The sequence below is a fragment of the Arthrobacter gallicola genome (assembly GCF_014836775.1).
GTDB lineage: Bacteria > Actinomycetota > Actinomycetes > Actinomycetales > Micrococcaceae > Arthrobacter_B > Arthrobacter_B gallicola.
Genome location: NZ_JACSQD010000006.1, coordinates 115,344 through 173,014, shown reverse-complemented (window position 1 = coordinate 173,014; position 57,671 = coordinate 115,344). Strand labels below are relative to the sequence as shown.

Below are 57,671 nucleotides of genomic sequence, written 5' to 3'. Positions count from 1 at the left end.
GGTCAATCACGGTGACAACGCCGTCGAGCCCCCGCAGCGACGACCCCACATTCTGCCAGGCCGGCAGAAAACGCCCATACGTTGGCGGGTCCACGGGTTCGACGTCGGAACGCAGCGCAGCGAGCGACCGGCGCCTGAGCCGGCGCAGGACTTCCGCATCGCACCACTCCGATCCGGCAGGAGCGCCGGGAACGGTAATGACGGCAGGAGGGGTCTGGTCCACACCTGCAGCAGCGTCGAGCGTCAGCGCCTCAGTGGGGCGGAACTCGCCCTCAGCGACCCGGCCCTCACCCGCCAGCCGCTGCAGAGTGGTGGTGACGACGGCGACACCGAGCCCCAGCCTGGCCGCCGCCTCCCCGGCAGTGAAGGGCCCGTGCGTGCGTGCGTACCGGCCCACCAGATCCCCGAGCGGATCCGGCACCGGCTCCACAAAGGCCAGCGGAACACCCATAGGCAGCGGAACGCCCAGTGCATCGCGGAGCCGGGCAGCATCCTCGATCGCGGCGTACCGCTGGGTTCCGGCTATACCGGCCTGCAGCGCCCGGTTCGCCCGGACAAGTTCCTGCAGCAGCGTGGCAGCTTCCGCTTCGGTCGCGTGTGTGCGGGCTCCGGATGCCTCGGCCCTGCCATCGTTGTCCGGCGACGCCAGCGGTGCCGGCGACTCCAGCGACTCCGGCGACTCCGGCGACTCCGGCGGTTCGGGCCGTTCCAGAGGTTCCAGCCGCAGCGCCACTTCGGCAGCGGTCAGCGGCCCAAGCAGGCGCAGCAGGTCCGCCACACCTTCCAGGCCGCGGGCCCGCCGGTCCGGGGCCAGCCTCTGCAGCTCTGCCTCGGTCTGCGCGATGATCCGCGCGTCCAGCAGCTCACGCAGCTCCGCCCGGCCGAGCAGTTCGTTTAGCAGGGTCGGATCCAGGGACAGCGCGGCGGCCCGGCGCTCCGCCAGCGGCGAATCCCCTTCGTAGAGGAACGCACCCACGTAGCCAAAGAGCAGGGACCGGGCGAACGGCGAAGGCTGCGGCGTGGTGGTCTCCACCAGCCTGATTTCGCGGCGTTCGACGGCGGCAGCCAGTTCCTTCAAGGCCGGCAGATCGTAGACATCCTGCAGGCATTCCCGCACGGTTTCGAGCACGATCGGAAAGGTCGGGAACTTCCGGGCGACATCAAGCAGCTGGGCCGAACGCTGCCGCTGCTGCCACAGAGGTGTGCGTTTGGCCGGATTCTGCCGTGGAAGCAGCAGGGCCCGGGCCGCACATTCACGGAACCGCGAGGCAAACAGGGCCGACCCGCCCACCTCAGCCGTAACAATGGCTTCAAGCTCATCGGGTTCAAAGAGGAACAGCTCCGCGCCCGGCGGTTCGTCCTCCATCAGCGGCACCCGCAGCACAATGCCGTCGTCGGACGCCATCGCGGAGCCGTCCAGCCCGTACCGCTGCTGCAGCCGCGCCCCAACCGCCAAAGCCCACGGCGCGTGCACCGGCATGCCAAACGGACTGTGGAGGACCACCCGCCAGTCACCGAGCTCGTCATGGAACCGCTCGATGACCAAGGTGCGGTCGCTCGGGACCACCTCGGTGGCCTGCTGCTGTTCGCGAAGGTAGGCCACCAGGTTCCCGGCAGCCCATTCATCGAGCCCGACGGCGGCCAGCCGCTCCCGGGCCACCGGATCGGAGGAGCCAGCCATTTCCCGGACGAACTTCCCCAGTGCCCGGCCCAGCTCCACCGGCCGGCCCTGTGAATCGCCGCGCCAGAACGGCAGCTTGCCCGGCTGGCCGAACGCGGGGGAGACCAGCACCCGGTCGTGGGTGATGTCCTCGATCCGCCAGCTGGTGGCACCGAGAGCGAACACATCGCCAACCCGGGACTCGTAGACCATTTCCTCGTCGAGTTCTCCGACCCGCCGGCTGTTTTTCCCCTCCGAATCACCGACCAGGTAAACGCCGAAAAGGCCGCGGTCCGGGATGGTGCCGCCGGACGTGACGGCCAGGCGCTGCGCTCCGGGACGCCCGGTGATGGTGTTCTCATTCCGGTCCCAGATGATCCGGGGCCGCAGCTCGGCGAACTCATCGGAGGGGTACCGTCCCGAAAGCAGATCAAGGGTCGCATCGAACGCGGAACGCGGCAGGCCGGCAAAAGGCGCGGAACTGCGCACGACGTCGAACCATTCCTCCACATCAATGCTTCCCAGGGCGGTGGCCGCGACGGTTTGCTGCGCCAGGATGTCCAGCGGATTGGCCGGAATAAAGAGCGGTTCAATCTGCCCGGCAAGCATCCGCTCCACCGTGACGGCGGAATTCAGCAGGTCCCCGCGGTGCTTGGGAAACATCACGCCCTGCGAGATCTCGCCCACCTGGTGTCCGGCGCGGCCGACGCGCTGCAGGCCGCTGGCCACCGAAGGCGGGGACTCGACCTGGACCACCAGATCCACAGCGCCCATGTCGATGCCAAGCTCCAGTGAACTGGTGGCCACCACGCAGCGCAGCCGTCCGGATTTCAAATCGTCCTCGATCAGTGCCCGCTGGTCCTTGGACACCGAACCGTGGTGGGCACGGGCCAGGAGCGGGGCAGTGCTGTCGGGGGCAGCATCATCGACGGCGATGGTCGACTGCGCGGCGGCGGACTGCGAAGCGGCCGGCCGGCTGCTGGAGGACTGGGCGCCGGCGGGCCGGCTGCTGGAGGACTGGGCGCCGGAGGAAGGCTGGCCGCCGAAAGGCTGGCTGCCGGGCTGACGGTTACGGATAGAGACGCCAGCCTGCGCCATCAGCTGCGCAGGAGGCCGGCCGGAAGGTGCCCGGTCAGTCGGCGAAGGGACGGAGGCGCCATCGGTTCCGGTGGTAGCGTGCGCCGCGTCCGCCGTCTCGGCGGCTTCCAGCCGGTACGCATGGATTTCGTTGAGCCGCGCCGTGAGCCGCTCCGCCAGCCGCCGGGAGTTGGCAAAGACAATCGTGGAGCGGTTCGCCTCGATCAGGTCGGCTATCTTCTCCTCCACATGCGGCCAGATGCTGGCCTGCGGAGCGAAACCGCCTTCCACGGTGTCCTGGGCCGGAACGTTTCCGAGGTCCGTCATGTCCTCCACAGGAACGGTGACGGTGAGGTTCCAGTTCTTCTTGGACTCCGGGGCAACGATCTTAACCGGGGCGTTTCCGCCCAGGAACCGCGCGACAGTTTCCTTCGGTTCCACCGTCGCCGAAAGGCCGATCCGCTGCACCGGCTTTTCCAGCAGGGCATCCAGGCGGGCCAGGGAAACGGCCAGATGTGCCCCGCGCTTGGTGCCGGCCACAGCATGGACCTCGTCCACAATCACGGTGTCTACCTCGGACAGGGTCTCCCGTGCCTGCGAGGTGAGCATCAGGAACAACGATTCCGGGGTGGTGATGAGAATGTCCGGCGGCCGGGTCAGCAGGGCCCGGCGCTCGTTCTGCGGGGTATCGCCGGACCGGACGCCCACCGTGATGGACGGTGCCGGCAGGCCAAGCCGCTTGGCAGTCTGCGTGATGCCAATCAGCGGTGCCCGGAGGTTCCGCTCCACGTCCACACCGAGGGCCTTCAACGGGGAAATGTACAGGACCTTGGTTTTGCGCTTGGGCACCCGGGAACGTCCCCGGCCGCCGCCGTCGTCGGTCAGGGTTTCCTGGTGCGGGGCCGAGGCTGCGGCGGCAATAAAACGGTCCAGCGACCAGAGGAACGCGGCCAGCGTTTTGCCGGAACCGGTCGGCGCAATCACCAGGGCATTCGAGCCGCTGGAAACTGCGTCCCACGCACCGACCTGCGCGGGAGTGGGCTCGGTGAAGGCCCCCTGGAACCAGTCCCGGGTGGCGGGGGTGAACTTCGAAAGCACCGAGGCGGCCGACGTCATGCACCCATTCTTCACCACACCGGTGACACTGCGGAGCAGCGTGCGGCTGGTACTACACAGTACCTGTTACCTTCGCCTCAATTGCGTCATAAAAGTCTGACCTATTTGGCTGTACTGTAGGTAAGGCTTACCTTAACTCCTATCTGCCTGACTGGCTGCCGCACCCCGCCTCACTAGCAAGAGAGACCCGATGACGTTCACTGCGCCCGCCCCTGCCCGAAGACTGTTAGCAGTGCTGCTGACACTCGCCCTCGCCCTGGGAACGCTGCTGGCACTTCCCGCCATTGCCAACGCTGTTGGCCCCGCCACCACGGTGACGCCTGGTTATGCGGGCGGAACAGTGACGGTCAGCGGCACGGGCTTTGCCGCCGCTTCCCCCGGGATCTACGTAGCCGTTGCACCCGTCGGTGCCAGCGGGTTCTATGCCGCGGGAGCCGAGCAGTCGAGCACTGTCTGGGTCGCCCCCGGCAACGCGGACACGGCGGCCACCGCGCCCATGGGGGCAGATGGCAGCTTCTCCGTGAAGGTGCAGCTGCCTGCCGGCGGGGACCTGGCTGTTTACACCTCGAAGGCACATGGCCAGGGCTTCGCGGACAAGAGCCAGGACACCATCACCTCGGTTCAGGTCCTCCCGGCACCGTCGGTTACCGTCTCTCCGGTTTCTGAAGCCGGCGGAACACTGACGGTCTCAGGCAGCGGCTTCTACCCGGATGGAACCGGCGCGTATGTGGCACTGGCCGATGCCGCCACGACGACGGTTGACCGCACCAACCGCACAGCCCAGTGGCTGCGCCTGGGCAACGGACTGAACTCCGACGGCACGTTCACCGCAACCTTTGAAGTTGGCCCACGGGCCGAGACCGGTGACCTCTATGTCCTGACCACCCGTGGGCACCTGCTCACCGACGTCGACCTCTCGACGCGCACCGCAGTCACCTACACGGCTGCCCCGGCACCGGCACCGACTGACACCCCGACGGAAACGCCGACGACGCCGGCACCGGCACCGACTGACACCCCGACGGAAACGCCGACGACGCCGGCCCCGGGCCCAAGCGAGACACCGACGGAGACGCCGAGCACGCCGGCCCCCGCCCCGAGCGAGACGCCGACGGGAACTCCGACGACGCCGGCCCCCGCCCCGAGCGAGAAGCCGACAACGCCGGCGGCCGGCAACGTCAAAGACGCCAGCCTGCAGTGGGGCTTCAAGGGTTCCTTCATCTCCTATCTGAAGTACGGCGCGGCCGGCGGCTGGACCCTCAGCGGCGGCGTCACCGAGACCAACGGGATCTTCAACTGGTCCAAGGGTGCCGGCACGATTAACGACGGCGTTGGCCGGGTCAGCTTCCCCGGCTCGGTGCGCTTCACCGGACACCAGGGTGCCCTGGACCTCACGTTCTCCGACTTTGCCGTGAACCTCGTCTCCCCGCAGCGCGGGACCCTGCAGGCAAAGGTAAGCAACGGAACCAGCGCGGCAGCCCTGACCAGAGCCGGCGGCGACGTCGTCGATCTGGTGGATCTGGACCTCTCAGGAGCCAACCTGACAGCAGCCAACTTCTCACTGACCGGTGCCAAAGCAACCCTCACCGCCGCCGGTGCGGCCGCCTTCAACGGTATGTACGCCGCCGGAACCGTTATGGACCCGGTGAGCGCTGCCGCGGCCGGCGTGGTTCTGCCTCCGGCCACCCAGACACCCGGCACCGGCACGCAGGCGCCCACCGGGGACGCGGCCGAGCCTGCTCCGGATGTTACCGCCGTCGTGCCCGCCGGCACCACGGAAAAAACACCGGAGCCGCGCTACACCACCGTCTGCACCTCCAACGTGGTTCAGGGCGCCACCCTGGAATGGGGCGTCAAGAGCTCCTTCCGCAGCTACATTAAGTCCGCCATTGCCAACGGCGGCTGGAGCCTCTCCGGCGTCGGTGAATCGGCCAACGGGTTCAGCTTCGGCTCCGGAACCGGGACCTACGCCTCGGGTTCGCGGACCGGAACGGTCGGTTACCCGGGCACCGTCAGCTTCTCCGGGCATGACGGAACCCTGAACCTGACGCTGTCCGGAATCCGGATCCAGCAGACCGGACCCTCCACCGGCGTGCTGATCGCGACGGTCGACTCGGCAGACATGGACGGCAACCGGCAGAGCCACGGCGCCGTGCAGTTCGCCAGCCTGGATCTGTCCGGAGCTTCGGTGACCCCGCAGTCAATTTCCGTCTCCGGCGCTCCGGCAACCCTCACCGCTGCCGGAGCCGCAGCGTTCGCCGGTTTCTACGAAGCAGGAGCCGCACTGGACCCAGTGAGCTTCACCTTCCCGCTGGGAGCGGAGACGGACTGCAGCCAGGTCCTGGTTGATGCCGACGGAAATCCGATCGGATCGCTGGCCTCGACAGGGGCTTCCGGCACCTCGGTCATGCTCGGCGCGGCCGCGCTGGCACTGCTGCTGGGCGTGGGCCTGACCATCGTGGCAGCACGCAGGAACCGTGGGGCCCATGCCTGATCTGAGCACCATTGGCCGCCGGCTGCGGATGCGTTCCGCAGCCGGCACCGCCGCCGCAGTCGCCGCCGCCCTGATCCTTTCAGGGTGTGCGGCCGTTGAGCCATCGTCTTCACAGTCCAGCCCGCCTGCCACGGTCCAATCGAACGCCGCCGAAACCCCTCAGGCGGACGGCACCTATTCCCTGGTGACCGGGCCGGCCACGGCCCAGCCAATCGGCGATGTTGTTCCGGTGACCGGAACGGGCACGCCCTCACTGCCGGCCACGGTCACCGATTTCACCGGTAACAGCGTCACCGTCACGGATATCTCCCGCATCCTTGCCCTGGATCTGTACGGCACGCTGGCCCAGACCGTCATCGGGCTCGGCCTGGGGGAAAACCTGGTTGGCCGGACGTCGTCGGACTCCGATTCCTCCATGGCGGACCTGCCCACGGTGACGGCCAGCGGCCACGAACTCAACGCTGAAGCGATCCTGGCCCTCGGACCAACGGTTGTCCTGGCGGATAAGACCATCGGTCCGCCGGAAACCCTGCAGCAGCTGGCCGACGCCGGAATCACCGTGGTCTATTTCGATTCCGAACGTTCCATCGACGGCATTGAGGACGGCATTACGGCCGTCGGCGCCGCCCTGGGTGTGGCCGCAGCTGCTGAAAAGCTCAACGCCCGGGTGGCCCAGGAGCTAACGGAAGCACGCGAAGAAATCGCACGGATGGTGCCGGCTGAGAAGGCAGGCGCCGTGTTCCTGTACATCCGGGGCAGCGGGGCGGTGTTCTTTGTGCTCGGCGAGGGGAGCGGCGCCGAAGGGCTGATCTCCGAGCTCGGGCTCGAGGACCGCGCCGCGGAAGCCGGAATCTCCGGCACGCGTCCGGCGAACCCGGAATCTCTCGCAGCCTTGAACCCTGATGTCCTGCTGGTGATGAGCGACGGCCTCGCCTCCACGGGAGGGGTTGAGGGCCTCCTGAAAAGGCCCGGAATCCTGCAGACCGCCGCGGGACAAAGCAAGACGGTGGTGGAGATTCCGGATGGACAAGCTTTGAACTTTGGACCGTCTACGCCGGCCGCTCTGCTCGCGGCCGCCCAGGCCCTGTACGCCGCGGACACCGGGCAGGAGGCCCGCTAATGGCAGCCGCCCCCGTGGTGAAACCGGCACCGGCCACGCCGGGAGGCGCACCGCCGTCGTCCCCGCGGACGGGATCCAAACCGCCGTCGTCCCGGGCCCGGCGGGCCGCCCTTGTCGGCGCCGGACTCTCGGTGGTGCTGGCAGCACTGGTGCTCGTGTCCGCCGGCACCGGCCAGTTTCCGATCGCGGCCGCGGATATTTTCGAGTCGGTGATCCGCCGGGTGAACGGTACCGCTCCGGCCGGTGATGCCGTGCTCATCGACGGCACGCTGTGGAGTGTACGTTTCCCGCGGCTCGTGCTGGGGATCCTGGTGGGGGCCGCGCTGGGGATGGCCGGCGCCCTGATGCAGGGTGTTTTCGGAAATCCGCTGGCCGAGCCGGGCGTCATCGGCGTCGGCTCAGGCGCAGCCGTGGGCGCCTGCCTCGTCATCGTGCTCGGGTTCGACGCCGTGACTCCCTTCGCGCTGCCGGCCGCGGCCTTCGCCGGCGGACTGCTGACGACGGCGGGTGTCTACCTGCTCTCGCGGGGCTCCGGCCGGTCCATGGTCCTGACCCTGGTCCTCACCGGCATCGCGGTTAATGCGGTGGCCGGGGCCGTGATTTCATTCCTCGTGTTCGTGGCCGATACCTCCAGCCGCGAGCAGATCATCTTCTGGCAAATGGGTTCCCTCGCCGGTGCCACCTGGACAGCTGCGGGTGCGGTCGCCGTCGTGATGGCCCTGGGCACCGCCGGCGCGCTGGCCATGTCCCGGCGGCTGGACCTCCTGGCCCTCGGCGAGCAGGGGGCCCGGCACGCCGGCGTCAACGTGGAGCGGCTCCGGATCGGCGCCGTTGTCTGCGTCGCCCTGCTGACCTCTGCGGCGGTGGCCTACGCCGGCGTCATCGGCTTCGTCGGGCTCATTGTTCCGCACGCGCTGCGGCTGGTGGTGGGACCGTCGCACCGGTATTTGATCCCGCTGTCCGCGGCAGGGGGAGCGGTGCTGCTCTCCGGCGCCGACCTGGTGGCCCGCACAGCGATTGCCTACGCCGACCTGCCCATCGGGATCTTCACGGCACTGGTCGGCGGACCGGTGTTCTTCCTGCTGCTGCGCCGGACCCTGCGCCGCCAAGGAGTGCTCTGACCATGACGATTCACGCGGCCCGGAAAGACCCGGTGACTTCCAAACTCCCGGAACCTCCGGCCCTGCAGGCCTCGGACGTCCATTATTCTCCCGGTGGGAACCCGGTGCTGCGCGGCGTTTCCCTTGATCTTCGGCCGGGTGCCGTCACCATCATCATCGGACCCAACGGCGCCGGAAAATCCACCCTCCTCTCCGTGCTGGCCGGCGATGTCACGCCCGATTCCGGCACGGTGGAGCTGGGCGGAAAACCGCTGGCGGCCTGGAAGCCGATCGACGCGGCACGCCGCCGGGCCGTCATGGCCCAGGACACGTCGGTGTCCTTCCCCTACACCGCCCGCGAGGTCGTCCAAATGGGACGCAACGCCTGGCGGCGCACCGAACGCGCCGCCCAGGACGAGGCCGTGGTGGACAACGCGATCAGCGCAACCGGAATCGGCCACCTCAGCGCCCGCAGCGTCACGCTGCTCTCCGGCGGAGAACGGCAGCGGACCGCCTTGTCCCGGGTGCTGGCCCAGGAGGGGAGCGTGCTGCTGCTGGACGAACCGGTGTCCGCGATGGACATTGCCCACCAGGAGCAGACCCTGCAGACCTGCCGCCGGCTGGCCGCCGAAGGTGCCGCCGTCGCCGTCGTGCTCCATGACCTCGACGCCGCGGCGGCCTACGCGGACTGGCTGGTCCTGCTGCACCACGGGCAGGTCCACGCCGCCGGAACGGTGGAGGACATGTGCCGGGCAGAGGTCCTCAGCGAAGTCTACGCAACTCCGATCGAGGTGTTCCGCACGCACGAAGACGGCCGGCTCCGGGTGGCTCCGCGCAGGTAGCGGGAAGGGGAGAAAAGAAGAGGTCGGCTACGGCGCGCCCGTTCCCGTCCGGTCCACCGCGGCCAGAATCGCATCCCCCAGGTCGGCCGGCCGGGTGAACTGCGGCCAGTGCCCGGTAGGCAGGTCGACGAATTCAGCGTCCTTGATCCGGGCCAGTTCCTGGACGAAGGGGTGCCCGTCCGCTACCCACTGCTGCAGCACCACAGACGGGAACTCGCAGGCAATCAGCGTGGCCGGAACATCCCAGCGCCGCTCGTCGGACAGCTGCTGCGGATCGTAGGCGACCCCAGCCGGCTCCGGGATGGAACGGTCCCGGAACATGGCCCGCAAATCGTCGGTGAGACCGATGAGATCCGCGGCTTCAAAGACCTGCCAGTCCGGCAGCGGGATCTCTCCGTTCACCTCGGGCAGCTGGTCATTGATGACCCCGCCGTCGCTCATCGGTCCCGAGTCCACGTACACCGTGCGCGCAATCCGCTCCGGGCGGGCGTCCACCACCCCATACGCAATCGCCCCGCCGCCGGAGTGCCCCACCAGGACCAGGGGTCCGTCCAGGTTGTCGACGGCCTGCACCACGGCGTCGATATGGTCCCGCAGGCCGATCCCGCTGCGGTCCGCGTCCGGAGACTCAAGCCCCGGCAGCGTCAGCGGATGAACGGTGTGCCCCGCGGCGGTGAGCGCAGGAGTCACCGCCGACCAGGAGGAGCCGTCCAGCCAGAACCCGGGAATCAGGAGAATGTCCATGGGCGGCACCCTATGCCAGCGCGGTGACAGCCGCTACGGGAGCTGCCGGATATGCCTGGGTCAGCGAGCCTGAAGCCGGTCGATGCTCAGCAGCTCGATGTCTTCGCTGCTGCAGCCGGAACCGGCATGCGCAATGGTCAGGGACCCGGTATCTTCGGGCGGGTAGACAAGGAACCCGGAGGTATCCACAAGACCGCAGGCCTCGCCGTAGTTCTCCGGCCGGGTTTCCCGCAGGACAGCGGTGGCCGACTGGCCGGGCTCGAGCACCACCAGGGTTTCCGGTGTGCCCTCCGACCGGGTTGCGGGTGCGCCGACCTGGCTTCCGGAAACGCTGAGATAGGAAACGCCGGGGAAGCCCATGGTGGAACAGGCCGCAGGAGAGGTGTTGGTCAGCACCAGTGTGCGGTAGGCGCTGCCAGCCGCACCGCCGCCGGGAGTGTCTTCCACAGCCCCGGACAGCTTGTCCGCAGTGCACAGCGGCACGCTGGACGGTACCCCCGGTTCCACTGGTGTGCTCGGGGACGCCGGCGCAGCGGATGTCCCAGTGGATGTCCCGCTGGACGTCGCACTCGGTGATGCGCTGGTGGAGGCGCTGGATGGGCTGGAGGCCGCAGAAGAGGACTCGGCGTCGTCGCTGCTTGTGGCGCAGCCGCCCAGAAGCAATGCCAGGGCTGCCAGCCCGCTGATCAGGGCCGGGGACTTCGAAACCGTAGTTCTCATGGTTTCACCCTGAACCTGCGCGGGGACCGGGTCAAACCGCACCGCGGGAGGAGGGAAAAGCACACCGGATTGTTACGCAGCAAAGCGGAAGGAAGCGCCACGCCGCGGCCCCGCCGGCACAGCACACACTCCGCCGCTGGAGCAAAGCCGGAAGCGGTTATTCGTGATGATAGGGACGGCCGCCGGCGATCTCCTGGGCCCGGTAGATCTGCTCGGCGAGGATGAGCCGTACCAGCTGATGCGGAAAAACCAGCGGGGAGAGGGACCAGACGAAGTCCGCGCGGTCATGCACGCCCTGGTCAACGCCGTAGGCACCGCCAATGATCAGCGTGACATTGCGGGAGTTGTCCAGCGGTTTCTGCAGCGTTTTGGCCAGCTGCGGCGAAGTGATGGCCTTGCCCCGCTCATCGAGCAGGATCACGTAGTCGCTGCCCAGCTTCGCCAGGAGCCGCTCGGATTCTTCTTTCCGCGCGGCATCGTTCTCCCGGGCGGAATGCGGAATAGACACCCAGGTCAGGTCGAAGGGTTTCTTCAGCCGCTTCTCGTAGCGGCGGATTCCGTCAACCACCCAGTCCTCGTGCTTGCGGCCGACCATGAGTACGCGTAGTGCCATGCCTCTATTCAATACCGGCTGCATCCGGTGCCGAAATGAAGCCTGCGGCTGCCGCCGGACGGCACGCGGGTCTAGACTCCCGGCAGTGGTGCCGAGAGCTGAAGGAGCGCGGAATATGAGCGAGACACGGGCCATCGTCCTGGGTGGCGGGGGAGTTGCCGGAATTGCCTGGGAAATGGGAGCGCTCGCAGCGTTGCTGCAGCAGGGAGTGGACCTCAACGCCGCTGACCTGGTCATCGGTACCTCGGCGGGATCCACCGTGGGCGCGGCACTGCGCATGGGCCAGCTCCCGGCCGTGCTCGCAGCCCAGCTGGTGGACGCAGAGCAGGCGCCTGACAGCGGCCCCGCTCCGGCCGCGGACCAGTCCTACAAGGAACCCAGCGGCTTCAGCAGCGAGGCATTCATTGAGCTGACGGCGACGGCGGGACGGGGCGACGGCGATGAGCGGGCCGCCCGCGCCCGCGTCGGCGAGCTGGCGCGCACCACCCCGGCAGTGATGACCGAAGGCGAGTGGGTCGCCAGCATCCGGGCGCTGCTGCCGGGCAGGGACTGGCCGGACAAGCCCCTCGGCATCACCGTTGTGGACGCCGGAGACGGAACCTTTACCGTGCTGGATTCCACGTCCGACGTCGAACTCGCCCGGGCGGTCGCGGCCAGCTGCGCTGTGCCCACCGTGTGGCCTCCGGTCACGATCCTTGGCCGGCAGTTTATGGACGGCGGGATGCGGTCGGCCACCAATGCCGACGTCGCCGAGGGGTATGGAAAAGTGCTGGTGCTGGCGTGCGGCCCCGAGACGCCCGGCAGCCCGTTCGGTCCGGGTCTGCCCGAGGCTATCGCCAAACTGGAACAGCACAGCCGGACCTTCCTGCTCGAGGCCGACGACGCCGCGCTGCGCGACTTCGGAGCCAACCCGCTGCTGCGTTCCACCCGCGGTCCCGCCGCCGAGGCCGGATGGCGCCAGGGGGACGAGGCGGCGCAGGCACTGCTGGAGTTCTGGGAGAACTGAGCCGGCAGGAGTGCGCCGGCTCAGGGCGGCGGCAGTTTCGTGGACCTCGGCCGCCCGTCCGCTTTGCCGCCGTCGATCCCGCCCACGCTGGCAACATCGCCGATGAACCGCCGTCCGGAGACCTCGTTCCAGCGGGGTGCGGAAATTTCCTTGCGGACCAGCCATTTGCCGTCGTCCGGACATTCCAGCAGCACCAGCACCCCGCCCGGGCTCACATGGTAGGCGTAGCGGGTGCCGTTCTCTTCGTCGTCCAGTTCTTCCACCGGGCCGTCGGCCCGCAGGATCCTTACGGTCACGGCGATTCTCCGTCCTCTGGTGTGCCGGGTGCCTCTGGGTGCAGGCGTCCTCTGGTGTGCCGGGTGCGTCGCTGACATGTCGGAGCCGGCAGGGACAGGAGGATAGCAGCCGGAGCGGATCAGGGTACAGGGTAGCCCGGCCCGGCCGGGCTACCGCACTGCGTCCTAGGGGCCCCGGACCAGCCCCGGGACCAGCTCCGAACGGGCACCGGGCCAGCCCGGGACCAGCTCCTAACCAACCCTGGCTAGTCCCCGGACGCCTCACGCGAGGTGATACCGAAGCGCGGGGACTGCAGCTCAGTGAAGTTCCCGACGCTGGCGCGCACGGTGCACTCCGGCGTGATCTGCAGGGCGGTAACCGTGAGGCCCGAGCTGTCCACCGCGAGCGCCCCGCCGCACCCGTCAGAGAACCGCACGCCCTTCTCCCCGCCGGCAACAGCGGTGAGCATCTGGGACGGCTTGCCGGCCGCGGGGCTGACATAGAGCGGGTTCAGCTCGTCGGGTCCGCTGGCCCAGACCGGAACCAGGGTGATCTTCAACGGGCTGGGCGTCACCACGCGGGCAGGAGTGCGGACCTCCACACCCATCAGCCGCTGGGCCGGATAAGCGGAGCCTAAAACGTCCGGATCCTGGGCCGCAGCTGCCGTTGCCTCCGCCCCGGACCGCAGCCACGCATCGAGTTCCTGCTGGTCAGCCGGCGCCACCGGCACCTTCGCCGTCACCTCCACTGAGCTTCCCGCCGACACCTGCAGCCCGGATAGATTCCAGCCGCAGCCGACGTCGACGCCGGTCACCGAACCCTGGTTCCGGCTCACCGCCGCACCTGCCCAGCTGACGGCTGGGCAGGTGTCCGCCTCCGCCAGTCCCGGAATGACTTCCAGGAAGTTCCCGGACAGCGGCGCCTTCTGCGCAGCATAGGTGAGCGTCAGCCGCGTCTCGCCGGAGGAGGGTTCATACACAGCACTCCGGGAGATGGTCAGGCCGGTCGGTAGTGCCTGTCCCGGGACCTGGGCGGACAGCTGTTCGCCGGCGGCAGCCGGTGCGGCCTGCTGGCTGCCGGGGGACAGCACAATAAACCCAGCCACCATAACGGCCAGGAGGAGCACCGCGGAGCCGGCCAAAAGAAGCGCTTTCCGGGTACGCCAGAACGGTACCGCCGCGGGTTCTTCGGCCCGGTTTTCAGGCTGGGGCAGGACCTGGCGCCGGGGGATCGGGCGGGCGATGGTCGCGCTGCCCGCTTCCCCAAGGTCCGGAACCACGGTCTCTTCGGCTGACGGCGGCGCGGCGGCCAGGGCGGTCAGCTCAGCATCGGTAAAGGCACCGCGGACCAGCGTGGCGGGACGTTCGACGTCGTCAAACTCCTCGGGCGCCTGGCCGCGGGCCAGCGCAGCGTACCCGGCCAGGCCCGGTGCCAGACGCCGGAGCGCGGCAGCTGCGTCCGCCGCGGCGGGCCGCTGGGCCGGATCCTTGGACAGCAGCAGGTCCAGGGTGTCCCACAGCCCGTCATTGACCGGAAGCCGCGGCGGGCGGGAGGAAACGTGGCGGTAGGCAACACTGAAATCGGTTCCCGGCCCGGCGAAGGGGGTGCGGCCGGCGAGCAACTCGTAAAGCAGCACCCCTGCGGAATAGACATCCCCGGCCGGGCCGGACCGGCCCTGGCTGATGAGCTCCGGCGGCATGTACTGCGGCGTGCCGATCAGGCCGGTGGTCTGCCGGATTTTCTCACCCACCACATCGGAGATGCCGAAGTCGGACACCCGGACATCGCCGGGACCCCATTCGGGCCACGGACGGGCCAGCAGGACGTTGTCCGGCTTGATGTCCCGGTGGGTCACACCGCGGGAGTGGGCGAAGGCAAGTGCATCGAACACTTCGGCAGTAATGCTGAGCGCCTCCGCGGGACGCAGCGGTCCGGCGTCGTTCGCCACCTCGCGCAGCGAACCGCCGGGAATATAGTCCATCACGATGGCCAGCCTCGGGCCCTCCACCACCATGTCCCGCACCGGAACAATGGAGCGGTCCTGCAGTGCCAGCAGAACGGACCGTTCCCGGACGAACCGCTCCACCAGGGACGGATCGTCAGCGTGCTCGGGCCGCAGGACCTTGGCTGCCAGCGTGCGGCCATCCGCCGCGGTAATGGTCCACACTTCGCCGACGGCGCCGGAGCCCACGCGCTCGCCGAAGCGGTAGGACGCGCCCAGCGCCTGCCCCGACTGTGCCAATTGCATGCTCTGCTCCCCAATGCTGTGCTGTTGCTTCTCCAACGCCATCCGTCTCTCCTGCGGCCGCCGCCCGGCCTAGGGTGCCCGCTCCGGACTGATCGACTGGATCAGCGCCGTCCGGCCGCCCACTCCGAGGTACCCGCGGCCGGCGGTGAGGGCCACGGGAGCCTTGCGGGGAAGCATGGTGCCCAGCAGCTCGCCGTCGTAATCAATATCCGGCTGCAGCAGGACGCCCAGACGGGATTTGCGGACCGTCTTGGTCCAGTGACTGTACAGTCCGCGCAGGTCCGCGGCCCGTCCCGCCGCGATGACGCACAGTCCGGGATGGCCGGAAGCCACGATCCCGGCGATGGACTGGTCGGTGTCCTCGAACCGCTCCGCGTCGTCAATCAGCAGGAACACCGTGCCGCGTTCAAGCCGCAGGGACGCGAGCAGGCCCGGAATTTCGTCGGTGTCCGTGGCCACCCGGTCCAGTCCGGCGTCCCCCAACGGGGAGCGGCGGCCACAGATGCCCCAGACCTGGGCCGGGCCCCGCGCGGTGGCAACACCCCGCAGCCCGGCCGCCAGGGCCAGCAGGAGCGTGGACTTGCCGGAGCGTGCGGGCCCGGCAATCAGCGCGTGTTCGCCCTCATAGACCTCCAGGAAGGCCGGGGACAGGTCCGCTTCATGCACTCCGACGGGGATGAGCCACGGCTCGCCCTCCAGCCGGGGTTCCACTCCGAGTTCGGCCAGCGTGACGTCGGAGGGCAGCCGCCGGATCGCCGCCGGCTTGGCGGGTGCGTGGGCCCAGGCTTCCCTCACGCGCTCCACAGCAGCCGGCATCCCGATCGCGGGGGTGGCCACGTGCATCTGCAGGGAGGTGCGGGGATCAACGCAGCGGCCCGGAAGCGCCGCCGGGATCTGCTTGCCGCGGACTCCGAGCGAGGAGTAGTCGTAGGTGTCAGCCAGCCGGAACAGCCAGCGCTGCAGCGTCACTTCGTTCATGGCGGAGGGAATTGCTTTGGCCCGGGTGGTGGAGACGGCGAAGGACAGTCCCAGGGCAGGGCCGTCAGCGTAGGCGCGGTAGAGCAGATCCATCAGCTGCTGGCCCTCGTAATCCTGGAACTCGTCGCGCAGCGAGGCCAGCCCGTCCAGCAGGACGACGGTGCGCCGGTGCTTTCCCGGCTCCGCACGGCGGCGTTCCAGCTCCGTATGCAGATGGCGCAGGAACCGGGCCTGCTGTTCCTTGGCGCCGGCCCCGGTGCCCACGTACGCCACGGTGTGCGGCAGCCGCTCCAGGGCTTCCAGTCCCCGGGAGCCGAGGTCCAGGACCATCAGGTCCAGGTCCGCCGGATCGGTGTCCCGGGCCAGAGACAGTGCGATCGAGGCCAGGGTGGTGCTGGTCCCGGAACCGGCCACACCCATCAGCATCAGGTTCCCGGCAGACAGGTCCCAGCCCGCCGCGGATTGACGCTGCAGTTCGGGCTCGTCCATGAGGGTCACCAGGACCGAAGAACCCTGGACACCACCGACGGCGGGCCCGCTGATCCCGTCCCCGGCTGCTCCGGCTGTGACTGCGGGTCCGCCGTCGTCCGGCAGGAACCCCGCCAGCTCCACGCGCTCGCCGAGCGCCTCCGGCCAGACCTGCCGGGGTGCAGCGAAGCCGGCTTCGGCATTGGCCCCGACGACGGCATTGATCAGGAGGTCCAGGTCATTGTCATCCGCGGCGGCGGCGCGGGGGGCCGCAGCCGGGGGCACAGGCACACCGAAGCGGCCGATCTCCCGGACATCCACGGCAGGGCCGCTGCCGAGCTGGGCCCGCCCGGTCACCAGGGCCGTCTGCACCGGGGTGATGTCATCCTGGCCGAGCTTCACATACGCACGGCCCATCTGGGCCCGTCCGATGTCCGAGGCCGCCGGAACCCCGATCACGTTGTTCGAATCCTCGCGGCTCTGCACCCGGAGAGCCACCCGGAGGTTGGTGTTCGCGAGGATGTCATCACTGACCACGCCGGCCGGCCGCTGCGTCGCCAGGATCATATGCACGCCCAGGGTGCGGCCCACCGCTCCCACACTGACCAGCGCCTTGAGGACATCCGGGAAGTCCTTGGCCAGCATCGCGAACTCATCGATCACCAGGAGCAGCCGGGGCATCGGCTCAGCCGGGTTGGTGGCTAGGTAGGCGTTGAGGTTATCGATCCCCTCTCCGGCGGCGGCAAAGACCCGCTGCCGGCGTTCCATCTCCGCTTCCAGGGCCAGCAGAGCGCGGTCGGCCAGCTGCTCATCGAGGTTGGAGATGGTGCCGATGGTATGCGGCAGGCGTTCGCAGGCCTTGAACGCGGCGCCGCCCTTGAAGTCGATCAGGATGAAATTCAGCCGGGTCGGATCGTTCCGTGCGGCCAGCCCGGCCACCAGGGAACGCAGGAACTCGGACTTGCCGGAGCCGGTGGTGCCGCCCACCAGACCGTGCGGTCCGTCCTTGACCAGGTCCAGGGACAGGACGCCGGTTTCGCCGGTGCCAATCGGCGTCGAAACCCCGGTGGGGGCCTGCCAGAGGCGGCGGATGGCCGCCGGGTCCGGTCGTTCAAAGCCCAGCAGGCCGGGCAGCCGGACAAGGGAGGGCAGGGAGGCACCGGGAACGCTCAGTTCCGGATCATCGAAGTGCGCCAGCCGCATGGCGCAGCGCAGCGCTTCCTCCCGGTCCAGGCCCGCCAGGATGAGGTCCTCCACCCGGGTCAGGTCCTCCGGCTGCTCCAGCGTGGCCGCGGCGTCTTCGCCGACCCGGATGATGGTGGTGCAGGCTGCGGGCAGCTGCTCCTCCGAGGCGGCAATGACAATTCCGGCAACCCGGGACCGGCGCCGTTCAGAAGAGGTGCCCGCCGCTGCGCGGCCCATGCCAAGCAGTGCCCGTGCCGGAGCATCGCGGCCTTCCGTGAGGACCTCCGAATCCAGGACCACGAGCATGGCCGGGGTCGGCAGTTCCTGGACGGTGTCCTTCAGGGAGCGCAGCATGCTCACGCTGGTCTCCCGGTGGGCGGACATCCAGCGCTGGCCGGTGCTGCTGCCTGCCTGGCGGGTGTGCGGCAGCCACGACGCCCATTCCCACTCTTCGGCGCGGCCGGCGTCGCAAAAGACGCCGACGGTTAGATCCGCGGGACCGACATGGACCGCGGCCTGGGCCAGAAGGGACCGCGCCAGCGCCAGGGTACCTTCCCGCGGTCCAACCATTCCCACCACACCGGCGTTGGTCAGATCCACCAGGACGGGGGCCGCCAGAAGCCGCGCGGCGGCAAGCCTGTCCTTGACCTTCGCGTCCAGCCGGGCGCTCGCCGACCGGTCAAGCTCCGGTGTCCAGGGGACATCTCCGGTCCCGGCATGCAGGGCCAGAAAATCGTCGGCGTCTGAGCGGCGCTGCCAGAGGGAGGTCACGGGCAGGGCCGGCCGCCGCACCACGGTGGCGGGGTCCGGGATCAGCCGGTGCCTCCGGGCGGTCTCGGCTTCGGCGGCCAGGCGGATCTGGTCCTCGAATTCCTCCAGCGCGCCGTTGAAGCGTTCCTCTTCTTCCTTCAGCCCGCGCGTGTACCGGCGTTTCTGCTCGAACCACATACCCACTGCCATCACCGGACTAAGCATGGCGAACATGGCGAAACGCAGGTCCCGCAGAATCATCACCATGGCCACCGCCATCACCAGGGGAGCCAGCACCGTGATGTAACTGAACTTGCTGGCCGGCGGCACGTCCTTGGGCGACGGCGGCACCAGGGGATCTCCGGCCGGCGCCCTGCCGGGCCGCGGCGGCCGGTTGAAGGGGGCCGTTGCTGCCGGAGTGAGATTGTGCAGGGTGCCAGGCGCGGGGGCGAGCGGTTCATCCAGGGACGGCCGCACCAGCAGCACCGTCCCGCCGGCAGTGACCGCAGCCGTATCGGTCACCAGGGTTCCGTCGCCGCCGACAGGCTCTCCGTTCACGCTGGTCCCGTTGGTGGAGCCGCAATCGAGGACCCGCAGCCCGGTGTCCTCCCTGCGCAGGCGGAAGTGCTCCCAGGAGGCGCTCTCCGCCGGCAGGGTGAGGTCCGCGTGGGGGGAGCGTCCAATCAGCATGTCGCGTCCCTGGGGAACTTCGATCACCGTGCCGGCACGCCCGCCGCCGGCCAGGGTGACACTCCACCCCCGCACACGCTGCGGAGCGGGCCACGGTGCCCGAGCGATGCGGGTGCCTTCCAGGAGCACGAGTTCGGAGACGGGAGTGGATCCCCTGACTTCCGCCTGGTCCAGGAACACCGTTTCATCCGGTGCCAGCCGCGGCCCTCCGGCCGTCTCCACCAGATCGGCAAGCGTGATGGCCGGCGCGGCGTGGGCCACCTCGCACTCGAAGCTCCGCTCATCCAGATCGATCAGCACGCGCACCTGGGGTGTTCCTTCCGTGGTGGAATGGTGGCCGGTCCGCCGCAGACGGACCGGCGAAAGATATCAGGGGCTGGCGGGTGCCGGCACCCAGACGAGCCGTGGAGCTAATGCATCAGCCGGCCGCAGGCCCAGGTCCTGGATCGAGGCGAAGACGGGCACAGCCGGTGCCGTCAGCGCCGCGGGGCCGGAGAAATCAAGGGTTGAACCGGCGCTTCCTTCCCCCGGGCCGAAGGACACCGCGCGCAGCGCAGTGCCCACCTGTGCCGGTTCGGCGCTTCCGGCCAGGGCCACAGCGCGGACCAGGGCGACGACGGCGTCGTGGCTGGCCGGATCGGCCGCCCACGCGTCGGCAGCGAAGGGAGCGTCACCGGTCAGATTCTTCGTGTCCGGCTCACCAGCCGCCAGGCGAAGCGCGGACAGGAACGCGGACATTCCCCGTCCCTGGGCGTCCTGCTGCAGCGCAGTGCTGTCGCCGCCGTCGGAGGCAATGCTGACCAGCTGCCCCGAGGCGGTTCCATCCAGCTCGGCAAGCGCAGAGGCGAAAGCCGGGGTGGTGGCTCCGTCCGGGAGGACCAGCGGTACCGTAACGCCGCGGGCCTGCAGAGCCTGGACCAGCTGGGCCAGCCGCTGCGGTGTGGCAGCAGACACCACCGCGGCGTCCGCAGGGTCCGCTACCCGGACCGGTTCGGCACCCGCATCCGCGGCCGGTGGAATCAGCTGATCCCCGGTGCGGACGGCTGCTTCCTGGGCCAGGGCCTGAAGGTCCTCAAACTCCCCGAGCGTCAGCGTTTGGGCCACCTCCACCGAAGGGGGCAGCGAACCGCCGTCGTTGATGAACAGGACCCGTTCCTTCCCCGCCAAGGCGGTTTGCAGGGCGGAGGCAGCTCCGGCTGGCTTGGTGGTCCAGGTGGACCGTGCAGGGTCGGCTGGCTCAGCGGGCTCGGCGTAGGGGAGGATCACGGGGAGGCCGATTTCCTCTGCTGCCTTGGCCGCTGCCTGAGCCTGCACACCGGTGGTTGCCACCACCAGACCTGACACACCCTGTCCGGCCAGGGAACTGACGGCCTCACGCGCGCCCTCTTCCGTGCCGCGGTCATTCTGGGTGGGGAGCGTGACGGCGGTGCCGCTCTGAGTGAAGCGTTGTGCTGCGACGACGGCGCCCTGGGCCGCCCGGTTGTACTCAGAGCCGGGTTCACCGGACTGGCCGAAGGTCAGCACAATGCCGATTGACACCGAGTCCGGGAGTCCGTCAGCGCTCAGCGCCACGGGCACGGTGGCCGCCACGGGATCCGGCCGGGGTGCTTCCTTGGGCTGGTTCAGCGTGATGGTCAGGGCGACCGCAGCTGCAATAACCACCGCCAGTCCCGCCGCAACCAGGGTTAGCAGCTTGGTGCGGGAGTTCATGCGCCGGCGCCGATCTTCAGTGTGTACAGGGTCTGTGAGTCCGCACCGTCGGGTACCCGCAGCTGGAACGGCGGAAGATCGTCGACGGCGGTGAGCGAGGCCCTGAACTGTGCCTGGCGGAGCAGCAGCCCGGCTACGTCCCGGGAACGGATATTGGCGTAGCCTTCCGCATTCTGGGTGGCCAGCGCCAGCTGGTAGTCGGCCGTCTCGGCCTTGGCGGCGCTTGTGGTCATGGAGCCGAGCAGCCCTGATCCGTTCACCGAGCGGTCACCGAGGTCCAGCATCACCTTGTTCAGGCTGGAGGTGAGCAGCGCGCTGGCACCCTCGACGTCGCGGGTTGAACCCGAGGTGCCGGAGGCAATGTTCGCGAGTGAGGCCTCGGTGCTTTCGGACAGGCTGCCGGCCAGGGCGCTGCTGCGTCCGAGCAGATCCTTGCGCTGCTCGTCGACTGTGCCCTTGGCCTCGCCGACCACCCCGTCCGAGGTGGATTCCAGTCCGGCAATGGAGTTGTTGAAAGCTGTGACGACGTTCTCGGAAGATTTTTCGCCAAGTTCGGCAACCTGGCGCACCTGCTCGGCTACGGCCTCGCGGACCTCTTCGGCGGTAGCTTTGGAGACACCCTCGAGGGCTTTCTGGAGATCATCGGCAAGGGTGTCCTGCTCCTCCTTTAGTCCCGTCAGAGCCGCACCGACCCCGGCCGACGAATCGATGGCCGCATCCAGTTTTTCGTCCAGGGATTCCAGTCCACGCTTGGTGCCAGTGACATTTTCCGTGGCCGCGCTGTTCAGTGCCTTGACCGTTTCGGTGACCACATCCAGCTTGGCGTCGATATTCTCGATCGCGGCGTCGAGCGCCGTAAAAGCCTGGCTGATCTGCTGATCCGCTGCCGCCGTGTCCACGGATGCAAGGACGGCGTCCCAGGCAGCAGCCTGTGCATCCAGCCGGTCGTCCAAGGGCTCCTGTACACCGAAGGGCGGTTTCAGGGCCGGATCAGCGGCATCGCAGGGCACCGCCGTCAGGTAGGAGCGAAGCCGCTCCGCGTCCTTGTCAGAGAGCTTTCCGGGAGCCGGAATGCCGCCGTCCGCCATTTTGCACAGGTCGTCCGCCAGCCGCTGGTTCTGCTCGGCCAGGGATGGATCCCAGAGCGGGCCGTCGGTCAGCTCTGACCGGGCGTCCGCCGCGGTGTCCCCAATCGCAGTCAGTTTCTGGTGCAGGCCGTTGATGCTGCTGCGGGCCGACGCAGAGGCGTCCCGTGTTGCCGCAACTGATGCCCGGGCGGATTCGATGGCGGTGTGCACCTCGGCGAGGGCGGCTTTGTAGTCCTCGGTGGGTTTTGCGCCGTCAAGGATCACCGCGAGGGCTGCACTCGCCTCGCCCAGGGCCGCGGACGCAGCCGATTGGTCCCGGATGGCGTTCTCGACCACCTGCGGCTGCAGGACTGCCACAAGCTCCTCACCCTTTTCCACCAAACCCAGCAATGCGGCCTCAATGGTTAGGGTGGAGCCTTCGAGGGAGCAGGTCACGGAACTGGTTCCGGCGTCGGCCTCCGCCGCACATACCTCTTCGGTCGGCGTTTCGGGACCAATGGTGGCCCGCAGTTCCCCTGCCACAGTGTCCCGGCAATCAGCGCTGACCGTCGCATAGGCGTCCAGCTGAGCGGCCATGGTCAGGATGCTGCCATACACCGTTGTGGCAGCCTGCTCCGGCTTTGCGACTTGCGCCAGGCAACCCTCGCCGTCGATCGGTGCGGGCGGGGGGACCGCAGAGGTGTCACCCAGCATGGCGTCCACGGCGGAGACGGTCTGCTGCAGCTGGGACAAGGTGGTGGACTGGGTTGCCTTTGTGGCTGTTTCCAAGTCGGTGCCGAGAACGGTCAGCTGCTGCTTCAGATCTGCCATGGTGGCGGCCAGGGCCTGGGAATTGTCCCGCAGTTCGCCGGCGGTCCTGACGCCCAGTGTCTGTGAGGTTTCTTCCAGGTTCCGCCGCACTTCGGTGATCGTGGAGCCGGCTTTGGTCAGCACGGTGCTGACCTCGGACACCAGTGTGATGGTGCGGCGCTGGAGGTCCATCTCGGAGCCCGTACCGGAGGAAAACGCGCCGGTCAGCACGCCTTCGGCACTCAAATCGGTGCTCAGACCCGGCTGCACGGCAACGTCGATGGACGGGACCTTGAAGTCCTGCACCTCAGCAGCAAGCCGCAGGGTGGTGCTGGCGCCGGAGCGTGGAGGAGCCAGCACAGTGGCCCACTGGACGACGGCGGCACCGTCTTCGGTGCTGCTCAGGACCCCGTTGGTGCCGGCGGTCCCGTCCGCGGATGCCGGTGTAACGGCGTCGGGCCGGACACCGGGCAGCGTCGTCGAGGCGGCGATGGTGAGCGGTGCACCCACCAGGGCGGTCTCCGAGCGCAGCTGGCCGGCGGCGTCATACTCGATGAGCTGAGGCTTAACGGTCAGGTTCTCCAGCGTGAGATCGATTTCAACCGGCCCGGAGTGGCCCTGCAGATCGCTGAGGTCGGAGCCGGACTTGTCTCCGGCCCGGTACTGCACGCTCACCCGCACCGGCAGGTCGCCCAGCACCTGGGCGGCGTCGTACTGCGTCTCCTGGGCGGAGGAGGTGCCGTCGGCGGCGACGGAGATGGTGGTGCCCTGTATCGACTCCACACCTGCAGCTGAGGACAGATTGACGCGTACGTTTTGCAGCAGCTTCACCGGGTCCGAGACCTGCTCGGGTTCGGGCTGCGGCGTGCAGGACGTTACGGCGAGCAGGCTGACGGCGGCAAGAGCGACGCCCACTACACGGCCCGGAACCGTTTTGTAGCCCGTGTCGTGTTTCCGGGCTCCCCTATAAATTGGCATAATCGTCCCCCCGCGTCCGCTGCCGTAAGCATGATGATCATAGGGTGCCGGAGGTTCGAATTGCTAATCCGATTTCCGGCGTTTGGCTGCGTCCACTAAGGGTTGTCCAGTCAAAGCCGCCGGTTTACCGATATTGGAATTAGTCAGTGATCTTGGTATTCTGCCTTCGTCCGGTCACCGGGAGCGTCTGCACCCGTTGGAGAAACGTAAGTTCACATAGGGGGAGTTTTTTCATGTCACGTGTGTTGTCTACTGAGCAGGCTAAGTCTGCCATTGGCCAGGTGCAGTCCATCATCAACGGCGGTTTCACGGATCAGATTGCGGCGCTGGACGCCCAGGGCCGGATTCTCTCGGATCCCAACGTGTGGGATGGCCCGCTGGCGGCCCAGTTCCGGGGCTCCACCTGGCCGGAAACGAAGGCAGCCCTGGATAAGGCCCGGGAAGAACTCGAGCAGCTGCGCGGTCAGCTCCAGCAGATCTCCCAGAACATCTTCTCCGCGGGCGGCGGCGCCTAGAACCCCGAAGAATCGGGCAGTTTTCGGTGTGAGGGCCGGGTAGCCGTATCTTTTTAACCTGCGGCTGCCTGGCCCGCATCAGCATTTTCGTCCCGGCCGGGTCATGCATAACGGTCGAGGATGTCCACCGACCCGCTATGGGTTTTGTCGTGTGCCGTTTGCCGTGGCGATCGGGAGCTTCCCGCCGTTACGCGTTTCAGATTTTATTCAGTGGGGGGCGCTGATTGTGACCGATTTCGTTGAAATGCCGTTGTTGCCGGCTTCGGATGCTTCGAACGGGGGACGCTTCAGTTATGCCGTAGCTGGGGACGTGAAGAGAGCCTTCGAAACGGAAGCATCTCGTCTGGAGGGACAAACCGGGGCGCGGTATTCCTATGTCTCGGCAGCGAAAGAAGATTTCAAGGGACATTTCTCCGAAGTATTCCAGACCAACGCCACCACGGCAGCCAGCGATGCAAGCGCATTGGCATCAGCGCTGCGGACGGTTGCCGGTTATGTTCAGCAGATGATTGACGCCGGGCGGGAAGAGGACGCCCGACGGCGGGAAAACAATGAATGGGTCCGCCGGCACAATAACCGCAGCTGGCTCGAGGAAGTAGGGGACTGGATCTGGGGTGAGGATCCCCGTCCCAACATGAACCCCGGTCCCGCGCCGACGTTCGCCCCGGCCACTGCGTCTTCCGGGTCCAGGAGCACCCCGCCCTCCGGCGGCGGATACGGCGGCGGCACCACCTCCGCCCGTCCCTCGAACCTTCGGACCTTTGCCGCCAACTCACGGAGTTTGGATTCAAGCCTGGCCGGGGCTCCCGGCACCTTGGAAGGCCACCTCTCCTCCTTTGCTTCCAGCTGCTACTGGGGCCGGATTGACGCCGCAGGGGTGATCCGCGCCTACCGCCAGTATCTGGATGCCAACGAGAACGATGCCCGGTGGGCGGTTCAGATGGCCGATGCCTTTGCCGCCGCCGGCGGGGAAGGCAACGTCTCCACCGTTTCGGATGCGGCGCTGAACGAAGCCCTCGCGGCCGCCGGGATCAGTGCCACTCGCTCGGCCTTGGCCATCGATCCGCCGACGGCCGCGGGTGCGATGCCCAGCACGGGGTACGCCAATGACCCGGTGAACACTGCCACGGGTAACTTCATTGAGCCGGAAGCGGATCTGGGGTTCACCGGGACCGCTTCGAACCTGCTGCTGACCCGGATGTATAACTCGCTGGCCTCCGGCCTTGAAGTCCCGGGTGTGTTTGGTCCGGGCTGGGCTTCGGTCCTGGATCAGCATCTGGTGCTCTCCGATGAGGGCTGTCGGTGGGTGCTGGCGGACGGCCGGGCCGTGGACTTCCCCCGCGACGGGCAGGGCTGGGCCCGCGGTGTGGGCGAGAACTACTGGCTGACCCGGGAACCGGTGACTGCGCCGGTCCTGGGGGAACTGACGTCCGTGCCCGCGGGCAGTACCGAGGTGCTGGTGGTCCGGGATAACCAGGGCACCTGGTGGGCTTACACGCTGGCCGGTCAGTGGCTGGGCACCGGCGCCGGGCCCGGCCGCACCGTTTCCGTGCTCCGGGACAGCATCGTCGCGGACAGCGCAGCAGGTGTCGGGGAGGCGGACGCCGCCGCAACCTCTGACGACGCCGCAACCTCCGCCGACAATGCTGTCACCGCAGTGGTGAGTCGTGTGGAGCATGTGCGGGGCCGGTTCCTGGACGTGGAGTACGTGGAGGGCCTCATCGCGGTGGTCCGGGCTTCGGACGGGCGCCGGGTGGAGTACGGGTACGACGATGCCGGCCGGCTGGTCACGGTGACCACCGAAACCGGCACCCGCACCTACCGGTGGAATGAGCAGGGTCTGATCGACGCCGTCTACTCGGCTGCCGGGGTGCTGGAAGCGGAGAACACGTATGACGAGCAGGGCCGGGTGGTCCTGCAGCTGACCCAGCACGGGCGGCGGACCCGGTTCGCGTATCTTCCCGGCCGGGTCACTGTGGTCTCCGATGAGGACGGCACCCGGTCCAATTCCTGGATCGCTGATGCCAAGGGCCGTCTGGTTGGGGTGCTGGATTCCCATGACCAGCGCCAGTCCATGGCCTACGATGCGCATGGGAACCTGGTCTCCTTTACCGAGCGCGACGGGTCCGTCACCGTGCACGCCTATGACGAGCGTGGCCGGAAGACCCGGACTGTCACGGCTGAGGGCGCGGACCTGACCTACGGGTGGGATGAGCAGGACCGGATCACCACCCTGGTTACCGAGTCCGGGTCGGTGGTCACGTATGAGTATGCGGATGAGCTCAGCCGGGATCCGGCGGTGATCCTGGATCCCTTGGGCGGGCGTACCGAACTGACCTGGCGGGACGGGCTGCTGATCCGGGTGGTGGATCCGGCCGGGGTGAGCGTCGGCTTCGAGTACGACGCTTACGGGGAGCTGACCGCCACGTCCAATGCGGCCGGGGATACCGCACGGATTGTCCGTGACTCCGCCGGCCGGCCCGTCACAGCCATCAGCCCGTCCGGCGCGCAGACCCGCTTCACCTATGACGCTGCCGGGCTGCTGGTCCGGCGGGAGGACCCCGACGGTGCTGCCTGGTCCTTCGAACACGACACCGCCGGCCGGATCACCGCCGTGATTGCCCCGGACGGCGGGCGGACCGCACTGGACTACGCCGCCAACGGCGAACTGGTGCGCACCACGGACCCGCTGGGACGGAGCATTGAGCGGATCTTTGATGAGCTCGGCAATGTTACTGCCGCGGTCCTGCCCGACGGCGCGCGCTGGGGCTTCACCCACGACACACTGTCCCGGCTGACCGGGATCACGGACCCGGCCGGGCACGACTGGATCCGGGAGTATGACAAGGTTGGTACGCTGACCGCGGTCGTGGATCCCACCGGGGTGCGGATCGATGCGTCCACGGACCGGAAGTCCGGGACCGCGGTAATCCGGGACGCGTTCTGCGCCGCAACCTATAGTTTCGATGAGTACGGGCGGCCCGTCCGGTCCGAAGCCGAGGACGGCACCGCAGAGCTGGTCACGTATGACGCGGCCGGGAACCCGGTGGAACTGCTCGACGGCGAGGGCGGGCTCACGGTCCTGGGCCGGGATGTTGCCGGGAAGATCACCTCGATCACGTCCCCGTCCGGGGCGGTGACCCGGTACGAGTACGATGACTGCGGCCGGCCCTGGAAGACCACGGATCCGCTGGGCGCGGTCACGGAACTGGTCTACGACGTCGATCAGCGGGTCGTGGCCCGGATCCTGCCGACCGGGGACACCGAGACGTTCGGTTATGACGCGTGCGGGCGGCTGGTGCTGCGCCGCAGCCCCGGCTCCGGGGTGGCCCGGTACGGGTATGACAAGGCCGGACGCCTGAGTTTCTCGCAGGATTCCTGGTACGGGACCCGCCGGTTCAAGTACAACCAGGCCGGGGAACTGGTCGAGACGGTCAACGGTGTGGGTGGGCGGACCCGGTTCGAGTATGACTCCCGTGGCCGGCTGGTCCGGATCACCGACCCGACCGGCGGGGTCACCGTCCGTTCGTATACGGAGACGGATCAGGTGGAGTCGGTGACGGATCCGCTGGGCCGGGTCACGACGGCCACGTATGACCCTGCGGGGCGGCAGCTCACGCAGACGGATCCGGACGGGAACACCACCGCCTGGACGTATGACGCGGCGGGCCGGGAGAAGAGCACCTCTTTCAACGGGAGACTGCTGTGCAGTGTTGACCGGGATGCCGTGTCCCGGCGGGTGGTCATCACTGATCACACCGGGGATGACGGGCTGGTCGTGGAGCACGAGCTCGGTTTTGACCGGCGCGGCCAGCTGACCTCCCGGACACGGGGCGGGCAGGGCTTGTCCTGGTCCTATGACGCCGACGGGCACCGGACCGGGTTCACCGACACCACCGGAACCACGACCACCTACTCCCGTGACGCTGCCGGCCGGGTGAAGAGCGTTCACAATCCCCGGCTCGGCGAGGCAACGTTTACCCATGATGCTGCCGGGCGGCTGACCGCTGTGACGGCGGGGGAGCTGGTGCAGGAGTGGGAGTATCGGAACGGGGTCCTGGCCGAACACAGCTGGGTTAACGGGTCAGACTCCGCAGAGGCGGCGGATATCACGCTGATCGGCCGGGACGAGGACGGCCGGATCACCGGCCTGACCCGCGCCGGGACGGTCACCCGGTACGGGTATGACGGTGCGGGGCAGCTGATCGCCGCGGCGACCACCCCGTTGGGGGAATCCGGTGCTGCGTCCTCGGCCCGGACACAGGTCTCGGAGTGGCAGTACGACGACGGCGGGCGTTTGGTGCGGGAGTTCACCCCGGCCGGACCCCGATCGTTTGCCTATGATGCGGCCGGCCAGCTGGTCTCGGTGACCGAACCGGACGGGTCCCGGACGGAGTATGTGTACGACGGGCTGGGACGCCGTTCCCGGCTGATTGGCCCGGATGGGTCCTGGACCGAGTACGTCTGGGGTGCGGCCGGGTATCTGCGTGGCACGGTGGACCGCACCCGCGACGGGGAGAAGACAACCGGGCACGAACTCTGGGTGGACGCCCTGGGTGAACTGGCCTCAGTGGATGGCTGCCCGGTCTGGTGGGACACCGCGAACCCCGTGCCCACGCTGGCGGGTATCAGCGACCAGCAGGTGTTGAACCTGCCCGGCGGCGTCACCGGTTTCGGGGAATCGTGGCTGGCGCCGGGGTGGCGTGCCGCCCGACCCACCGATGAAGCTGATCCGTGGGCGGTGCTGGGCGTGTCTATGGTTCCGGAACCGGGTGCAGCTGCCGGGATGGGTACCCCGGGGGCGTTGGCCGGGTTGTCCGGGCCGGCGGGGATGCTGCCGTCCGGGGTGAGCCTGACCGGTGGCGGCGGCCTGGAGATCGCGGGCCTGGAATGGCTCGGCGCCCGGGCCTATGACCCCATGGCCCGTGGCTTCCTCTCCACCGATCCGCTGACACCGGTGCTCGGTGCTGGATGGGACGGAAACCCGTACTCCTACGCCGGGAACAACCCGCTGAACGCTACGGATCCCACCGGCTTGCGGCCGTTGACGGATGAGGAACTGAAGGCTTACGACCAGCAGGCTGGCAGCCATTGGGAGACCATTCTGGGGGCCGTTGCGGTCGCCGCAGCTGTTGGGGTGATGTTCGTTCCCGGGCTGAACCTCATTGCCGCGGGGGCTATTGCCGGTGCACTGGCTAGTGGTGGGATGTCGATGATTTCCCAGGACATGCAAAGCGGGTCGGTGGACTGGTGGTCCGTCCTCGGCAATGCCGCGGTGGGCGGGGTCACCGGCGCGATCGGCGGGGGTGCAGCAACGTGGGCCAAGGGCTTGGTGACGGCCGCACCGGCTCAGGCGGCGGCAGCCTTCAGGACGGCAGCCGGCGTCGGAGGAGGGCTGGGCTCGTTGGGTGGCGGAGCCACCTACTTGGCGAAAAACGATTGGCAAATCAAGAACGGCTGGGAGTTTGCTGGATCCATCGCGGGAGGCGGATTCGCCGGAGCCGTTGGCGGCCTCGCAGTCCCCTTCGGAGGCTCACTGGCCATGGCTGCTGGCAGATCGTCCACAAGTTTTCTCTCAACGGTCCTGACCGCGGGTATGGGAGGGATGGGTGCCGGTGGTGGCGCCGCTCTAGACGGCGCTATATCGGGCAAAAGCGTAGATCCAGTAAACATCGGTACGAGTGCGTTGTTTGGCACCGTTGCGACGGCAATGCCCATCAACAAGCTGCCGGTCGTTGGAGGCTACCTTGAGCAGACGGGCGTTAATACCCTTAAGCAGATGCCCTATTTCGCACCGAGAACACTCTCGGGCGCGTTCAATTTCGCACAAACTAATACCATTGGGTTGTGGGGAGGCACCGTGGGTGGCCTCTCAGTAGGTGCGGGTGGCGACACGATCAGGCAAGTAATGGGCTGGTAAATGCGAGCGGGAACATGAATAGAACAGCTAAGAAGTCCAGGTCGAAACAGGAGTCGGGGCTGGGCTACCTCGTCTTGGGCAGTGCTATTTTCTTCGGATCCGTTGCTTTGGTTTTCCTGGGACAATTCGAAGTTACGTCCGTCGCCGTGGCGGCGCTGGTGGCGGGACCGGTCGTGGGGATCTGGCTCTTTCGGTTCGGGATGCGCCAGGCGTGGGTGGCGCTGGTGTGTCTGGTCGGGGCGTTGATAGTGGCATTCGTACTTCTGACAAACGTCGATGACTATGGTTCTGCTGGCGTGGCATGGTTGGGAGGACTCGTCGGCGGATCGAATATCGGCGTCGGGTGGCGGGCTGGAATGAAGAAACAGAAAGCGCCGGCGGTGAAGAAGTCTGCGTGGCTGGTAGACGGCCGGAAATTCGACACCCTCGCGGGTGCCCGCCAGGCAGCTGAGACGGCTTTGCGGGCACTGGACGGCAAGGCAAAGTGGCGTTTGACGGTGGTCCAGGGGACAGCTCGCTTTGAGGTTGCCGGTGGACCTGCTTCGGGTTATGTCTGCCACCGCAGTGTGGACGGGCGGACGTGGGCAGTGCTTGCGAACCAGGATCTGGCGTCGGACGCAATGGTCGAGGTTTCCATGGGCAAGGCAGTCGGTGCTCTGCCGCGAAGGCTGGTGCAGGACTACGGTTCGGTGTCCGCGGCGTTGGAAGCTTTCCTGCGGGCGCCGAAGGCCGTGCCTGCAGCGACCCAGTGGGTAACGGGGGCTGAAGCCGAAGGTACCCGCCTGGGAGCAAACTAGGACGGCGCGCCCCAATCAGCCGCAGACCATCCGGAGGAACGTCACGCAAAAGAGCTGGAGCAGGTTTTCCTGCTTGCGGAGTTCCTCGCTATGAGCCACACGGCCGACCCCAACACACGCGAATCCTGAGCCGGGGGTAGCCATCGCCATACAATTAAGTATGGCAATCACGCACCTCACCCGCGGCCTCCATGCTCAGGCCACCCGCAACCAGCACGGAGCCGGACTGTGAGCGGCGGCCTCGTCGCGTTGCTGGACGACGTCGCAGCCCTGGCCCGCATCGCGGCCGCCTCGGTAGATGACATCGCGGCAGGAGCGGCAAAAGCGGGAGCCAAGGCAGCCGGCGTCGTGATCGACGATGCCGCCGTGACCCCGCAGTATGTCTCCGGGGCAGATCCGTCCCGCGAACTGCCAATGATCAAACGTATCTTCTGGGGTTCGCTCCGGAACAAGCTGCTGATCATCCTGCCTGCACTGCTGCTGGTCAGTGCCTTCATCCCGGGGATCATTCCGTTCATTCTGATGCTCGGCGGCACCTACCTTTGCTACGAGGGGGCCGAGAAGGTGTGGCACAAGTTCTTCGGCCACCACGAGGCCAAGAAGGCCCCGGCCGTGGACCGGGGACCGGAGGCAGAAGCAAAGGTGGTCAAAGGCGCGATCACCACCGACTTCATCCTGTCCTGCGAAATTATGGTCATCTCCATGAACGAGGTGGCAGGCGAATCGCTGTGGGTCAGGGCGTTCATCCTTGTCATCGTGGCAATTGCCATCACCGTGCTCGTGTACGGTGCCGTCGGCCTCATCGTCAAAATGGACGACATTGGCCTGCATCTGACCACCAAGGACTCCGCTCGCTCGAAGCGTTTCGGTGAGCTGCTCGTCAGGGGGATGCCCTCCGTGCTGGCCGCCATCACCCTGGTCGGCACGATCGCCATGCTCTGGGTCGGCGGACACATCATGCTGCAGGGCGCCTACGACCTCGGCTGGCACCTGCCCTACGACCTGGTGCACATGCTCGAGGCTCCGGTTGCCGGGATCGCAGTTATCGGCGGTGTCCTGGCCTGGCTCGTGAACACGCTGTGCTCGGCCGTCCTCGGACTCGCCTGGGGGCTGGTGGTGATGGCGGTTCTGCACCCGCTGCTGAAAGTCCTGCCATTCGGCAAGGGCAAGGCCAAAAACAAGGACAAGGACAAGGACAAGGACAAGGACGAGAGCGCGTCCAAGCACGACGACGTCGTCGAACCTCGGTCCCAAGCTACCGGTTCCAAGCCCCCTGCCGACGAAGCGTAGGCCGCCGAATGGATTACACCTTCTAAGCCGCAGCCAGCGGACGCCGCATTGACCGGGCCCGGCCCGCGCATCAGACTGCCAACCATGAGCGATCACCGCAGCCTTCCCGAGCCGGCTCCGTTCACCGCCGATGACTTCGCTGCGCGGCTGCGGCGGGCAGCGCAGTCGGCACAGGAGGCCGGGCTGGACGGCGTCCTGGTCACCCCCGGACCGGACCTGCTCTACCTGACCGGCTATGCGCCCGTGGCCATCACCGAACGCATCACGATGCTCGTGGTCCCCGTCGACGCGGAGCCTGCGATGATCGTTCCGCGGCTTGAACGGCCGGACGCAGAAGCGGCCCCCGGCGCCTCAATCCTGCGGATCACCGACTGGACCGATGGAAGTGATCCCTACCTGGAGTCCGCGGCACTGCTGGCTGCCACCGGCCGGTATGCCATGTCTGACTCGGCCTGGGCCATGCACCTTCTCGGCCTGCAGGACCGGCTGCCGTCGTCGTCGTACGTTTCGATGACAACAGCCCTGCCGATGCTTCGGGCGATCAAGGACGACGACGAGATTGAGCGGCTCGCGTCGGCAGGCGCGGCCGCGGACCAGGCCTACGAGGAAATCGTCACCCTGCGGTTCGCCGGCCGCAGCGAGACCGAGGTCGGCGCGGACCTGGCCGACCTGCTGCGCCAGTTTGGCCACTCCCAGGTGGACTTCACCGTCGTCGGCTCGGGGTCGAACGGTGCCAATCCGCACCATGAGATTGGCCCCCGGATCATCCAGGAGGGGGACATGGTGGTGCTGGATTTCGGCGGTCTCAAGGACGGCTACGGATCCGACACCACACGAACCGTGCACGTCGGTGAACCTACCGCTGAAGAGCAGGAGGTTCACGACGTCGTCCGGCACGCGCAGCAGGCCGGGTTCGAGGCCGTACGGCCCGGCGTCGAGTGCCAGGAGATCGACCGGGCAGCCCGGGCGGTCATCAGCGACGCGGGCTACGGGAACTACTTCATCCACCGCGTGGGCCACGGCATCGGGCTGACCACCCACGAACCGCCGTACATGGTCGAGGGCGAGACCCAGGCCCTCCAGCCCGGCATGTGCTTCTCGATCGAACCCGGTATCTATCTGCCCGGCAGGTTCGGCGTCCGGATCGAGGACATTGTGACCGTGGTGCCCGACGGCGGCCGGCGGCTCAACCAGACCCCTCACGAGCTGCGGATTGTCAGCTAGTCAGCCCTGCGCAGCGCCGTCCACGCCTGGAAGCCTCCGATCAGATCGGTAGCCCGGGGCAAGCCCAGCCGTTGCAGCGTGTGTGCAGCAAGGCTGGAACTGTAGCCCTCATTGCACACAACAATGATCCGGCGACCCGGATCCCCGGCGGCCGGCAGCCGGTGAGGACTCGAGGGGTCGAGGCGCCACTCCAGGACGTTCCGGTCAACGACGACGGCGCCCGGCAGCTCACCGTCACGGTCCCGCTGGTCCGCTGGCCGGGTATCCACCACCAGGGCGCCCGACGCTATCTCCCGTTCCAAGTCCGAAGCCGGAACACGTTCCCGCCCGCCGCGGCTTTCAGCCAGCAACTGGTCGATGGTAAGCGCCTCCCTGGAGGAGCCTGCGCCGTCGAGTTGATCCTGCTGCACGTTTTCCTCGCTCTGCTGCTGGAGAATCGGTGGTTTCACTATAGGGCGGCAGCAGGAACTCCGCGGGAGCTGTTCCCCGCCTGTCTGCCGGAGACGGTCACCACGCCGACGGCGAGGGCCACCACCGCTGCGTTTGCCACGATGGTGCCCGCCCAGGTGGTTGGCGGGAAGCCGAAAGTGAAGCTGGCAGCGTTGAACGCAGTGTGGCAGAGGATGCACAGGAACACCGCGTTCCGGCGGGACACCGTGTAAATCGCGCCATAGAGAAAACGGAAGGCCATGATCTGGACCGCGAACATCCAGAAGTTGATGACGCCTGCCTCATGATTCGTGCCCGGAAGAAAGAACAGCGGGATGTGCCAGAGCAGCCAGATGAATCCGACCATTAGGGAAGACACCGCAAAGCCCCACCGGCGATCAAGCTCGGGCTGCAGTGCAGTCATCCACCCGGCCTCCTCCATGCCACCGATGATGAGGTTTCCGGGCAGGGACAGGACGAACATGAACCAGGGAAGCGCCAGCAAAGACGGGCCGGAAACCACCAGGTGAAGCGCGAAGTACAGGACGAGAGCAGAGATAACCAGCAGGTACCCCAGTGGGCGACCCTTGGCGAAGAAGACGAGCTTCAGCCACTGCCCAAGACCGGAAACCTTCCGGCTCCGCTTAAGGACGAGGTAGGAAGCGATCGCCGGAGACAGAATGTAAATCGCGAAGGGCACGTTTGCCAGGAATTCCGGCACCGTCGTCACGACATTGTTCACTTCGTACCCGAATCGAGCCGCGACGATCAGCGCGCCGGAGATGCCGTAGGCGATTGCGAACGTCAGGGCTGTGAACTGCCAGGCGATTCGTGTGTCCGTCACCCCGCAACGGTATAACACGTGCTTGTCCGCCTTCCTTGCCGGGAGATGTCTCCGTCGTATCCAGCACGTTAGCGGATGCGGCGTGGCGACCGACGCCTGGTCCCGGTCCGAGTGTTGACGTTCCCTGTCAGGTTCAACGCGTTGAAGGCGCCGCTTCGCTGGTTGCGTGTGGGATGCTTGCCTCGCTTATCAAGTTGATCCGGGGCAGAAACACCGGCAGTAAGCGGTGCCGCCTTGGGCCCGTGAATTGATCGACGGCGTTGCCGCGTGAGCGCCGTAGCTGAGAAGGGGGGATCGGTTGAGCATGACAAATCGGGACAGGGCTGCTGATGTACTGCGTGGGTGGGCGCTGGATGAGGACCTGAGAGAAACAGTGATGTCCTCCCCGGCCTTGGCAGCCGTGGCAACGAAGATCGCCAGGCAGTATTCGGCGGGAGGAACCATCAACGACGCCTTGGCTGCGGCCGCTCGCAGTATGGACCGTGGGCATCTGGTCAGCCTGGAGTATGTGGGCGAAAGCGTGCGTGATGCTGAGCTCGTGAAGACAGAAACCGAAGTTTTCCTGGAATTGATTTCCGCCTTGCGGGCGGCGCAGATTGCCAGCACTGTCTCCTTCGACCTCTCGCACATCGGAGCTCTGGTGGACCGGGACTTGACCGCGCAGAACGTCCGGGCGATGGCGCGGGAGCTTGCGCCGCTGGGGACGGCGTTGATGATCTCGGCCGAGGGGTCAGAACGTACGGATCTTGTCCTGGACCTCTACGACACCCTCAGCGAAGAGGGGCTGAACGTGGGCATTACCGTTCAGGCGAGGTTGCACCGCACCGAAGCCGATTTGGACCGGGTGCTGAGGCGCCCGGGCATTATCCGCCTGGTGAAGGGCGCCTTCCTGGAGCCGGAGGAAATCGCGCACCCCCGCGGCAGCGCCGAACTGCATGCCGCCTATCTGAGCCTGACCGACCGGATTCTCCAGGCCGGTCACCCAGTATCCCTGGCCACTCACGACGCTGCGCTGATTGAGGACATCATCACCCGGCACGCCGACTTGGCCGACCGGCCTCAGGTGGAGTTCGAGATGCTGTTGGGGCTAGGCACTGCCACCCTTGACCGCTTGCACCGGGATGGGTTCACCACTCGGGAATACTCAAGTTTCGGGGACCAATGGTGGCTGTATGTCCTCAACCGCATCGCTGAAGAACCGGAGCGCGTGTGGGACGCCATCACTGCTGCCGCCAGCTGACGGTTGCGAGTCCTCGATCAGGATGCCCACTTCTAATTTATGCCGGCATCGCTCCAAGGAGAGAAAAAGCGAAAGGCCCCGGTTTCCCTTGATTTACAAGGGAACCGGGGCCATTTCAGTTGGCGGTGACGGTGGGATTTGAACCCACGTTGGCTTTTACACCAAACAACATTTCGAGTGTTGCACCTTCGGCCGCTCGGACACGTCACCAACGGGACAACCTTACCGGGTCTTGGCCCCCAGCCCCAAAACGTCCCGGCAGTACTCAACCCGGCATGCGGCCGCCAGCAGACGAACTAGAGATCAACGACGTCGTTCTTGCCAATGTCCGGAGTCTGCCCCGTCACCGCGCTCTTCCCGATCTTGAAGATGGTGGCAACCTTTGGTTCGTCCGAGACCCAGTACTCCGCCGTCTGGCTGTTGACCTTGATCAGCGCGACCGTTGGATCGTCGCGGCCCTGCTCGAACCAGGCGGCAGCCGAGGATTTCCAGAGCTCCGTGATCCGCTCCTGGTCTTTGGTGATCTCCGCCCTGCCGCTGATGGAGAGGTAACCCTTCTTGTCCACCACCGAGACATTGACGTTCGGGTTGGCCCGGATCTCATCCGCCTTGGGTGACGGATCCTGGGTGAAGAACCACAGATTGCCGTCCGAATCCGTCTCCTGCAGCTCTAATGGGCGGCTCACCAGATTCCCCTTGAGGTCCATGGTGGTGAGGTTGCCGATCTTCGCGTGCTCCAGAATACGGACCACGCGGTCGATGCCTTCCTGCTGCTCTGAACTCATGCCTGCTCCTAGCTGCTGTGCTGCCGTCCGGACAAAAGCAAGCCTACTTATCAATCTGTAGTGCGGCTAGTCCGCGGTCAACGAACCTCCCGGGTGGCTAACCCTGTGGGGACCTACTCCGCAGGCAGGGAACCGCCGGAAGCCCGCCGCGCACCGAAAAACTCCCGCAGCAGGGCTCCGCACTCCGCCTCCCGTACGCCGGGAAAAACTTCCACCCAATGGTTCAGCCGCGGCTCGCGCAGGATCTCAAAAACGGACCCCGACGCTCCGGCCTTCTCATCCCAGGCACCGAAAACCACCCGCGGTACCCGGGCGAGCACTATGGCGCCGGCACACATGGCGCACGGCTCCAGCGTCACCACCAGGGTGCAGCCGGCCAGCCGCCACTCACCCACAGCCGCAGCCGCCTGGCGGATGGCCACCACTTCCGCATGTGCGGTGGGATCTCCCGTCGCCTCGCGCTCATTGCGTCCGGTACCCAGGATCCGGCCGTCAGGGCCCACAACGACGGCGCCAATCGGCACGTCCGACGTCGCCAGCGCCCCGCGGGCCTCTGCCAGCGCCAGGCCCATCCAGGCCTCGTGCTCAGTGGTGATGGATTCCATACAGTCATGGTCCCTTATTTCGCGCGGCAGCCCCCAATTTCCGGCCGGGGCGGCGGGAGGCGCGATGGTAGTTTGGACTCATGCGCGTACTAGTAGTGGATCATCCCCTCGTAGCCCACAAACTGACGGTTCTCCGGGACAAGGACACCCCTTCACCGGTCTTCCGTCAGCTCACCGAAGAACTTGTGACACTGCTGGCCTATGAAGCCACCCGCAACGTCCGGGTGGAGCCTGTCAACATCGAAACCCCGGTCACCGCCACCGTAGGCACCGGGCTGGTGAAGCCCACACCGCTGGTGGTGCCGATCCTGCGCGCCGGACTCGGCATGCTGGAGGGTATGACCCGGCTGGTCCCCACCGCCGAGGTCGGCTTCCTGGGGATGGCCCGCAACGAGGAGACGCTGGAAGCGATTACGTACGCGGAACGCCTTCCCGATGATCTGACCGGTCGCCAGGTCTTCGTGCTCGACCCGATGCTCGCCACCGGCGGCACCCTGCGCGAAGCCATCAAGTTCCTGTTCCAGCGGGGCGCAGCGGAAATCGTCTGCATCTGCCTGCTGGGAGCGCCGGAGGGGCTCAGCATCCTCGAAAAGGAGCTGGCCGACGCAAACGTGACCATCGTCCTGGCATCCATCGATGAGCGCCTCGATGAGAAGGCCTATATCGTGCCAGGCTTGGGGGATGCTGGGGATCGGCTCTACGGAGTCGTCAACTAGCCTTCAGAAGGGCGCTCGACGCCCAGATTTGTCTCACTATGCGGACAATTTTCCATTGCTTGACTTCCAGCGGTTCATAAGTGTGCTTATGAGCCGCTGGTTCTTTTTTATCGCCTTTTCGATAGAAAGCCCTTGTGGGAGCTTGATTCTCCGGACCAAACCCTAGGTGTAGAGATGGTGACCAAGGGGGCATAATCCGTGATTTCAATCACAAATGCCCACTCGAAGTCCACTATCTGAGACACGCCCGGCTTTGTTACTTGTGCGTATGTGTTTGTTACATGCAATAATCCGTAACGTGAACATCCACACGACAGCATGTGTCGCAGATCTTCTTTCTGGCAGCAATGCCTGCGGGAAGAACTGCTGTCGTCGAATGCAGGCTTAGGGATACCACCCCCAATCCCCAGGCACCACAAAAGCCCAACGAAGGGCACAACCCCTGCGCCATCTCGACCGGGCACACCCCCTGCATAGTGCCGTGATGACGGTAATTCACCATGAGGTCCCAAAATGTCAGTAGCATCCGGGTACGTCCACATCTCCCTTCGCAATGCTCAGAACCGCTCGGCAGGTATGCCCCGCTCTTCGGCGCCAGGCTTTCCCCGCCAGTTCGGTGCCCCGGGTGCCGTCCAGCAGTTCCCCGGCCAGGTCATCCCGACCGGTGCGAGCCCTTTCCGCTCAGCTTCTGAAGGGCTGCCCATGACCGCCCCCATCCCCGCTGCTGCGCCCTCCGGCGCCGCAGCACCGCTCCCTGCGTCCAATGACACCGTTGCCCGCGGCTTCGTGATCTACGTCGGACTCGACGAGGACACCGCCGCAGCCAACGGAACCACGCTGACCAAACTGGCGCAGGAAATCCGCGCCCACGTCCAGACTCTTGTTCCCGGTGCGCAGAGCCATGCCGCCGTCGCGCTGGCTCCGGCAGACGCGGCCGGCTCGGATATCGACGTCGTGCGCCAGGCCCTGGGCGACCCGACAGCGAACCGCCGCGCGCGCCAGGAAACTCCTGCACCCGCCCCGGTGCAGCCGAGTGCGCCCCGGCCCTCCGGCGTCCTGATCGACCTTTCCCGGCGCGAAGTCCACCTGGATGGCGAGACCTTGAACCTCACGTTCAAGGAGTTTGAGCTGCTGAACTACCTGGTGGAGAACGCCTCCCGCACCGTAGGACGCGAAGAACTGCTCTCCGGGCTCTGGCGCAACGCTGAGGAAATGCCCAACGAGCGGACCATCGACGTGCACATCCGGCGGCTGCGTTCGAAGCTGGGACGCCTGGCCAACACCGTGCGCACGGTCCGGGGCCAGGGTTACCGTTTCTACGAACACCCCGAGGTCGTCGTCTGGGCAGCGCCCGAGTACAGCATCTAGGCCGCGCGGGGGCCGGGCCGGCGCCGGCCCCCGCCCGGATAGACTTGGCCCATGAGCGGCCACCACGTAAAAAAACTGATGCTGCTGAGGCATGCCAAGGCAGACTGGCCGCGCGAGGTCACCTCGGACCATGAACGGCCGCTGTCCGGCCGAGGGCACCGCGACGCACCGCAGGCCGGAATCTGGATGCGGGAGCACGACGCCGTTCCCGACTTTATTCTCTGCTCCTCCGCCCTGCGCACCCGGCAGACCTGTACCTGGGTCTGTGACGAGCTGGGGGAGAAGGCACCGACAGCGAAACTCGAGGACCGGTTGTACGACGCGTCCGCCGGCTCCATCCTTTCGGTGATTAATCACGTTCCCGAAACCGTCACGGGTCTACTGGTGATTGCGCATATGCCCGGGGTCCAGGAACTGGCCATGCGGCTGGCCTCGGTTTCCTCCGATGAGGATGCCGTGATGGAAATGGCGACGCACTATCCGACCTCCGGGCTGACGGTCATGGACGTGGAGATTCCGTGGGCCGAACTCGACGGCCGCGATGCGAAGATCACCCACTTCGTGGTTCCCCGCGGCTGACCGTTCTGGATCTGCGGCGGGCCCGCGCCGCCGGTTAGAGCCCGTATTTCTCCAGCAGGCGCAGCCACACCTCGCTCATGGTGGGGTAGGCGGGAACCGCGTGCCACAGCCGGTCCAGCGGCACCTGGCCGGTCACGGCGATGGTGGCCGCGTGAAGCAGCTCGGCGACTCCCGGTCCGGCGAAGGTGAACCCCACGGGAACGGATCTGTCCTCGTCCACCACCATCTGCGCCCAGCCCTCATACCCGTCCGCGAACAGTGATGATCCGGCCACGCTGATCGGCAGTGAGGTTTCAGAGACGCGGATCCCACGCTCGCCTGCCTGCTCCGGGCTCAGGCCCACCATCGCGATTTCGGGGTCCGTAAACACCACCTGCGGCACAGCGCAGCTATCGGCGGTGGCAGCGTAGGGGCTCCAGGGCGGAGGCGCACCGAAGCCGATTTCTCCCTTGGCCCGGGCCGCAATCGCGGCGCCCGCCGCCCGGGCTTCGTACTTGCCTTGATGTGTCAGCAGGACCTTGCCCGCGGCGTCGCCAACGGCGTACAGCCAATTGCCGGCGCCGGCAACCAGGCCGCTGTCATCGGTGGCCAGGCCCTTGGGGTCAAGGCCGAGCTCCTCCAAACCCAGCCCCTGGAGGGCCGGACGGCGGCCGGTCGCCACCAGCAGCTTGTCCCCGGACAGGAACTGACCACCGGGCAGCTCCATCACCACCGCACCGGACTCTTCAAAGACCCGTTCAGCGGACGTGTTGGTGTGGATCTTCACGCCGTCCGCCTCCAGCGCCTTCGCCACCAGATCCACCGCGGAGCGGGGGTAGGACTCCAGCAGTCCGTGGCGTGCCACGAGCGACACCTCGGAGCCCAGCCGGGCATATGCCTGCGCCAGTTCCGTTCCCGCGACGCCGCCGCCCAGAACCAGCAGCCGCCGAGGCACCTCTTGTGAGGATGCCGCATCAGCGGTTCCCCAGAAATCGATACCGGCCAGGCCGTCAAGCGGAGGGTTAACGGGCGCAGAGCCCGTCGCCAGCACCACGGCGTGCCGGGCGGTGATGCTCAGGTGGACACCGGCGTCGTCGCTCACATCCACAGCACGTTCACCGCTGATCCGGGCCCGGCCCCGGACCAGTCCGATCCCTGTCTCCTTGACCCACTTCACCTGACCGGCGTCGTCCCAGTCAGAGGTGAAGGAATTACGGCGCCGGAAAACCGCGGAAACGTCCAGGCTGCCGGTCACGGCTTCCCTTGCCCCGCCCACCGCTTTCACCTCTGCCAGCACCGCCCCCGGGCGGAGGAGGGCCTTGGACGGCATGCAGGCCCAGTAAGAACATTCCCCACCGACCAGGGCGGTCTCCACCAAAATGGCATCCAAGCCTGCCTGGACAACCCGCCCCGCGGCATTTTCGCCCGCGGCTCCGGCGCCGATCACTACAACGTCCGTCTCCAAAGATTCCGCCATGGTGCCGAGCCTTTCATCTGCGCTGGCCGGGGACAAGCGGCGGGGGAGGAGGATGATCGTCAACGAACCATCTGACCAGTCCCCAGCAGCGGAGGCGCGCGTAACCTGTTCCTATGGAGGCGGAGGTGCGGACCCTCAGGCTGCGGACGGGGATTTCCGTGCCCTGCCTTGTTCAAGGTGATCCGGCTTCGCCCCCGGTGCTGCTGCTGCATGCGTGGGGCGAATCCCGCGGCAGCTTTGACCGGCTTCTGCCCGGGCTCTCCGGCTTCCGGGTCCATGCTCCGGATCTTCGGGGGCAGGGCGGAGCTGACAAGCCAGAGGGCGGGTATTCGCTGGCAGTGCAAGACGGCACCAGGATCCCCTCGAATGCCTGGAAGCAGATCATGAGCGGCTTGGTTGCTGCCCCGCCCCCGACGGGGTCGGGAACCATCCGTTCGCCCGCGCTCATTCTGTGGGGAGCAGAGGACAACGTGCTCCCACGGGAGGACCAGGAAACCCTGGCCGCCCACATCGACGGTTCCGTGCTGAAGGTTTATCCGGGAGTGGGGCACCTGGTTCTGTGGGAGGTTCCAGAACAGGTGGCGGAAGATGCGGCGGCATTCTTCCGTCACCACTCTGGAGGGCCCGCACCGGAGCCCCCGCCCTAGTCCCGCCCCCGGGTAGGTAGGCGCCGTTAAACAAAAAACCCGGCCCGACCGCATTTCTGCTGGTCGAACCGGGTTTCAGTGGTGCGCGCGAAGGGATTCGAACCCCCAACCTTCTGATCCGTAGTCAGATGCTCTATCCGTTGAGCTACGCACGCATTTTGGAATATCCTTGGATTCTTCGCTTTTCAGCGCTTCTTCCAAGTTCCTCCGTGGCTGTTTGGCCGTAGATAACTATAGCGGGGTTCTTGGGAGAACGCCAATCGAGTTCCATTACGCCCAAACACTAGACCGGTCTATATGACCTTCGTCACACAATTGGGGTCCAGGCGGTGAATTTGTCCTGAAATCCCGGGAGACAGGGAGGCGTAGACCACATAGGTAGTATCTTTCCGCACTCAAAGCACAGGGATGGCCAAATAGCATCAAAAAACACCACTGACCCAACGAAGGGAAGAGTCATGGGCGATGACGCGCGTCAGCTAGTTCTCAATGAGAGCGGCAACGCTGCTCCTGGCCATTTGCAGGACAGCAACATCCAAGGGGCCTCCAGCGAGGCACCCACCACCCACCCTGCCCTGCTCGCCTGGGTCCAGCAGGTGGCCGAGCTGACGCAGCCCGCCGCGGTCTATTGGGTCACCGGTTCGGAAGACGAAAACACGGTCCTGACCGATGAGCTGGTTGCAGCAGGCACGCTGACCCGGCTGAACCCGGAGACCTTCCCGAACTCCTTCGCGGCCTTCTCCGATCCCAAGGACGTTGCCCGCGTTGAGGAGCAGACGTTCATCTGCTCCGAGAAGAAGGAAGACGCCGGCTTCACCAACAACTGGATGGATCCGGCCCAGATGCGCACCAAGCTGGACGGTCTGTTCGCCGGTTCCATGCGCGGACGCACCATGTACGTCATTCCGTTTGTTATGGGGCACCTCGACGCTGAGGACCCCAAGTTCGGAGTGGAGATCACGGACAGCGCCTACGTGGTGGCCTCCATGCGGATCATGGCCCGGATCGGCACTGATGTGCTGCGGAAGATGGAAGAACTGGACAACGCCTTCTTCGTGCCGGCACTGCACTCCGTCGGCGCTCCGCTGGCCGAGGGCGAAGCCGACGTGGCCTGGCCCTGCAATGAGGAGAAGTGGATTGTCCACTTCCCCGAGGACCGGTCCATCTTCTCCTATGGCTCCGGCTACGGCGGCAACGCACTGCTCGGCAAGAAATGCTACGCCCTGCGCATCGCCTCGGTGATGGCCCGGGACGAGGGCTGGCTTGCTGAGCACATGCTGATCCTGAAGCTCACCAGCCCGGAAAACAAGGACTACTACGTCTCCGCGGCGTTCCCCTCTGCCTGCGGCAAGACCAACCTGGCCCTGCTGGACCCCACGGTCGAAGGCTGGAAGGTTGAGACCCTGGGCGACGACATCACCTGGCTGCGCTTCGGCCACGACGGCGAGCTGCGTGCCACGAACCCGGAAGCCGGCCTGTTCGGCGTCGCTCCCGGCACCGGCTGGAGCACCAACCCGAACGCCATGCGTGCCATCGCGAAGGGCAACTCGATCTTCACGAACGTTGCGCTGACCGACGACGGCGGCGTCTGGTGGGAGGGCATGACCGATGAGGTACCCGCGCACCTGACCGACTGGCTGGGCAACGAGTGGACTCCGGAATCAGACACCCCGGCAGCCCACCCGAACTCCCGGTTCTGCACTCCCATTGACCAGATCGACATGCTGGCTGAGGAATACCACTCCCCGGAGGGCGTGCCCGTCTCAGCCATCCTGTTCGGCGGACGCCGCAAGACCACGGTTCCCCTGGTCACCCAGGCCCGCGACTGGACCAGCGGCATCTTTATGGGCTCCACCCTCTCCTCGGAGACCACGGCAGCCGCAGCCGGCGCCGTGGGTGTTGTCCGCCGCGACCCGATGGCCATGCTGCCGTTTATGGGCTACGACGCCGGTGACTACCTTAAGCACTGGATCACGCTCAGCGGCAAGGCCGATCAGGACAAGCTTCCGGCGATCTTCCTGGTCAACTGGTTCCGCCGCACGGCCGACGGCGGGTTCGCCTGGCCTGGCTTCGGTGAGAACTCGCGCGTGCTCAAGTGGGTTATCGAGCGTCTGGAAGGCAAGGCGGACGCCGTCGAAACCCCGATCGGCTACGTTCCGACCGGTGATTCGATCGACCTCACCGGCCTGGATATGACCCCGGCCGACGTCGAGGCCGCCGTGCAGGTGGACCCCGCCGAATGGGAAACCGAGCTGGCCGGCATCGACGAGTGGTACGCCCGCTTCGGCGCATCGCTGCCCGAGGAACTCTCCGCGAAACTGGCCGAGGTCAAGGACCGCTTCGCTGCCGCTAAGTAGCAGCTGAACAGCCCACAGCCTGAACGGCAAAAGGGAGGCCCCGCACTCTGGAATCCAGAGTGCGGGGCCTCCCTTTTATCCGCTTGGCGTTTGTCCGCCCGCGGCGGTCCGGTTAGGACTCAGCCGGTGCTTCGTCCCCGGCAGCCCAGACAATCGGCTCACCGGATTCCCAGATGGGGTCGGCAAAGGTCCACACGCCATCCTCTTCGGAGTACGTCTGGATCGCGGAGATGCACACACCTTCGGAGTGCTCGGCCACCACATGGATGGCGTCGGTGCCTTCATCCGGGAGGGTGATGTCGGAGAAGACAGCCACTGCCCGGTTCTGGTCCTTCTGGTCCGTCAGCACGGTGTAGAGGTCGTCGATCATGGACTCGGCGTCCAGATCTTCGTCGCTCTCCTCCGGGGAGACGGCAACCATGCGCAGTTCGCCGTCGTTCTGCACCACCAGGGCGGCGGGCAGGAAGGCGCCCTGCGCTTCGAGCTGTTCCTGCGTGACACCGAGGGCGGTGCCCAGCAGCGAGTTCAGGTCATCCTGTACCTGGGCGGAGGGTTCTCCGCCGGCCAGTTCTACATCAGCCATGAGCTCATTTCCTAACTAGTTCAAGGACACGGTCGCGGACCTGCTCCATGGTGGAGAGGTCCTCTGCCTCGGCGTTCAGCCGGAGGAAGGGTTCGGTGTTGGAGGCGCGCAGGTTGAACCACCAGGCGCCGTCATCGGAGGTGAAGGTCAGTCCGTCCATCAGGTCGACGGTAACGCCCGGCCGGTCAAACTCCGCACGGACGCGCGCCACGGCGGCGGGGACGTCGTCGAGCTTGGAGTTGATCTCGCCCGAGGAGAAGTACGGCTCGTATTCCCGCGCCAGGTCGGACAGGGGCAGGCTCTGCTCACCGAGGGCCGCCAGCACATGCATCGCGGCCAGCATGCCGGTGTCCGCGTTGTAGAAGTCGCGGAAGTAGTAGTGCGCCGAGTGCTCGCCGCCAAAGACTGCGCCTTCGGAGGCCATCAGAGCCTTAATAAAGGAGTGTCCGACCCGGGTGCGGACCGCGCGGCCGCCGGAGGCTTCGACCAGCTCCGGGACAGCGCGGGAAGTAATGAGGTTGTGGATGATGACCGGGACTTCTTCCCCGGCAGCCTTAGCCCGGGCGATCTCGCGGCGGGCCACGAGGGCGGTGATCGCCGACGGGCTGACCGGGGCCCCGAGTTCGTCAATGACGAAGCAGCGGTCCGCGTCGCCGTCGAACGCCAGGCCCAGGTCCGCGCCATGCTCGACGACGGCGGCCTGCAAGTCGCGCAGATTCTCCGGTTCCAGTGGGTTGGCCGGGTGGTTCGGGAAGGACCCGTCCAGCTCGAAGTACAGCGGCACGATGTCCAGGGGCAGGCCGGGAAGGATAGAGTCGCCCAGCACAGCGGGGGTGGTGAGGCCGGCCATGCCGTTGCCGGCGTCGACCACTACCTTCAGCGGGCGGATGCCGCGGAGGTCCACGAGGCTGCGCAGGTACGCGGCGTAGTCGCCGAGGACGTCCCGGACGCTGATCTGGCCCGGGTTCTGAACCGAGGGGACGACACCGTCATTGAGGTAGCGCTCGGCGGCCTTCTGGATTTCCTTTAGCCCGGTCTCGGAGGAGATGGGAACGGCACCGGCCTTGGCCATTTTGATGCCGTTGTACTGCGCCGGGTTGTGGCTCGCGGTGAAGGTGACGCCGGCAGCGTTCAACGCCCCACAGGCGTAGTAGAGCTCATCGGTGGAGATCAGGTCCAGGAGCAGCACAAAGGCTCCGCGGGCCGTGGCACCGGAGGCGAAGTCCTTAATGAACTCCGGGGAAGACTGGCGCATGTCGCCGCCCACCACGATGGTTTCTCCGGCCAGGTCAAGGACGTCGACAAAAGCGGCGCCGACAGCCTTGACGATCTGGGGAGTGATGGTCTCGCCCACGACGCCCCGGACATCGTAGGCCTTGAAGGACGCAGAGAGATCAAATGCAGTAGTCACGCCTTGCAGTCTATAGGGGAGTGCCGCGCAGCCCCGCAAACAGGCCGGGGCGCCTGTGCACAGCCAGTATTTTCCACAGGTCTGCCGGGCAGCGCACCGCGGTGTCCGGGGAGGCTGGAATAGTGGAAGGTATGGAACCAGCACCCGTCTCCGTACCGAACGTCCAGTCCTCATCAGCAGCCACACCCGGCGAGGCCGGGGACACCGCCGGCTCCGCAGCGCTGCGCGCGGAGGCAACCGCCCTGCTGCGGGCCTTGGTGGGACGGGAAGACGCCGAGTTCCACGAGGGACAGTACGAGGCCATTGAGGCACTGGTCCGGGGCGGACGCCGGGCCCTGGTGGTCCAGCGCACCGGCTGGGGCAAGTCAGCGGTCTATTTTGTGGCCAGCCTGCTGCTGCGTGCCCGCGGCGCCGGCCCCACCCTGATCGTCTCCCCGCTGCTGGCGCTGATGCGGGACCAGGTTGCCGCCGCGGCCCGCGCTGGCGTCCGGGCGGCCGCCATTAACTCGGCCAACCAGCTCGAATGGCAGGACATTTCCGCCCGCCTGGAAGCGGACGACGTCGACGTGCTCCTGGTCTCACCGGAACGGCTCAACAACCCCGGGTTCCGGGAAAACCATCTCCCGGAACTCATCCGCCGCTCCGGGCTGCTGGTGATCGACGAGGCCCACTGCATTTCCGACTGGGGGCACGATTTCCGGCCGGACTACCGGCGGATCCGGCATCTGATCGAGCAGCTGCCCGCAGCCGTTCCGGTCCTGGCCACCACCGCCACGGCCAACTCCCGTGTGGTGAAGGATGTGGAGGAGCAGCTGGCTGCCGGCGGTGAAGAGGTCTTCACCATCCGCGGTGCCCTGGCCCGGGATTCACTGCGGCTGGGTGTGCTGCGGCTGCCGAGCCCGCGCAGCCGGCTGGCCTGGCTGCTGACCCATCTGGAAGACCTGCCCGGCAGCGGCATCATTTACGCACTGACCGTCTCCGGGGCCGAGGACACCGCCCGCCTGCTGCAGAAGGCCGGACACCGGGTGCTCGCCTACACCGGGCGCACCGATCCGGCAGACCGCGAACAGGCTGAGGCAGCCCTGAAGAACAATGAGGTCAAAGCCCTGGTGGCGACCAGCGCGCTCGGCATGGGGTTCGATAAACCGGACCTCGGCTTTGTGGTGCACCTCGGTGCGCCCTCGTCACCCGTGGCGTACTACCAGCAGGTGGGCCGCGCCGGCCGCGGCACTCCCAACGCCGATGTGCTGCTGCTGCCCGGCTCCGAGGACCGGGACATCTGGGAGTACTTCGCAACCTCCTCCATGCCCGCGGAAGGTCCGGCCAACGCCGTGCTCCGGGAACTGGCCGACGGATCCGTGCTCTCCACCGCCGCGCTGGAGACTCTGGTCAACCTGAAACGCTCACCGCTGGAACTGCTGCTGAAGGTCCTGGCGGTGGACGGCGCCGTGGAACGGGTCACCGGCGGCTGGCGCGGCACCGGGCGGCCCTGGACCTACGACCGCGAGCGGTATGAGCGGATCGCTGCAGCCCGGGTCAAGGAACAGCAGGCCATGCTGGACTATGAGAACACCAGCGGCTGCCGGATGGAGTTCCTGTCCCGGCAGCTGGATGACCCCGCAGCAGCTCCCTGCGGGCGGTGCGATAACTGCGCCGGCCGCTGGTTCCCGGACGACGTCGCCGCAGAGGCTACCGACAGTGCCGGCCAGGCGCTCAGCCGGGTGGGCGTGGACGTCGATCCGCGCGGTATGTACCCCACCGGAATGGACCGCCTGGGCGTGCCGGTGAAGGGCAAGATCAAGCCCGACGCCGCCATCTCCACCGGGCGCGCCCTGGCCCGCCTGACGGACCTCGGCTGGGGAGGCCGGCTGCGCGAGATCTTCGGGCCCGGGGCTGAGGACACGCCGGTGGACCAGGCGCTGCTGCAGGGCTGCGTCCAGGTGTTGGCCCAGTGGGGCTGGCGGGAACGGCCCGTCGCCATTGTCAGTGTGCCGAGCCGAACGCGTCCCCAGCTGGTCGGGTCCCTGGCCCAGGGCCTCTCCGAGCTTGGCCGGATCCCGTATCTCGGCGCCCTGCAGCTCCCTCACGGCGGGCCGTCCGGCGGCCCGGGCGGAAACAGCGCCTTCCGCCTGGCCTCGGTCTGGGAGCAGTTCGCGGTGCCGGAGGGTGGACCAGAATGGTTCGACGCCAATCCCGGCCCGGTGCTGCTGGTGGACGACTTCGCGGACAGCCGCTGGACCCTGACCGAAGCCGGACGCACCCTGCGGCTGGCCGGCGCAGAGTCCGTGCTGCCGTTTGTCCTGGCGCTGAAGGCCTAGCTGGATGGCCTGACGCACTGAAAGCCCAGGCGGCCTGTGTGGCCTGACCGGCCGGGATTAGCACCCAGTCGGTCGAATGGGCGGGGCCCACTGCTCTGGATGGACCGGCGGCTTAAACGGCTGCGTTCGCCTCCGGGGCTGTGCCCGTCTCAGTGGCCACCGGATCCGGCTCGGGCAGGGGACGCAGCCGCAGTCCATGCATTCCGCCGTCGACTGCCAGCGAGATTCCCGCCGTTGAGCCCGAAAGCGGGCTCGCGAGGTAAGCGACCGCCCCGGCCACCTCGTCGGCTGAGACCAGCCGGCCGTGCGGCTGACGGGCATTCAGGGCTGCCCGCTCCGCCGCTGGATCGTCGGCGGCATCCAACAACCGGCCAACCCACGGGGTATCGGCGGTACCCGGATTGACCGCGTTGACGCGGATGCCTTCACGCAGGTGGTCGGCCGCCATAGCCAGTGTCAGGGACAGCACTGCGCCCTTGGTTGCACTGTAGAGTGCCCGCGCCGGCAGCCCTGCCGTCGCAGCGATCGAGGACGTATTCACGATCGCCGCCGCGGAGGAACGCCGCAACCAGGGCAGCGCGGCCCGGGACACCCGCACCATGCCCATAACATTCACGTCCCAGACCCGGTTCCATTCTTCATCGGTGTTGGTCTCGATCGTGCCCTGCGCTCCGATCCCCGCGTTGTTGATCACCACGTCCAGCCCGCCGAACGCTTCCGCGGCCTGCGCGACGGCGGCGCGCACCGAGGGGTCGTCGCTGACATCGCAGCGGATCCCCAGATGCGGGCTGCTCCCCGGCGCCGGCGGATTGAGGTCCAGTACGGCGACCTTGGCCCCGAGGTCGGCCAGCCGGCCGGCGATCGCTGCCCCGAGCCCGGAGGCTCCTCCCGTGACGATGGCGGCCAGTCCGGACATCTCCGTGCTCATAGCGCTTCCCCTGTCTGTGGGTTGTAACCCGGGACGGCAGCGAAAAACTCCTGCCGCTGGGTTCCCAGGCCGTCGATTTCCAGTTCTGCCAGGTCACCGGCCGCCAGATAGGGAAACCGTCCGGACAGCGCCACGCCCTCCGGAGTTCCGGTCAGGATCAGATCGCCCGGCTCCAGCAGCATGTACTGGCTTACATGGTGGACCAGGAAGGCAGGGTCGAAGAGCATGTCCGATGTTTTGGAATCCTGCCGCACCTGGCCGTTGACCCGGCTGCGGATGCCCAGGGCCGCCGGGTCCAGCTCATCGGCTGGTACCAGCCACGGACCCACCGGGGTGGAGGCCGGCAGGGATTTGCCCTTGGTCCACTGACCGGCTTCGCCGGGAATTTGGTAGGCACGCTCAGAGAGATCGTTGGCCACCACGTATCCGGCAATTACTCCGGCGGCGTCCTTTGGAGAAGCGAGGTATACGGCAGGGCTGCCGATGATGATTCCCAGCTCAACCTCCCAGTCGTATTTCAGGGCGCCCGGGGGAATGGGAGCAGGATCGTACGGGCCGGCGATGGTGTTGGCCGGCTTGAGGAAGACCACGGGGATACGCGGCGGCTCGGCACCGGACTCGGCGGCGTGGGCGGCGTAGTTCATGCCGATGCAGATGATGGAGCCGGGCCGGACGATCGGGGCCCCGATCCGCAGGTTTCCCGCATCCGTTAGCTCCGGAAGCGTACCTTCAGCCAGCGCGCGGCGGGTGGCTTCCACTCCGCCGGAGGCGAGGAACGGGCCGTCGATGTCCGCAGTCAGCGGGTCCAGGCCGTAAGTCCGTTCGATGCCGCGGGAGTCAGCCGCCACGACGGCGGGGCGCTCACTGCCGGCGGGACCTAACCGTACAAACTTCATTGTTCTGTCCTTGCCTCGTTTCCGATCCGGAGCTCCAAATGCCGCCGAATTCAACGGCACCAAAGGGAGTGAACATCCGAACTATCTGGGGTTCTGGGTCCAGAGTCTACGGGAAAAACAGTGATTGACAACATAGACATCCGATGTTTACTGTCGGTGAAGCGTCAACCAGCCATCACCGAACACGGGAGAGCCGAACGTGAGCACCATTACCGCCGTCGAGACCAGCGACGTCCGCTTTCCGACCTCCGTGGAGCTGGACGGATCGGATGCAATGAACCCCGATCCCGACTATTCCGCTGCCTACTTGGTGATCCGCACCGACAGCCCCGACGGGATCGAGGGCCACGGCTTTGTGTTCACTATCGGACGTGGAAACGAGGTGGAGGCTGCTGCGATCCAGGCGCTGGCCGGCCACCTGCTGGGGAAGAACTGCGAGGAACTGCTCGCGGATATGGGTGGGACCTGGAAGATGATGGTCCATGACTCCCAGCTGCGCTGGCTTGGGCCTGAAAAAGGCGTAATGCACATGGCCATCGGTGCCGTGGTCAACGCCCTCTGGGACCTCAAGGCCAAGCGGGCGGGCCTTCCCCTGTGGCAGCTCCTGGCACGGATGAGCCCGGAGGAAATTGTGGCCCTGGTGGATTTCCGCTATCTCAGCGATGCCCTGACCCCGGCGGAAGCCCTGGACATCCTGCAACGCGCGGTGCCCGGCCGGCAGGAGCGGGAAATCATGCTCCTGGCCGAGGGATATCCGGGCTACACCACTACTCCGGGCTGGCTGGGGTATTCGGATGAACGGCTGATCCGGCTTTCCGGCGAAGCCGTCCAGGACGGCTTCGGGCAGATCAAGCTCAAGGTCGGCGCGGACCTGGACGACGACATCCGCCGGCTCCGCGCTGCCCGGGCAACCGTGGGACCAGATGTCCGGATCGCTGTGGACGCGAACCAGCGCTGGGATGTGGACACCGCCGTCGAATGGATTCGGCAGCTGGCCCCTTTTGATCTGGCCTGGGTGGAAGAACCCACCAGCCCGGACGATGTCCTGGGCCACGCAGCGATTGCCCGGGCCATCGCGCCAGTCCGGGTGGCCACCGGGGAGCATGTGGCCAACCGGGTGGTTTTCAAGCAGATGCTGCAGGCCGGATCGCTGCAGGTCCTGCAGATCGACGCCGCCCGCGTGGCCGGGGTCAATGAGAACGTTGCCATCCTGCTCCTGGCCGCGAAATTCGGCGTTCCGGTGTGTCCGCATGCCGGCGGAGTCGGGCTCTGCGAAGCGGTGCAGCACCTGTCCATGTTCGACTTTGTGGCCGTCTCCGGCGAGAAGGAAGACCGGGTCATTGAATTTGTGGACCACCTTCATGAGCACTTTGTGACGCCCGTCGATGTCCGCCAAGGTCGGTACTGGGCCCCGCTTGCTCCCGGCGGCGGGTCCCAGATGCTCGCGGCGACGCTGCAAACGTACGCTTTTCCGGACGGACCGGCCTGGGCCGCCGGAATCGAACCGGAGATGGCGCACTGACATGGAACGCATCGCACTGCACACCCGGCTGAAGCCGGGGCGGGAAGCGGAGTACGACGCCGTGCACGCCCGGATCCCGGCGAACCTGGACACCGCCCTGCGCGAGGCAGGGGTTTCCAGCTGGCGGATCTGGCGCAGCGGACTGGACCTCTTCCATGTGGTGGAAGCTAATGACTACGCAGCCATGCGCCGGTTCCTCGCCACCCACCCTGCCAACCTGCCCTGGCAGGCCCGGATGGCGGAACTGCTGGACGTGCAGGACGATTACTCCGGTACCGACCGGGGTATCAACCCGGTGTGGGAGCTGCCATGACCGCCCCGGAGGTGGGCCCGATCGGGCTTGGCTGTGCCAGCATCGGCAACCTTTACCGGGAAATGTCCGGCGCCGATGCCGCCGGAACCCTGCAGGCTGCCTGGGACGGCGGCAGCCGGTACTTCGACACCGCGCCTCACTACGGTCTGGGCCTGTCCGAACGGCGGCTGGGCCGGTTCCTGGCTGACCGCCCGCGGGACGGTTTCCTGGTCTCCACCAAGGTGGGCCGCCTGCTGGTGGAGAACCCGGACTATTCCGACGGTGACACCGATGACGAAGGCTTCGCCGTTCCCGCCACGCTCAAGCGGCAGTGGGATCCCAGCGAAGCGGGCATCCGCCGGTCACTGGAGGAATCACTGACCCGCCTGGGTCTGGAACGGGCGGACATCGTCTACCTGCACGACCCGGATGCCTACGACCTGGCGGCCGGAATCGAACAGGGTCTTCCGGTGCTGGAGAAGCTTCGGTCCGAAGGAACAGTGGACGCGGTCGGCGTCGGTGCAAACTCCGCTGAAACCCTGCTGGCCTGCGTTGAAGCTGCGGAACTGGACTACATCATGCTCTCCGGCTGCTACACGCTGCTGGACCAGCCTGCCGCGCACGAACTGCTTCCGGCTTGCCTGGCCAAGGGTGTCCAAGTCATTAACGTAGGCGTCTACGCCACCGGAATCCTCGCCCAGCCCCAGGTTCCGGCGCGGGCACACTACAAGTACGCCCCTGCATCCGCGGATATCCAGGCCAAGGCCGCGCGGATCGCCGGTATCTGCGAGCGCTTCGGCACCGACCTGCCGACGGCCGCAGTGCACTTCAGCCTGCGGCACCCGGCCGTGGCCGCCGTCGTCGCCGGAGCCTCCAGCGCGGCCCAGGCCGAGCAGAACGCGGCCCGCATCCAGGCGCAGGTCCCCGAAGAGCTGTGGACGGCGCTGGCCACTGAGGAGCTGATTCCGCATGGCTCCTGAGAGCGGGACCCTGGCAGCCACCCAAGCCGCCCGGCACACCCCTGCCACCCCGCGCATCGATGCGCATCTGCATCTTTGGGACCTTTCCGCCGGAGGGTACGGCTGGCTGGAACGGGCCGAGACGGAACTCCACCGGAACTTCCTCCCGGCCGAGGCAGCACAGCTGCTGGAGGCCGCCGGAATCGACGGAGCCGTGCTGGTGCAGGCCGAGGACAGCCTCCGCGACACCGGTTACCTGCTCACGGTGGCTGCCCGACACAGCTTCGTGCGGGGAGTGGTCGGCTGGATCCAGCTGGATGTCCCCGCCGCCGCGGCGGAACAGCTTGCAGCCTGGAGTCAGGACCCAGCCTTGGTGGGCGTCCGGCACCTGATTCACGACGATCCGCGCCCGGACTTCCTCCAGCTTCCCCCCGTCCGGGACTCGCTCTCCCTGGTCGCCGAGGCCGGGTTTACCTTCGATGTTCCGGATGCCTTTCCCGGGCACCTGGACCAGGCTGCGGAGCTGGCAGCCGCCCTGCCCGGGCTGCGGATCGTCGTCGACCATCTGGGGAAACCGCCCCGCGGGGCCGGGGCGGAGCCGGAGGCCCGCTGGGAACGGCAGCTGAGGCAGGCCGCGGAACTTCCCAACGTCACCGCCAAGGTTTCGGGACTGCGCACTCCCGGCGCCGGCTACACCACTGCTCAGCTGCGCCGGACGTGGGAAATTGCCCTGGACGCTTTTGGCCCGGAACGGCTGCTTTATGGCGGGGATTGGCCGGTCAGCGGCCCGGACCGGTACGGCGAAACACTGAACGTGATCGAGGCTTTGGCCGCAGAGCTGTCCCCAGCCGAAAACGCAGCAGTGATGGGCGGCAACGCTGCCCGGATCTACCGGCTGCCGGCGGCGGAAATCCGGCGGGAATCAGTGCATGAAAATGAAAGCAGGCAGCCATGAGTGAGTACCTCCTGGAAGTGCAGGGGATCAGCAAGGCCTTTCCGGGTGTTCAGGCGCTGGACGGTATGCACCTCAATCTGCGCCACAACGAGGTCCTGGCGCTGGTGGGGGAGAATGGCGCAGGCAAGTCCACGCTCATGAAGCTGCTCTCCGGCATCGAAACACCGGACGCCGGAAGGTTCACGCTCAACGGGGAGCAGATCTCCGTGACCAGCCCCCGCCAGGCGCAGCAGCTGGGCATCAGCATCATCCACCAGGAATTCCACCTGATGCGGGACCTGACCGTGGCCCAGAACATCTTCATTGGACGCGAACCGCGCACGGGTCCCTTCCTCAACGAGCGTGCACTGAACCGGAAGGCACAGGAGCTCTTCGACCGGATCGGCATTGACCTGGACCCGCGGCAGCCTGTCGGAGGTCTGACCGTCGCCCGGCAGCAGATGGTGGAAATCGCCAAGGCCCTCTCCTGGGAATCGGTCCGCGTCCTGATTATGGACGAGCCGACGGCGGCACTCAACGATGCGGAGGTGGCAGCACTGCATGGGCTCATCCGCCAGTTCACCACCGCGGAAACCGGTGTCATCTACATCTCCCACCGGATGGATGAGCTCAAGGCGATTTCCGGGCGGATCACGGTGATCCGCGACGGCGAGTACGTGGACACCGTGGATACCGCCGCCACCACCATGCGGGAAGTCATCTCCCTGATGGTGGGGCGGCAGGTGAAAACCGACCAGCGTCCCGCAGAAACCCGGGTCAGCGGAGAGCCGCTGCTCAGCGTCCGCGGGCTCAGCACCAAGACCCTGCTGGACGATGTCAGCTTTGACCTGCACCCCGGCGAAATCCTGGGGTTCGCCGGACTGATGGGGGCCGGACGCACCGAAGTTGCCCGGGCCGTCGTCGGCGCCGACCGGATCACCGCCGGAACCATCCAGCTGCGCGGGCACGCAGTGAAGATCCCGACGCCGGCAGCAGCCGCGGCGCTGGGCATCGGCTACCTCTCCGAGGACCGCAAGCACCTGGGCCTGATGCTCGAACGCAGCGTCGCCGAGAACATCGTGGTGACGTCGCTGCCCAAACTGAGCACGGCCGGATTCGTGAAGCCTAAGGCCATCCGGGACCAGGCCATGGCGTCTGTGCAGCAGCTGCGGATCAAAACGCCGGGAATCCGGCAGAGCGCCAAGAACCTCTCCGGTGGAAACCAGCAGAAAGTGGTGATTGCCAAATGGCTCTTCCGCGACTGCGACATCCTCATTTTCGACGAACCGACCCGGGGGATCGACGTGGGCGCGAAGGACGAAATCTATGCCCTCCTGAATGATCTTGCCGCCGCGGGGAAATCAATCATCATGATCTCCTCTGAACTGCCCGAGGTCCTGCGCATGTCCCACCGGATAGCGGTCATGAGCGAAGGCCGGATTACCGGTGTCCTCGAAAACTCGGCGGCAACGCAGGAAAACATCATGGAACTGGCCACACGAGGCAAAGGAGCCCCAGCAGCATGAGCACGGTAAACAAAGCACCAGCGGCTCCTGCGGGGAATCCGCAGCCGCAGCCGGGAGGCCCCGGAAGAATCCGCAGCGCCCTGGCAGTCAGCAGCCCGGGCCTGCGCGTCCGGTTCCAGACCTCCCTGCAGCAGCTGATGGCGTTCGGCTCCCTCATAGTCCTGGTGATCCTCTTCGGCATCCTGAATCCGCGGTTCCTGCAGCCCACGAACCTCTCGGACATCCTGCTCTCCACCGTGGTCATCGGGTTGCTGGCGCTGGGCGCCACATTCGTCATCGTGACCGGTGGAATCGACCTCTCCGTCGGTACCGGGATGAGCCTGTGCTCGGTGATGACCGGTGTGGTGCTGACGAACCTGGGAATGCCGCTGATCTTCGGTGTGCTCGGCGGAATCCTGGCCGGCGCCCTCATGGGAGCAGTCAACGGATTCTTCGTCTCCTACCTGAAAATTCCGCCCTTCATCGCCACCCTGGCGATGATGATGGTGGCCCAGGGCCTGGCGCTCGTGATCTCGGGGACCAAGCCGATCTACTTTAACGACACTCCCGGCTTCAGTGCCCTGGCCTTAGGCAAACCGATTCCCGGGCTGGTGGTGCCGAACGCGGTGTTCATTTTCTTCGCCGCCGCCGTCGTCGCCGGGATCGTGCTCAGCCGCACCCTGATTGGCCGGTACACGTTTTCCATCGGCAGCAATGAGGAAGCCACAGCGCTCTCCGGGATCAACGTGCGCAAATGGAAGCTGCTCATCTACACCCTCGCCGGATCCTTCACCGGCCTGGCCGGCGTCATCATCGCGGCTCGGCTCAACTCGGCCCAACCGGGCCAGGGCATGGGGTACGAGCTGCAGGCCATCGCGGCCGTCGTCATCGGCGGAACCTCGCTGGTGGGCGGCAAGGGCTCCATCATCGGCACCGTCATCGGCGCGCTGATCATGTCCGTGATGACCAACGGGCTCCGGGTGATCTCGGTTCCCCAGGAATGGCAGAACGTGGCGATCGGCGTCGTCATCCTGATTGCCGTCTACCTGGACATGCTGCGCCGGAAGGAGAACACCTCGTAGCCCACCGCGGCCAGGGCTCTCCAGGGGCCCGTATCCCAGCACCATCCACCGTTCTGCAACTGTTCTTTATCTTTAACAAAGGAGTTTGAGAGATGATCCGGAAAAAGCTTGCGGCAGTCACCGCCGCGGCAGCGCTGATGCTCACCATGACGGCATGTGAAAGTACCGAAAGCAGTGCGGATTCCGACGGCGGAACCCCATACATTGCCATTGTGTCCAAGGGTTTCCAGCATCAGTTCTGGCAGGCCGTCAAGCAGGGCGCGGACCAGGCCGCGGAGGAATTCGGCGTCGAAATCACCTTCGAGGGGCCGGACAAGGAAACCAACGTGGACCAGCAGATCCAGATGCTGACCACCGCGCTGGGCAAGAATCCCTCCGCCATCGGCTTCGCAGCCCTGGACAGCCAGGCGGCCACGCCGCTGCTGGAGGAAGCCAAGTCCAAAGACATTCCCGTGGTGGCCTTTGACTCCGGCGTGGACAGCGATATCCCGGTGGCCACCGCCACCACCGACAACAAGGCAGCCGCCGCCGAGGCCGCCAGGCAGCTGGCCGATCTGATTGGCGGCAAGGGAAAGATCGCCGTAATCGCCCACGACCAGACCTCAAAGTCCGGCACCGACCGGCGGGATGGTTTCCTGGAATGGATCGAGGAGAACGCTCCGGACATTGAAGTGGTGGACGTCCAGTACGGCGACGGCGACCAGCTGAAGTCCACGGACGCCGCCAAGGCGATCATTGCCGCCCATCCCGACCTGGCCGGCATGTACGGAACCAACGAAGGCTCGGCCATCGGCGTCGTCAACGCCGTCAAGGAGCT

The 57,671-nt window shown here is 66.8% G+C and carries 43 protein-coding genes and 2 tRNA genes (2 of these 45 cut by a window edge); 25 read left to right on the top strand and 20 right to left on the bottom strand.

What is annotated here, in order from left to right; all coding sequences use genetic code 11:
* Window positions 1-3,853 carry the 5' portion of a DNA glycosylase AlkZ-like family protein gene (locus tag H9639_RS13335; protein WP_191808567.1) on the bottom strand. It extends 1,241 nt beyond the left edge of the window, so the window shows 3,853 of its 5,094 coding nt (coding positions 1-3,853); its start codon is at window positions 3,851-3,853; its stop codon lies beyond the left edge, outside the window.
* A 232-nt stretch (window positions 3,854-4,085) separates the two neighbouring features.
* Between H9639_RS13335 and H9639_RS13330 the strand changes: the two genes are divergently transcribed.
* Genes H9639_RS13330 through H9639_RS13315 form a run of 4 tightly spaced genes read left to right on the top strand, consistent with a single transcriptional unit; the run spans window position 4,086 to window position 9,409 of the window.
* Window positions 4,086-6,347: an HtaA domain-containing protein gene (locus H9639_RS13330; protein ID WP_191808566.1), complete on the top strand. Its 2,262-nt coding sequence runs from the start codon at window positions 4,086-4,088 to the stop codon at window positions 6,345-6,347.
* The gene (locus tag H9639_RS13325; protein ID WP_191808565.1) at window positions 6,340-7,467 is read left to right on the top strand and encodes a heme/hemin ABC transporter substrate-binding protein; all 1,128 of its coding nucleotides are present in this window, start codon (window positions 6,340-6,342) and stop codon (window positions 7,465-7,467) included. Before H9639_RS13330 ends, H9639_RS13325 begins: the two co-directional genes overlap by 8 nt.
* Window positions 7,467-8,588 (top strand): FecCD family ABC transporter permease, encoded by a 1,122-nt coding sequence (locus H9639_RS13320; protein WP_191808564.1) that lies wholly within the window; start codon window positions 7,467-7,469, stop codon window positions 8,586-8,588. Before H9639_RS13325 ends, H9639_RS13320 begins: the two co-directional genes overlap by 1 nt.
* Window positions 8,589-8,590: 2 nt before the next feature.
* Window positions 8,591-9,409 carry a heme ABC transporter ATP-binding protein gene (locus H9639_RS13315; RefSeq protein ID WP_191808563.1) on the top strand — a complete coding sequence of 273 codons (819 nt, stop codon included), beginning with the start codon at window positions 8,591-8,593 and terminating at the stop codon, window positions 9,407-9,409.
* Between the two features lie 27 nt (window positions 9,410-9,436).
* Here the strand turns inward: H9639_RS13315 and H9639_RS13310 are convergent, their stop codons facing one another.
* Both H9639_RS13310 and H9639_RS17215 read right to left on the bottom strand, forming a co-directional pair.
* On the bottom strand, window positions 9,437-10,153 hold the full coding sequence (locus H9639_RS13310) for an alpha/beta fold hydrolase (RefSeq protein WP_191808562.1): 717 nt from the start codon (window positions 10,151-10,153) through the stop codon (window positions 9,437-9,439).
* Between the two features lie 60 nt (window positions 10,154-10,213).
* The gene (locus tag H9639_RS17215) at window positions 10,214-10,600 is read right to left on the bottom strand and encodes a DUF4232 domain-containing protein (RefSeq protein ID WP_191808561.1); all 387 of its coding nucleotides are present in this window, start codon (window positions 10,598-10,600) and stop codon (window positions 10,214-10,216) included.
* A 22-nt stretch (window positions 10,601-10,622) separates the two neighbouring features.
* Between H9639_RS17215 and H9639_RS17210 the strand changes: the two genes are divergently transcribed.
* On the top strand, window positions 10,623-10,886 hold the full coding sequence (locus tag H9639_RS17210) for a hypothetical protein (protein WP_191808560.1): 264 nt from the start codon (window positions 10,623-10,625) through the stop codon (window positions 10,884-10,886).
* Between the two features lie 144 nt (window positions 10,887-11,030).
* Here H9639_RS17210 and H9639_RS13295 read toward each other — a convergent pair whose 3' ends face one another.
* Window positions 11,031-11,486 (bottom strand): 23S rRNA (pseudouridine(1915)-N(3))-methyltransferase RlmH, encoded by a 456-nt coding sequence (locus H9639_RS13295; RefSeq protein ID WP_191748177.1) that lies wholly within the window; start codon window positions 11,484-11,486, stop codon window positions 11,031-11,033.
* Window positions 11,487-11,601: 115 nt separating this feature from the next.
* On the opposite strand from H9639_RS13295, the gene H9639_RS13290 reads away from it, so the two are divergent.
* A complete protein-coding gene (locus H9639_RS13290; protein WP_191808559.1) occupies window positions 11,602-12,492 on the top strand; it encodes a patatin-like phospholipase family protein in 891 nt (296 codons plus the stop codon).
* A 20-nt stretch (window positions 12,493-12,512) separates the two neighbouring features.
* Here H9639_RS13290 and H9639_RS13285 read toward each other — a convergent pair whose 3' ends face one another.
* The 5 genes from H9639_RS13285 to H9639_RS13265 form a co-directional block, all read right to left on the bottom strand.
* Window positions 12,513-12,788, bottom strand: coding sequence for a hypothetical protein (locus H9639_RS13285; protein ID WP_191808558.1), 276 nt, complete (start codon window positions 12,786-12,788; stop codon window positions 12,513-12,515).
* Between the two features lie 245 nt (window positions 12,789-13,033).
* Complete coding sequence (locus tag H9639_RS13280) at window positions 13,034-15,016, bottom strand: serine/threonine-protein kinase (protein WP_191808557.1); 1,983 nt, start codon at window positions 15,014-15,016, stop codon at window positions 13,034-13,036.
* A gap of 69 nt (window positions 15,017-15,085) precedes the next feature.
* Window positions 15,086-19,393, bottom strand: a complete 4,308-nt coding sequence (locus tag H9639_RS13275) for an FtsK/SpoIIIE domain-containing protein (protein WP_191808556.1) — start codon at window positions 19,391-19,393, stop codon at window positions 15,086-15,088.
* A gap of 63 nt (window positions 19,394-19,456) precedes the next feature.
* Complete coding sequence (locus H9639_RS13270; protein ID WP_191808555.1) at window positions 19,457-20,797, bottom strand: type 1 periplasmic-binding domain-containing protein; 1,341 nt, start codon at window positions 20,795-20,797, stop codon at window positions 19,457-19,459.
* A complete protein-coding gene (locus H9639_RS13265; RefSeq protein ID WP_318242089.1) occupies window positions 20,794-23,589 on the bottom strand; it encodes a hypothetical protein in 2,796 nt (931 codons plus the stop codon). The genes H9639_RS13270 and H9639_RS13265 overlap by 4 nt, the downstream gene beginning before the upstream one ends.
* A 296-nt stretch (window positions 23,590-23,885) precedes the next feature.
* Between H9639_RS13265 and H9639_RS13260 the strand changes: the two genes are divergently transcribed.
* From H9639_RS13260 to H9639_RS13240, 5 genes are all read left to right on the top strand, one after another.
* The gene (locus tag H9639_RS13260; RefSeq protein WP_191808553.1) at window positions 23,886-24,167 is read left to right on the top strand and encodes a pyrophosphorylase; all 282 of its coding nucleotides are present in this window, start codon (window positions 23,886-23,888) and stop codon (window positions 24,165-24,167) included.
* A gap of 310 nt (window positions 24,168-24,477) precedes the next feature.
* A complete protein-coding gene (locus H9639_RS13255) occupies window positions 24,478-30,087 on the top strand; it encodes a DUF6531 domain-containing protein (protein WP_191808552.1) in 5,610 nt (1,869 codons plus the stop codon).
* Window positions 30,088-30,101: 14 nt separating this feature from the next.
* On the top strand, window positions 30,102-30,884 hold the full coding sequence (locus tag H9639_RS13250; protein ID WP_191808551.1) for a hypothetical protein: 783 nt from the start codon (window positions 30,102-30,104) through the stop codon (window positions 30,882-30,884).
* A 228-nt stretch (window positions 30,885-31,112) separates the two neighbouring features.
* The gene (locus tag H9639_RS13245; RefSeq protein ID WP_191808550.1) at window positions 31,113-32,174 is read left to right on the top strand and encodes a DUF808 domain-containing protein; all 1,062 of its coding nucleotides are present in this window, start codon (window positions 31,113-31,115) and stop codon (window positions 32,172-32,174) included.
* A gap of 84 nt (window positions 32,175-32,258) precedes the next feature.
* Entirely contained in the window at window positions 32,259-33,398 is a 1,140-nt protein-coding gene (locus tag H9639_RS13240; RefSeq protein ID WP_191808549.1) for a M24 family metallopeptidase, read from the top strand.
* Here H9639_RS13240 and H9639_RS13235 read toward each other — a convergent pair.
* Both H9639_RS13235 and H9639_RS17205 read right to left on the bottom strand, forming a co-directional pair.
* Window positions 33,395-33,847, bottom strand: a complete 453-nt coding sequence (locus H9639_RS13235) for a rhodanese-like domain-containing protein (protein ID WP_318242088.1) — start codon at window positions 33,845-33,847, stop codon at window positions 33,395-33,397. The genes H9639_RS13240 and H9639_RS13235 overlap by 4 nt on opposite strands.
* Window positions 33,847-34,671, bottom strand: a complete 825-nt coding sequence (locus tag H9639_RS17205; protein ID WP_191808548.1) for a CPBP family intramembrane glutamic endopeptidase — start codon at window positions 34,669-34,671, stop codon at window positions 33,847-33,849. Before H9639_RS17205 ends, H9639_RS13235 begins: the two co-directional genes overlap by 1 nt.
* A gap of 304 nt (window positions 34,672-34,975) precedes the next feature.
* Between H9639_RS17205 and H9639_RS13225 the strand changes: the two genes are divergently transcribed.
* A complete protein-coding gene (locus H9639_RS13225) occupies window positions 34,976-35,911 on the top strand; it encodes a proline dehydrogenase family protein (protein WP_191808697.1) in 936 nt (311 codons plus the stop codon).
* A gap of 120 nt (window positions 35,912-36,031) precedes the next feature.
* Here the strand turns inward: H9639_RS13225 and H9639_RS13220 are convergent.
* From H9639_RS13220 to tadA, 3 genes are all read right to left on the bottom strand, one after another.
* A tRNA-Ser gene (locus H9639_RS13220) sits at window positions 36,032-36,121 on the bottom strand.
* Window positions 36,122-36,207: 86 nt separating this feature from the next.
* Window positions 36,208-36,696: a pyridoxamine 5'-phosphate oxidase family protein gene (locus H9639_RS13215; RefSeq protein ID WP_191808547.1), complete on the bottom strand. Its 489-nt coding sequence runs from the start codon at window positions 36,694-36,696 to the stop codon at window positions 36,208-36,210.
* Window positions 36,697-36,809: 113 nt separating this feature from the next.
* Window positions 36,810-37,301, bottom strand: coding sequence for a tRNA adenosine(34) deaminase TadA (gene tadA / locus H9639_RS13210; protein WP_191808546.1), 492 nt, complete (start codon window positions 37,299-37,301; stop codon window positions 36,810-36,812).
* Between the two features lie 80 nt (window positions 37,302-37,381).
* Between tadA and upp the strand changes: the two genes are divergently transcribed.
* The 3 genes from upp to H9639_RS13195 all read left to right on the top strand — a co-directional run bounded on the left by upp (window position 37,382) and on the right by H9639_RS13195 (window position 39,964).
* A complete protein-coding gene (upp, locus tag H9639_RS13205) occupies window positions 37,382-38,017 on the top strand; it encodes a uracil phosphoribosyltransferase (protein WP_191808545.1) in 636 nt (211 codons plus the stop codon).
* Between the two features lie 513 nt (window positions 38,018-38,530).
* Window positions 38,531-39,385, top strand: a complete 855-nt coding sequence (locus H9639_RS13200; protein ID WP_191808544.1) for a winged helix-turn-helix domain-containing protein — start codon at window positions 38,531-38,533, stop codon at window positions 39,383-39,385.
* A 51-nt stretch (window positions 39,386-39,436) separates the two neighbouring features.
* The gene (locus H9639_RS13195; RefSeq protein ID WP_191808543.1) at window positions 39,437-39,964 is read left to right on the top strand and encodes a SixA phosphatase family protein; all 528 of its coding nucleotides are present in this window, start codon (window positions 39,437-39,439) and stop codon (window positions 39,962-39,964) included.
* A 34-nt stretch (window positions 39,965-39,998) separates the two neighbouring features.
* On the opposite strand, the gene H9639_RS13190 is transcribed toward H9639_RS13195, so the two are convergent.
* Window positions 39,999-41,420 carry a dihydrolipoyl dehydrogenase family protein gene (locus H9639_RS13190; RefSeq protein WP_191808542.1) on the bottom strand — a complete coding sequence of 474 codons (1,422 nt, stop codon included), beginning with the start codon at window positions 41,418-41,420 and terminating at the stop codon, window positions 39,999-40,001.
* Between the two features lie 113 nt (window positions 41,421-41,533).
* Here H9639_RS13190 and H9639_RS13185 point away from each other — a divergent pair, with 113 nt between their 5' ends.
* On the top strand, window positions 41,534-42,067 hold the full coding sequence (locus H9639_RS13185) for an alpha/beta fold hydrolase (protein WP_191808541.1): 534 nt from the start codon (window positions 41,534-41,536) through the stop codon (window positions 42,065-42,067).
* A 79-nt stretch (window positions 42,068-42,146) separates the two neighbouring features.
* On the opposite strand, the gene H9639_RS13180 is transcribed toward H9639_RS13185, so the two are convergent.
* A tRNA-Arg gene (locus tag H9639_RS13180) sits at window positions 42,147-42,222 on the bottom strand.
* Between the two features lie 303 nt (window positions 42,223-42,525).
* Here H9639_RS13180 and H9639_RS13175 point away from each other — a divergent pair.
* Window positions 42,526-44,424: a phosphoenolpyruvate carboxykinase (GTP) gene (locus H9639_RS13175; RefSeq protein ID WP_191808540.1), complete on the top strand. Its 1,899-nt coding sequence runs from the start codon at window positions 42,526-42,528 to the stop codon at window positions 44,422-44,424.
* Between the two features lie 112 nt (window positions 44,425-44,536).
* On the opposite strand, the gene H9639_RS13170 is transcribed toward H9639_RS13175, so the two are convergent.
* Both H9639_RS13170 and H9639_RS13165 read right to left on the bottom strand, forming a co-directional pair.
* Complete coding sequence (locus H9639_RS13170; RefSeq protein ID WP_191808539.1) at window positions 44,537-45,007, bottom strand: hypothetical protein; 471 nt, start codon at window positions 45,005-45,007, stop codon at window positions 44,537-44,539.
* Between the two features lie 4 nt (window positions 45,008-45,011).
* Complete coding sequence (locus tag H9639_RS13165; protein ID WP_191808538.1) at window positions 45,012-46,418, bottom strand: phosphomannomutase/phosphoglucomutase; 1,407 nt, start codon at window positions 46,416-46,418, stop codon at window positions 45,012-45,014.
* A gap of 131 nt (window positions 46,419-46,549) precedes the next feature.
* Between H9639_RS13165 and H9639_RS13160 the strand changes: the two genes are divergently transcribed.
* On the top strand, window positions 46,550-48,736 hold the full coding sequence (locus H9639_RS13160) for a RecQ family ATP-dependent DNA helicase (RefSeq protein WP_191808537.1): 2,187 nt from the start codon (window positions 46,550-46,552) through the stop codon (window positions 48,734-48,736).
* Between the two features lie 112 nt (window positions 48,737-48,848).
* Here H9639_RS13160 and H9639_RS13155 read toward each other — a convergent pair whose 3' ends face one another.
* A complete protein-coding gene (locus H9639_RS13155; protein WP_191808536.1) occupies window positions 48,849-49,664 on the bottom strand; it encodes an SDR family NAD(P)-dependent oxidoreductase in 816 nt (271 codons plus the stop codon).
* Complete coding sequence (locus tag H9639_RS13150) at window positions 49,661-50,560, bottom strand: fumarylacetoacetate hydrolase family protein (protein WP_191808535.1); 900 nt, start codon at window positions 50,558-50,560, stop codon at window positions 49,661-49,663. Before H9639_RS13150 ends, H9639_RS13155 begins: the two co-directional genes overlap by 4 nt.
* A gap of 199 nt (window positions 50,561-50,759) precedes the next feature.
* Between H9639_RS13150 and H9639_RS13145 the strand changes: the two genes are divergently transcribed.
* The 7 genes from H9639_RS13145 to H9639_RS13115 all read left to right on the top strand — a co-directional run.
* Window positions 50,760-52,082: an enolase C-terminal domain-like protein gene (locus tag H9639_RS13145; protein ID WP_191808534.1), complete on the top strand. Its 1,323-nt coding sequence runs from the start codon at window positions 50,760-50,762 to the stop codon at window positions 52,080-52,082.
* A gap of 1 nt (window position 52,083) precedes the next feature.
* A complete protein-coding gene (locus H9639_RS13140; RefSeq protein WP_191808533.1) occupies window positions 52,084-52,395 on the top strand; it encodes an L-rhamnose mutarotase in 312 nt (103 codons plus the stop codon).
* Complete coding sequence (locus H9639_RS13135) at window positions 52,392-53,354, top strand: aldo/keto reductase (protein ID WP_191808532.1); 963 nt, start codon at window positions 52,392-52,394, stop codon at window positions 53,352-53,354. Before H9639_RS13140 ends, H9639_RS13135 begins: the two co-directional genes overlap by 4 nt.
* Window positions 53,344-54,288 carry an amidohydrolase family protein gene (locus H9639_RS13130; RefSeq protein WP_191808531.1) on the top strand — a complete coding sequence of 315 codons (945 nt, stop codon included), beginning with the start codon at window positions 53,344-53,346 and terminating at the stop codon, window positions 54,286-54,288. Before H9639_RS13135 ends, H9639_RS13130 begins: the two co-directional genes overlap by 11 nt.
* Complete coding sequence (locus tag H9639_RS13125; RefSeq protein WP_191808530.1) at window positions 54,285-55,793, top strand: sugar ABC transporter ATP-binding protein; 1,509 nt, start codon at window positions 54,285-54,287, stop codon at window positions 55,791-55,793. Before H9639_RS13130 ends, H9639_RS13125 begins: the two co-directional genes overlap by 4 nt.
* Window positions 55,790-56,854: an ABC transporter permease gene (locus H9639_RS13120; protein WP_191808529.1), complete on the top strand. Its 1,065-nt coding sequence runs from the start codon at window positions 55,790-55,792 to the stop codon at window positions 56,852-56,854. Before H9639_RS13125 ends, H9639_RS13120 begins: the two co-directional genes overlap by 4 nt.
* Before the next feature lie 92 nt (window positions 56,855-56,946).
* Window positions 56,947-57,671 carry the 5' portion of an ABC transporter substrate-binding protein gene (locus H9639_RS13115; RefSeq protein ID WP_191808528.1) on the top strand. Its footprint extends 247 nt past the window's final position, so 725 of the gene's 972 nt are visible here — the first part of the coding sequence; the start codon lies at window positions 56,947-56,949; its stop codon lies off the right edge, out of view.

Excerpts from the sequence above, each read along its gene's own strand:
- H9639_RS13215 (WP_191808547.1), bottom strand. The coding sequence starts at position 36,696 with ATGAGTTCAGAGCAGCAGGAAGGCATCGACCGCGTGGTCCGTATTCTG.
- upp (WP_191808545.1), top strand. The coding sequence starts at position 37,382 with ATGCGCGTACTAGTAGTGGATCATCCCCTCGTAGCCCACAAACTGACG.
- H9639_RS13315 (WP_191808563.1), top strand. The coding sequence starts at position 8,591 with ATGACGATTCACGCGGCCCGGAAAGACCCGGTGACTTCCAAACTCCCG.
- H9639_RS13135 (WP_191808532.1), top strand. The coding sequence starts at position 52,392 with ATGACCGCCCCGGAGGTGGGCCCGATCGGGCTTGGCTGTGCCAGCATC.
- H9639_RS13160 (WP_191808537.1), top strand. The coding sequence starts at position 46,550 with ATGGAACCAGCACCCGTCTCCGTACCGAACGTCCAGTCCTCATCAGCA.
- H9639_RS13175 (WP_191808540.1), top strand. The coding sequence starts at position 42,526 with ATGGGCGATGACGCGCGTCAGCTAGTTCTCAATGAGAGCGGCAACGCT.
- H9639_RS13155 (WP_191808536.1), bottom strand. The coding sequence starts at position 49,664 with ATGAGCACGGAGATGTCCGGACTGGCCGCCATCGTCACGGGAGGAGCC.
- H9639_RS13250 (WP_191808551.1), top strand. The coding sequence starts at position 30,102 with ATGAATAGAACAGCTAAGAAGTCCAGGTCGAAACAGGAGTCGGGGCTG.
- H9639_RS13130 (WP_191808531.1), top strand. The coding sequence starts at position 53,344 with ATGGCTCCTGAGAGCGGGACCCTGGCAGCCACCCAAGCCGCCCGGCAC.
- H9639_RS13260 (WP_191808553.1), top strand. The coding sequence starts at position 23,886 with ATGTCACGTGTGTTGTCTACTGAGCAGGCTAAGTCTGCCATTGGCCAG.
- H9639_RS13240 (WP_191808549.1), top strand. The coding sequence starts at position 32,259 with ATGAGCGATCACCGCAGCCTTCCCGAGCCGGCTCCGTTCACCGCCGAT.
- H9639_RS13295 (WP_191748177.1), bottom strand. The coding sequence starts at position 11,486 with ATGGCACTACGCGTACTCATGGTCGGCCGCAAGCACGAGGACTGGGTG.
- H9639_RS13200 (WP_191808544.1), top strand. The coding sequence starts at position 38,531 with ATGTCAGTAGCATCCGGGTACGTCCACATCTCCCTTCGCAATGCTCAG.
- H9639_RS13280 (WP_191808557.1), bottom strand. The coding sequence starts at position 15,016 with ATGCAATTGGCACAGTCGGGGCAGGCGCTGGGCGCGTCCTACCGCTTC.
- H9639_RS13140 (WP_191808533.1), top strand. The coding sequence starts at position 52,084 with ATGGAACGCATCGCACTGCACACCCGGCTGAAGCCGGGGCGGGAAGCG.
- H9639_RS13195 (WP_191808543.1), top strand. The coding sequence starts at position 39,437 with ATGAGCGGCCACCACGTAAAAAAACTGATGCTGCTGAGGCATGCCAAG.
- H9639_RS13310 (WP_191808562.1), bottom strand. The coding sequence starts at position 10,153 with ATGGACATTCTCCTGATTCCCGGGTTCTGGCTGGACGGCTCCTCCTGG.
- H9639_RS13320 (WP_191808564.1), top strand. The coding sequence starts at position 7,467 with ATGGCAGCCGCCCCCGTGGTGAAACCGGCACCGGCCACGCCGGGAGGC.
- H9639_RS13325 (WP_191808565.1), top strand. The coding sequence starts at position 6,340 with ATGCCTGATCTGAGCACCATTGGCCGCCGGCTGCGGATGCGTTCCGCA.
- H9639_RS13170 (WP_191808539.1), bottom strand. The coding sequence starts at position 45,007 with ATGGCTGATGTAGAACTGGCCGGCGGAGAACCCTCCGCCCAGGTACAG.
- H9639_RS13190 (WP_191808542.1), bottom strand. The coding sequence starts at position 41,420 with ATGGCGGAATCTTTGGAGACGGACGTTGTAGTGATCGGCGCCGGAGCC.
- H9639_RS13125 (WP_191808530.1), top strand. The coding sequence starts at position 54,285 with ATGAGTGAGTACCTCCTGGAAGTGCAGGGGATCAGCAAGGCCTTTCCG.
- tadA (WP_191808546.1), bottom strand. The coding sequence starts at position 37,301 with ATGGAATCCATCACCACTGAGCACGAGGCCTGGATGGGCCTGGCGCTG.
- H9639_RS13120 (WP_191808529.1), top strand. The coding sequence starts at position 55,790 with ATGAGCACGGTAAACAAAGCACCAGCGGCTCCTGCGGGGAATCCGCAG.
- H9639_RS13150 (WP_191808535.1), bottom strand. The coding sequence starts at position 50,560 with ATGAAGTTTGTACGGTTAGGTCCCGCCGGCAGTGAGCGCCCCGCCGTC.
- H9639_RS13185 (WP_191808541.1), top strand. The coding sequence starts at position 41,534 with ATGGAGGCGGAGGTGCGGACCCTCAGGCTGCGGACGGGGATTTCCGTG.
- H9639_RS13225 (WP_191808697.1), top strand. The coding sequence starts at position 34,976 with ATGACAAATCGGGACAGGGCTGCTGATGTACTGCGTGGGTGGGCGCTG.
- H9639_RS13270 (WP_191808555.1), bottom strand. The coding sequence starts at position 20,797 with ATGAACTCCCGCACCAAGCTGCTAACCCTGGTTGCGGCGGGACTGGCG.
- H9639_RS13290 (WP_191808559.1), top strand. The coding sequence starts at position 11,602 with ATGAGCGAGACACGGGCCATCGTCCTGGGTGGCGGGGGAGTTGCCGGA.